General features: G+C 40.6%; 51 protein-coding genes, 4 tRNA genes, 1 rRNA gene and 1 riboswitch (1 of these 57 running past the window's edge). Of the genes, 34 read left to right on the forward strand and 22 right to left on the reverse strand.

All coding sequences use genetic code 11. The annotated features are described in order from the left end of the window. A 16S ribosomal RNA gene (locus ABIM45_06780) occupies positions 1 to 125 on the reverse strand; the annotation flags it as partial. A gap of 145 nt (positions 126 to 270) precedes the next feature. On the opposite strand from ABIM45_06780, the gene ABIM45_06785 reads away from it, so the two are divergent. From ABIM45_06785 to ABIM45_06800, 4 genes are all read left to right on the forward strand, one after another. Then, positions 271 to 1,440 carry a hypothetical protein gene (locus ABIM45_06785; protein ID MEO0239607.1) on the forward strand — a complete coding sequence of 390 codons (1,170 nt, stop codon included), beginning with the start codon at positions 271 to 273 and terminating at the stop codon, positions 1,438 to 1,440. A 152-nt stretch (positions 1,441 to 1,592) separates the two neighbouring features. Then, a tRNA-Pro gene (locus ABIM45_06790) sits at positions 1,593 to 1,667 on the forward strand. 7 nt (positions 1,668 to 1,674) lie between these two features. Next, positions 1,675 to 1,748, forward strand: a tRNA-Arg gene (locus ABIM45_06795). Between the two features lie 6 nt (positions 1,749 to 1,754). After that, positions 1,755 to 1,830 (forward strand) — tRNA-His (locus ABIM45_06800). Positions 1,831 to 2,120: 290 nt separating this feature from the next. Here ABIM45_06800 and ABIM45_06805 read toward each other — a convergent pair. From ABIM45_06805 to ABIM45_06830, 6 genes are all read right to left on the reverse strand, one after another. Further along, positions 2,121 to 4,109 carry a hypothetical protein gene (locus tag ABIM45_06805; GenBank protein MEO0239608.1) on the reverse strand — a complete coding sequence of 663 codons (1,989 nt, stop codon included), beginning with the start codon at positions 4,107 to 4,109 and terminating at the stop codon, positions 2,121 to 2,123. A 586-nt stretch (positions 4,110 to 4,695) separates the two neighbouring features. Continuing rightward, positions 4,696 to 4,821: a hypothetical protein gene (locus ABIM45_06810; protein ID MEO0239609.1), complete on the reverse strand. Its 126-nt coding sequence runs from the start codon at positions 4,819 to 4,821 to the stop codon at positions 4,696 to 4,698. A gap of 9 nt (positions 4,822 to 4,830) precedes the next feature. After that, a complete protein-coding gene (locus ABIM45_06815) occupies positions 4,831 to 6,789 on the reverse strand; it encodes a hypothetical protein (protein MEO0239610.1) in 1,959 nt (652 codons plus the stop codon). Positions 6,790 to 6,800: 11 nt separating this feature from the next. Then, on the reverse strand, positions 6,801 to 8,417 hold the full coding sequence (locus ABIM45_06820) for an ABC transporter ATP-binding protein (protein ID MEO0239611.1): 1,617 nt from the start codon (positions 8,415 to 8,417) through the stop codon (positions 6,801 to 6,803). Continuing rightward, positions 8,404 to 9,702: a radical SAM protein gene (locus tag ABIM45_06825; GenBank protein ID MEO0239612.1), complete on the reverse strand. Its 1,299-nt coding sequence runs from the start codon at positions 9,700 to 9,702 to the stop codon at positions 8,404 to 8,406. Before ABIM45_06825 ends, ABIM45_06820 begins: the two co-directional genes overlap by 14 nt. A gap of 566 nt (positions 9,703 to 10,268) precedes the next feature. After that, positions 10,269 to 10,904 carry a peroxiredoxin gene (locus ABIM45_06830; GenBank protein ID MEO0239613.1) on the reverse strand — a complete coding sequence of 212 codons (636 nt, stop codon included), beginning with the start codon at positions 10,902 to 10,904 and terminating at the stop codon, positions 10,269 to 10,271. A 289-nt stretch (positions 10,905 to 11,193) separates the two neighbouring features. Between ABIM45_06830 and ABIM45_06835 the strand changes: the two genes are divergently transcribed. Continuing rightward, positions 11,194 to 11,266 (forward strand) — tRNA-Ala (locus ABIM45_06835). Between the two features lie 2 nt (positions 11,267 to 11,268). On the opposite strand, the gene dxr is transcribed toward ABIM45_06835, so the two are convergent. Both dxr and ABIM45_06845 read right to left on the reverse strand, forming a co-directional pair. Next, positions 11,269 to 12,411 carry a 1-deoxy-D-xylulose-5-phosphate reductoisomerase gene (gene dxr, locus ABIM45_06840; GenBank protein ID MEO0239614.1) on the reverse strand — a complete coding sequence of 381 codons (1,143 nt, stop codon included), beginning with the start codon at positions 12,409 to 12,411 and terminating at the stop codon, positions 11,269 to 11,271. Further along, entirely contained in the window at positions 12,398 to 12,886 is a 489-nt protein-coding gene (locus ABIM45_06845; GenBank protein MEO0239615.1) for a TlpA disulfide reductase family protein, read from the reverse strand. Before ABIM45_06845 ends, dxr begins: the two co-directional genes overlap by 14 nt. A 58-nt stretch (positions 12,887 to 12,944) precedes the next feature. On the opposite strand from ABIM45_06845, the gene ABIM45_06850 reads away from it, so the two are divergent. The 5 genes from ABIM45_06850 to tgt are packed head-to-tail and all read left to right on the forward strand — an operon-like array spanning position 12,945 to position 16,997. Then, entirely contained in the window at positions 12,945 to 13,874 is a 930-nt protein-coding gene (locus ABIM45_06850) for a hypothetical protein (GenBank protein ID MEO0239616.1), read from the forward strand. Continuing rightward, complete coding sequence (locus tag ABIM45_06855; protein MEO0239617.1) at positions 13,865 to 14,440, forward strand: hypothetical protein; 576 nt, start codon at positions 13,865 to 13,867, stop codon at positions 14,438 to 14,440. Before ABIM45_06850 ends, ABIM45_06855 begins: the two co-directional genes overlap by 10 nt. A 17-nt stretch (positions 14,441 to 14,457) precedes the next feature. After that, positions 14,458 to 15,669 (forward strand): peptidyl-prolyl cis-trans isomerase, encoded by a 1,212-nt coding sequence (locus ABIM45_06860; GenBank protein ID MEO0239618.1) that lies wholly within the window; start codon positions 14,458 to 14,460, stop codon positions 15,667 to 15,669. Continuing rightward, entirely contained in the window at positions 15,650 to 15,886 is a 237-nt protein-coding gene (locus ABIM45_06865; protein MEO0239619.1) for a hypothetical protein, read from the forward strand. Before ABIM45_06860 ends, ABIM45_06865 begins: the two co-directional genes overlap by 20 nt. After that, the gene (gene tgt / locus ABIM45_06870; GenBank protein ID MEO0239620.1) at positions 15,861 to 16,997 is read left to right on the forward strand and encodes a tRNA guanosine(34) transglycosylase Tgt; all 1,137 of its coding nucleotides are present in this window, start codon (positions 15,861 to 15,863) and stop codon (positions 16,995 to 16,997) included. The genes ABIM45_06865 and tgt overlap by 26 nt, the downstream gene beginning before the upstream one ends. On the opposite strand, the gene ABIM45_06875 is transcribed toward tgt, so the two are convergent. Continuing rightward, positions 16,971 to 17,426, reverse strand: a complete 456-nt coding sequence (locus ABIM45_06875; protein MEO0239621.1) for a hypothetical protein — start codon at positions 17,424 to 17,426, stop codon at positions 16,971 to 16,973. The two genes, tgt and ABIM45_06875, sit on opposite strands and share 27 nt — an antisense overlap. Further along, on the reverse strand, positions 17,416 to 17,925 hold the full coding sequence (locus tag ABIM45_06880; GenBank protein ID MEO0239622.1) for an RNA polymerase sigma factor: 510 nt from the start codon (positions 17,923 to 17,925) through the stop codon (positions 17,416 to 17,418). Before ABIM45_06880 ends, ABIM45_06875 begins: the two co-directional genes overlap by 11 nt. 176 nt (positions 17,926 to 18,101) lie before the next feature. Between ABIM45_06880 and lpxK the strand changes: the two genes are divergently transcribed. Beyond that, entirely contained in the window at positions 18,102 to 19,061 is a 960-nt protein-coding gene (lpxK, locus tag ABIM45_06885) for a tetraacyldisaccharide 4'-kinase (protein ID MEO0239623.1), read from the forward strand. Here the strand turns inward: lpxK and ABIM45_06890 are convergent. Genes ABIM45_06890 through ABIM45_06900 form a run of 3 tightly spaced genes read right to left on the reverse strand, consistent with a single transcriptional unit; the run spans position 19,056 to position 24,101 of the window. After that, positions 19,056 to 20,129 carry an LptF/LptG family permease gene (locus ABIM45_06890; GenBank protein ID MEO0239624.1) on the reverse strand — a complete coding sequence of 358 codons (1,074 nt, stop codon included), beginning with the start codon at positions 20,127 to 20,129 and terminating at the stop codon, positions 19,056 to 19,058. The genes lpxK and ABIM45_06890 overlap by 6 nt on opposite strands. A 9-nt stretch (positions 20,130 to 20,138) precedes the next feature. Further along, positions 20,139 to 20,912, reverse strand: a complete 774-nt coding sequence (locus ABIM45_06895) for a hypothetical protein (protein MEO0239625.1) — start codon at positions 20,910 to 20,912, stop codon at positions 20,139 to 20,141. A gap of 42 nt (positions 20,913 to 20,954) precedes the next feature. Beyond that, complete coding sequence (locus ABIM45_06900) at positions 20,955 to 24,101, reverse strand: right-handed parallel beta-helix repeat-containing protein (protein ID MEO0239626.1); 3,147 nt, start codon at positions 24,099 to 24,101, stop codon at positions 20,955 to 20,957. Between the two features lie 146 nt (positions 24,102 to 24,247). On the opposite strand from ABIM45_06900, the gene ABIM45_06905 reads away from it, so the two are divergent. Beyond that, positions 24,248 to 27,187, forward strand: coding sequence for a tetratricopeptide repeat protein (locus ABIM45_06905; protein MEO0239627.1), 2,940 nt, complete (start codon positions 24,248 to 24,250; stop codon positions 27,185 to 27,187). 237 nt (positions 27,188 to 27,424) lie between these two features. Here ABIM45_06905 and ndk read toward each other — a convergent pair whose 3' ends face one another. Genes ndk through ABIM45_06920 form a run of 3 tightly spaced genes read right to left on the reverse strand, consistent with a single transcriptional unit; the run spans position 27,425 to position 29,122 of the window. Continuing rightward, a complete protein-coding gene (ndk, locus tag ABIM45_06910) occupies positions 27,425 to 27,829 on the reverse strand; it encodes a nucleoside-diphosphate kinase (protein MEO0239628.1) in 405 nt (134 codons plus the stop codon). Beyond that, complete coding sequence (locus ABIM45_06915) at positions 27,822 to 28,358, reverse strand: 2-oxoacid:acceptor oxidoreductase family protein (protein MEO0239629.1); 537 nt, start codon at positions 28,356 to 28,358, stop codon at positions 27,822 to 27,824. The genes ndk and ABIM45_06915 overlap by 8 nt, the downstream gene beginning before the upstream one ends. Then, on the reverse strand, positions 28,334 to 29,122 hold the full coding sequence (locus ABIM45_06920; GenBank protein ID MEO0239630.1) for a thiamine pyrophosphate-dependent enzyme: 789 nt from the start codon (positions 29,120 to 29,122) through the stop codon (positions 28,334 to 28,336). The genes ABIM45_06915 and ABIM45_06920 overlap by 25 nt, the downstream gene beginning before the upstream one ends. A 57-nt stretch (positions 29,123 to 29,179) precedes the next feature. Between ABIM45_06920 and ABIM45_06925 the strand changes: the two genes are divergently transcribed. From ABIM45_06925 to ABIM45_06970, 10 genes are all read left to right on the forward strand, one after another. Beyond that, positions 29,180 to 29,407, forward strand: coding sequence for a hypothetical protein (locus tag ABIM45_06925; GenBank protein ID MEO0239631.1), 228 nt, complete (start codon positions 29,180 to 29,182; stop codon positions 29,405 to 29,407). A 7-nt stretch (positions 29,408 to 29,414) separates the two neighbouring features. Further along, on the forward strand, positions 29,415 to 30,383 hold the full coding sequence (locus ABIM45_06930; GenBank protein MEO0239632.1) for a MoxR family ATPase: 969 nt from the start codon (positions 29,415 to 29,417) through the stop codon (positions 30,381 to 30,383). Further along, the gene (locus tag ABIM45_06935; GenBank protein ID MEO0239633.1) at positions 30,380 to 31,423 is read left to right on the forward strand and encodes a deoxyguanosinetriphosphate triphosphohydrolase; all 1,044 of its coding nucleotides are present in this window, start codon (positions 30,380 to 30,382) and stop codon (positions 31,421 to 31,423) included. The genes ABIM45_06930 and ABIM45_06935 overlap by 4 nt, the downstream gene beginning before the upstream one ends. 20 nt (positions 31,424 to 31,443) lie before the next feature. Next, positions 31,444 to 32,319: a radical SAM protein gene (locus ABIM45_06940; protein ID MEO0239634.1), complete on the forward strand. Its 876-nt coding sequence runs from the start codon at positions 31,444 to 31,446 to the stop codon at positions 32,317 to 32,319. An 84-nt stretch (positions 32,320 to 32,403) separates the two neighbouring features. Continuing rightward, positions 32,404 to 32,583 carry a YtxH domain-containing protein gene (locus tag ABIM45_06945; GenBank protein ID MEO0239635.1) on the forward strand — a complete coding sequence of 60 codons (180 nt, stop codon included), beginning with the start codon at positions 32,404 to 32,406 and terminating at the stop codon, positions 32,581 to 32,583. 3 nt (positions 32,584 to 32,586) lie between these two features. After that, positions 32,587 to 33,423: an acetyl-CoA carboxylase, carboxyltransferase subunit beta gene (accD, locus tag ABIM45_06950; GenBank protein ID MEO0239636.1), complete on the forward strand. Its 837-nt coding sequence runs from the start codon at positions 32,587 to 32,589 to the stop codon at positions 33,421 to 33,423. Next, positions 33,416 to 34,498 carry a sn-glycerol-3-phosphate ABC transporter ATP-binding protein UgpC gene (ugpC, locus tag ABIM45_06955; GenBank protein ID MEO0239637.1) on the forward strand — a complete coding sequence of 361 codons (1,083 nt, stop codon included), beginning with the start codon at positions 33,416 to 33,418 and terminating at the stop codon, positions 34,496 to 34,498. Before accD ends, ugpC begins: the two co-directional genes overlap by 8 nt. Beyond that, complete coding sequence (locus ABIM45_06960; protein ID MEO0239638.1) at positions 34,492 to 35,661, forward strand: YhjD/YihY/BrkB family envelope integrity protein; 1,170 nt, start codon at positions 34,492 to 34,494, stop codon at positions 35,659 to 35,661. The genes ugpC and ABIM45_06960 overlap by 7 nt, the downstream gene beginning before the upstream one ends. A 20-nt stretch (positions 35,662 to 35,681) precedes the next feature. Further along, a complete protein-coding gene (gene pyrF, locus ABIM45_06965) occupies positions 35,682 to 36,329 on the forward strand; it encodes an orotidine-5'-phosphate decarboxylase (GenBank protein MEO0239639.1) in 648 nt (215 codons plus the stop codon). Position 36,330: 1 nt separating this feature from the next. Beyond that, complete coding sequence (locus ABIM45_06970; protein ID MEO0239640.1) at positions 36,331 to 37,437, forward strand: hypothetical protein; 1,107 nt, start codon at positions 36,331 to 36,333, stop codon at positions 37,435 to 37,437. Here the strand turns inward: ABIM45_06970 and mtnA are convergent. Next, positions 37,421 to 38,446 carry an S-methyl-5-thioribose-1-phosphate isomerase gene (gene mtnA / locus ABIM45_06975; protein ID MEO0239641.1) on the reverse strand — a complete coding sequence of 342 codons (1,026 nt, stop codon included), beginning with the start codon at positions 38,444 to 38,446 and terminating at the stop codon, positions 37,421 to 37,423. The two genes, ABIM45_06970 and mtnA, sit on opposite strands and share 17 nt — an antisense overlap. Beyond that, the gene (locus ABIM45_06980; GenBank protein MEO0239642.1) at positions 38,443 to 39,261 is read right to left on the reverse strand and encodes a PHP domain-containing protein; all 819 of its coding nucleotides are present in this window, start codon (positions 39,259 to 39,261) and stop codon (positions 38,443 to 38,445) included. Before ABIM45_06980 ends, mtnA begins: the two co-directional genes overlap by 4 nt. A gap of 351 nt (positions 39,262 to 39,612) precedes the next feature. Between ABIM45_06980 and ABIM45_06985 the strand changes: the two genes are divergently transcribed. The 9 genes from ABIM45_06985 to ABIM45_07025 all read left to right on the forward strand — a co-directional run bounded on the left by ABIM45_06985 (position 39,613) and on the right by ABIM45_07025 (position 48,768). Then, complete coding sequence (locus ABIM45_06985) at positions 39,613 to 40,536, forward strand: asparagine synthetase A (GenBank protein ID MEO0239643.1); 924 nt, start codon at positions 39,613 to 39,615, stop codon at positions 40,534 to 40,536. Positions 40,537 to 40,548: 12 nt separating this feature from the next. Beyond that, a complete protein-coding gene (locus ABIM45_06990; GenBank protein MEO0239644.1) occupies positions 40,549 to 41,904 on the forward strand; it encodes a glutamine synthetase family protein in 1,356 nt (451 codons plus the stop codon). A 53-nt stretch (positions 41,905 to 41,957) separates the two neighbouring features. Continuing rightward, positions 41,958 to 42,069, forward strand: a riboswitch (TPP riboswitch). A gap of 43 nt (positions 42,070 to 42,112) precedes the next feature. Then, positions 42,113 to 43,378, forward strand: a complete 1,266-nt coding sequence (gene thiC, locus ABIM45_06995) for a phosphomethylpyrimidine synthase ThiC (protein MEO0239645.1) — start codon at positions 42,113 to 42,115, stop codon at positions 43,376 to 43,378. 3 nt (positions 43,379 to 43,381) lie between these two features. After that, positions 43,382 to 44,197: a hydroxyethylthiazole kinase gene (gene thiM, locus ABIM45_07000; protein ID MEO0239646.1), complete on the forward strand. Its 816-nt coding sequence runs from the start codon at positions 43,382 to 43,384 to the stop codon at positions 44,195 to 44,197. Further along, positions 44,194 to 44,961 carry a sulfide-dependent adenosine diphosphate thiazole synthase gene (locus ABIM45_07005; protein MEO0239647.1) on the forward strand — a complete coding sequence of 256 codons (768 nt, stop codon included), beginning with the start codon at positions 44,194 to 44,196 and terminating at the stop codon, positions 44,959 to 44,961. Before thiM ends, ABIM45_07005 begins: the two co-directional genes overlap by 4 nt. Next, the gene (gene thiE / locus ABIM45_07010; protein MEO0239648.1) at positions 44,958 to 45,590 is read left to right on the forward strand and encodes a thiamine phosphate synthase; all 633 of its coding nucleotides are present in this window, start codon (positions 44,958 to 44,960) and stop codon (positions 45,588 to 45,590) included. The genes ABIM45_07005 and thiE overlap by 4 nt, the downstream gene beginning before the upstream one ends. 306 nt (positions 45,591 to 45,896) lie before the next feature. After that, on the forward strand, positions 45,897 to 47,531 hold the full coding sequence (locus tag ABIM45_07015) for a DUF2207 domain-containing protein (GenBank protein MEO0239649.1): 1,635 nt from the start codon (positions 45,897 to 45,899) through the stop codon (positions 47,529 to 47,531). A 35-nt stretch (positions 47,532 to 47,566) separates the two neighbouring features. Next, the gene (locus ABIM45_07020; protein MEO0239650.1) at positions 47,567 to 48,490 is read left to right on the forward strand and encodes an NAD-dependent epimerase/dehydratase family protein; all 924 of its coding nucleotides are present in this window, start codon (positions 47,567 to 47,569) and stop codon (positions 48,488 to 48,490) included. A gap of 2 nt (positions 48,491 to 48,492) precedes the next feature. After that, complete coding sequence (locus ABIM45_07025; GenBank protein MEO0239651.1) at positions 48,493 to 48,768, forward strand: acylphosphatase; 276 nt, start codon at positions 48,493 to 48,495, stop codon at positions 48,766 to 48,768. A gap of 72 nt (positions 48,769 to 48,840) precedes the next feature. Here the strand turns inward: ABIM45_07025 and ABIM45_07030 are convergent, their stop codons facing one another. From ABIM45_07030 to ABIM45_07040, 3 genes are read right to left on the reverse strand one after another with little or no spacing between them, the layout of a single operon-like run. Next, positions 48,841 to 51,234: a DUF5723 family protein gene (locus ABIM45_07030; GenBank protein ID MEO0239652.1), complete on the reverse strand. Its 2,394-nt coding sequence runs from the start codon at positions 51,232 to 51,234 to the stop codon at positions 48,841 to 48,843. Positions 51,235 to 51,246: 12 nt separating this feature from the next. After that, complete coding sequence (locus tag ABIM45_07035) at positions 51,247 to 52,275, reverse strand: hypothetical protein (protein ID MEO0239653.1); 1,029 nt, start codon at positions 52,273 to 52,275, stop codon at positions 51,247 to 51,249. A gap of 13 nt (positions 52,276 to 52,288) precedes the next feature. After that, positions 52,289 to 53,320 (reverse strand): mannose-1-phosphate guanylyltransferase, encoded by a 1,032-nt coding sequence (locus ABIM45_07040; protein MEO0239654.1) that lies wholly within the window; start codon positions 53,318 to 53,320, stop codon positions 52,289 to 52,291. 38 nt (positions 53,321 to 53,358) lie between these two features. Between ABIM45_07040 and ABIM45_07045 the strand changes: the two genes are divergently transcribed. The 3 genes from ABIM45_07045 to ABIM45_07055 all read left to right on the forward strand — a co-directional run. Beyond that, on the forward strand, positions 53,359 to 54,546 hold the full coding sequence (locus ABIM45_07045; GenBank protein ID MEO0239655.1) for a glycerol-3-phosphate acyltransferase: 1,188 nt from the start codon (positions 53,359 to 53,361) through the stop codon (positions 54,544 to 54,546). A 36-nt stretch (positions 54,547 to 54,582) separates the two neighbouring features. After that, on the forward strand, positions 54,583 to 55,989 hold the full coding sequence (locus ABIM45_07050; protein ID MEO0239656.1) for a T9SS type A sorting domain-containing protein: 1,407 nt from the start codon (positions 54,583 to 54,585) through the stop codon (positions 55,987 to 55,989). Positions 55,990 to 56,085: 96 nt separating this feature from the next. After that, positions 56,086 to 57,671: the 5' portion of a S8 family serine peptidase gene (locus ABIM45_07055; protein MEO0239657.1), read on the forward strand. It continues 1,255 nt past the right edge of the window; the window shows 1,586 of its 2,841 coding nt (coding positions 1–1,586); the start codon lies at positions 56,086 to 56,088; its stop codon lies beyond the right edge, outside the window.

Consider the following 57,671-nt stretch of genomic DNA (forward strand, 5'->3'; position numbering starts at 1 on the left):
GGTTAGCTACGTGTTACTCCGCCGTCCGCCGCTGACCTGCAGGTTGCCCCACAGGCCCGCTCGACTTGCATGGCTAAGACACGCCGCCAGCGTTAGCCCTGAGCCAGGATCAAACCCTCCATAGGAAACTATGTAAAGGTTCGATCCTATACTCGTACCAACTCTAACCTGCTACTCACCTGGTTGACAAAGAACACTACAACGTTTGTTAGTGTTATAAATATAATATAAGGGGAATAGACTGTCAAGTCCCTTTATAATATAAGTACTATGAAGGAAATCGGAGCCGATGTTAGACGGGATTTAATCGAGCTCGCAAATACGATATCAAAAACCAGTTATCCTAATTCCAATAAATTGAAAATCTTTTTTTACAACCTACTAACGCTCCAGGAAATAAGGGATCACTTACTCCAGCTCAAGGAAAGCTACACCGAGTTAACCGGATTGAACCTTGATGATTTTGAACCTATGGAAATGGAAAGAATTATGAAACCGCTCAGCAACGAATACTTTAGCTACCTCGAACAGAAGGGAATATCCGTAGATTTCTCAAACGAAAAGCTATTACTTTCCTTAGTTTATAAGAAAAATCCAAGAGGCATTGAAGCAAGATACACAAGGCTTTTAAATCTCGTCACCCATCTATTTAACACGCCTACCACCTATGTAGCGATAAGCTTAAACATTGATAAAAACAAGCTGAAAGCCAAAATTGGCGATGAATTTGAAAGATTGTCTGACTCACTAATAGAGAAATACTCGTGGAGAGACAAGCTGCTCAAGGCAATAAAATATTACCGAGACAATACAAAGCTCACAAATTTAGACGAAGCTTTGCTCAAAATTTTCGAAGGATTCTTAAAACTCACCAATACCATAGAACTTCTTGGCAAGAATTTAATTCCCATCGAAAAGAAAAGACAGATAATTAGAAATCTGAGTGAACCCATGGTAAATCTATCGGCAGGAATAATGCAATATAAAGACCTAAAAGAACGAGCAAATGTAGAAATTATCGAAATGATAACAGATTTAGTGAATATTCTATTCAACGTACTGGCCTCTTTTGGAAAATTTCTATCAAAGGAAGGTGAGAAAACAGTCATTTATGGCATAATAGAGGCCTTAACCCCTCTTTATGTTTTGGGAATTGAGACATCTAACACCACAGAGGGAAGGCAAGTTGAACTATTAAGAAACAAATTAGCAAAACTCCTCAAGGAAAGGCATAATTTAATAGATCGTGAGACCGTGGGTGAATCAGGGCAATTCCTTTACGAGGGAGAAAATTTCTGGAATTCATTGCTTATTGAGCGCGTTTTATGCAATAAAACACAGGAAATTTTTCAAATGCTTGGAATCCCGATAAAATTCCCAAAGACAGAGATTGATTACGAGAGCTTCTTTAAGCCCAATCAAGATGAAGAAATATACTAAGATTCCTGCTTTCTAAGCCACCGTAGAATATGGCAGACCTGAAATCTAATTTAGAAAGTTCTCTAAGGAAATGATTTTAGTAGCATTATGACCTGAATTTGGATTACCCTTTGCTTGATTGTACATAGGTCAAATTTTATAATTACCAACTACGGGGCGTAGCGCAGGTTGGTTAGCGCGCCTGCCTTGGGAGCAGGAGGTCGGTGGTTCGAGTCCACTCGCCCCGATTGGGGAGCGCCCGTAGCTCAACAGGATAGAGCAGCGGATTTCTAATCCGCTGGTTGGGGGTTCAAGTCCCTCCGGGCGCAAATATGGTGAGCGTAGCTCAATTGGCAGAGCGCCAGACTGTGGATCTGGTGGTTGGGGGTTCGAGTCCCCTCGCTCACCCCATTTTAAAAATCGGAAAACTTTATGTGTAGCATCCTTTTGTAACTTTTTGGAGTCAATCCGCTGTAATAGTGCTCCAAAATGCTTATAGATTTCCATGCAGAGTTCTTCTGAAGCAGTTCAATTAGTTATAATATAGTTCCAATACGGGATTGGAACGTAAAAATTGTCCCACCCCTCGATGGCTCAACCCGTTATAATATAGTTCTAAAACCCCTAAACAGAAAACTCCTTAAATTAATTGAGCTTGAACCTTCCCCAAAATCTCCCGTTAAACCTTCAGCCTTTAAACACTACTCAATTATCACGACCCTTTTCTTATTATATCCTTTGTCACTCTTGTAAATCAAATAGTAAACACCGCTTTTTAATTCGGATAGATCCATTACTCCATTGTGGACTTTTACCTTATCCATCAATCTACCATCAGCACTATAAAAACGCACCTCACTCAAGTTGTCATCAAACTTCAACAACTCTCCTCTTTTCACAAAAAGAGTATTAAATTTAGACGGGCCAAATTGTTCCCCTACGCTACTGTTTATACCAAATAGGGTTGCTAAAAAGTTTTTCTTGGTCATATAGGTTCCAGAGGTTCCAACACCTTCAACGCCAAATCCAAGGAAGATGATCTTGCTTCCCGATGGATGAACCCTGTAAACACCTGCTACCGAATCTGCATCAGAGCCGGTCAACGCCCTGTAATAAAGGATGGGAAGGGACCCTAAACCTGCAACAACCTCCATCACATCCTTTGAAGTTTGGTTTGAATAGGCACCAGCACCGCCAATAACCACTGAGTCATTTGTGCTGAAAACAGTTCCTGTTCCCTTGAGTTTTCTATCACCTGTATTAGCGGCAACGAAAGTCACGCCCAAATAATCCCTCAGGAAAGACGGATTAAGGGTGTCGAAACTTTCAGCAATATTTTGACCTGAAATTATAAGGTTTTTGCCATTGTTGATCGCACTTATAAACAGGTTGGCATCGGTGTTATCCGGCAGCCTTTGACCTGAAACGTAAAAAATTGTCCTGTAGTCGTTATACAGATAAGGTTTACCACTGTCAGCTTCTGAGAACCATTCGTAGGCAAAATTAAGAGAATCTATGAAAGGCTTCAGGTAATTTTTGAGACTATTATCGTAACTCCCATCCCATACAAGGATGGTATCGACGCCTATCTTTATCTGAATCGTATCAACTCTCGAAAGAATGCCATCCCAGGAATAATCCAGTACCAATTTTGCATACTGTGGATTATCGAAGTCACCAACTTGAACCTGTACCGGCACTTCAACGGTATCATTAACCGGAATAACCGAATAGTTAAACATTGTATCTAAAAGGCTCAGGTATTGACTAAGGGATCTAATTCTTAACACTACGTTATGGGCATCGGAGAAAGGCGCCACACTGGTTAATGCAAGATTTATAATGCCATTCTCGTTTCTTTCAAATCGTCTGTTATTATTCGCATCCGAAATACCTCTAAACATGGCCTGTAAATAACCGAAATTCACGGTTACCCGGGCTTTACCGGATTGCAAAACATTCCCTGCATTCAGTGTATAAGAGCCAAGATAATCAGGTATTTGATATATCGAATCCTGTTGAACAAAGGCAGCAACATAGTAGTATGGTGCCCTTATTAGTTGGGGAATAGAGAAAGAGAAGTTGAAGATTGCCGAGTCTCCACGCCCAAGGGCTAAGCTCGTACCCGAAGCATTAGGCCACATCCCTCTTACTACGTACCTCAATATGTTCATATTTTGCCAGTTGTAAAAGATGGAATCCTCAAGGATAGCCACCCTTAGCTTAAGTTGAGAAGGGATTGGAATGGAATTATCGGAGGTCATGAAAACTTTTACTCGCGCGTTAGCAACGAGGGTATTTGGGTTGAAACTCAAAATTTCGACCTTAATGGAACACGGAGCAACCTCTTGAAAGCTCTGACGGACGTAATTATCTAAAGGTGTAAAAACTCCATCCCACCCGCCGACAATGGCTTTGTTACCGGAGACAACAGTGGTAGGATAACCAGGAACATTGTAATAAGAGGCCCTTGTAACAGAATAAGAATGATAAAAGGGGTCCGAGGTACTGGGATGATACTTTATCACTGTAAGTGATTCACCATAAATAGATTCTAACTGCGTTATTGCCTGGGCTACATAGGGACAGTATGGACACCAAGTTGCGGTGAAATTCTCTATTAGCACATTCTTTCTGTGCGCATGGGCAAAACTCACAATTATTAACAATACTGCCATTAACTTTTTCATTCTTCCCTCTTGTTTACTAAAATTATAACAGCCAATGATAAAATTCAAAAGTTTTAAATATACTGGAATGGATCCTCACAAAAAGCGAGGAAGAAAAAAGAGAGTCGCCTTCCGGTTCTTTCGCAGGGGCGGAGGTAAATACTATTCAAGTTATCCACAATCCCAAATAGAACAAACAAAATTTCACTCCCAATTTATTGCAAAAGTAAAAATTCATAAACCGGTGGAATAGTCGCTTAACTATGTCTAATCCAAATCTTACAACTATTTAGCACTGCTTGCACATACAAAGCCAACCATCGCCTCCCAACCATTAACGTCTCAAAATTCAGAGGTAATGCCTCTTAAATTTAAACTCCAAAGATCTTCTACATTAGGTAATTCGAACGATTATTAAAACTGCTTATCAAAAGTTACACAATTGCAAAACTTTACCAGTTTATAAAACTTGTGATCTCGATAAATGCAAACCCCTTGGGTGTAAGAAAATAAATTTCTCCCTGTTCCCCCTGTGCCAGCGTCCCTTTGGGACGCTGGCACAGAAAAGGAAACAAAGGGTTAAAAGGCTACTTCAATAATCTTCAGCTTATTTATTACTACTCCCTTCGGGTTTTTCTTTCTTACATTTTACGAGGAAGCATCCGCAATACTTTTTGCCCCATGCACGGAGCGCTTCCTTTATATTATCCTTTGTTTTGTTGATCCACTTCATAAACACCCCCTAAAACTCCAGCTTTAATTTAACAGAAAAGCTTCTGCTTGTCATCTCATAACTTCCGCCATCCTTTCTCCATACTGCATCACCAAGGAAGAGGATCGAGAGATAATCCGTCAAATAGATGTAGCCGACATTTTTGAGATAGAGGGTCTGGTTTTGTCCGTCATCATTATGTTCAATGTAAGGCTTCAGGATAAACCTATCCTTTAAAACAGGCACTAAACCGAAGAGCTGGAATATTGAGCTTTTCCCCTGACCATATTTTAAACTCTGGAAATTCACGCCAAGATTTAAGAGATTGAAGGGCGAAACCTTGACCTTAAAGGTCACATTATCGCTGTTTTCACTAAGATATTTCCCCTTCATAAAGGAAATTCCTACATTGTTATAACTGGCTGGGGAATAAGATAAGGAAATCCCACCAAAGCTAAAATACCTGTCTTCATCCGGAATAAAAGTGAGGTAGTTCAATTTATCCCTCATATAGCTCAAGCTCACTCCAAAGGGACCCTTAGCACCATCTAAATTTGCATTTAAAAATCTCTCTATTAGGCTGTCATTGGAAAGGTCCCTTAACTCATCGAAGGAAAACCGGGGCTTAACAAAGGATGCCTTACCAAGGGGAATTCCATAACCACAGTCAAAGGAATATTCTCTTATATTTTCAAAATCAATCGGGCTGAAAGGCATTATGAAATTCTGATCAATCTGCAAGAAGGAGGCTGAAGCCTCCAACCCCTTAAATTCACTTCTTCTGTAGAACCTTACATAATATAAGTTTGATTTTTCATCAAACCTGCGAGAAACCTGGGATTGAAAGCCAAACCCCAACTTAGGCATTACAATACCACCAAAATCAAGGGAAGCCAAGGAATAAGAAGAGGGACTCCATACATAAAAGGTCCCCACATTAAATCCACGCACAGGTGAGAAGTTAACCTTTCCAAAGGAAAGGGTATCGTAATTTTCATCGTTCAAAAGAAAGACAATTCCATTGACCTTTTCCGTCTTTGTGTAAAACTTGGCTGCGAATTTGATGTCCTCAAAAGCCCTTGTCCAAACAAGCTGGTAAGGTAAAGAGTAGAGGTCTCTCCCTTCCATAAAGACTTCTCTTTTTTCTGGATAATAAATGGGCCTTCTTCTAAGAGAAATCTCCTTAACATCCGCTTCAATTTCAGAAAAATCTGGCTTCAACACAATATCAAAAAGGGTCGAAGCCCCCTTTTTGAATCTGAAAGCACCGCCGAAAGCCATGCGGTTAAAATTCAAAGAATCCTGCCTCTGCGACCAACCCCTCACATAGAAGCCCGACTTCAGTTGAAGGGCACTCCCGTAGTTGGATTCTGCCTGTAGATTTTCAAAGTTTATATTTATCCTATGCATATGGGAAAGAGATTGGAAAGAGCCTTCAGTGTTAGAAAACTGGAACTCCCCAGCTCCAGCGATAAATCTCCCCAACTTGATACCCCATTGGTTTTTGGTATAAGAAATGCCAGAAAGGGGTATTAAAATCAAAACATCATAACCATAATTGGTAATCTGAGCCCTGGCCTCCCATTTACCATCCCATTCTTCCACATTATCTCCACCTTCAGAAAGGATAAAATCCCTCTTAGTACCCGAAGGGTTAACCTGGAAACCATAAGCGGTATTTCCATTTCCAGCTGCGTCAAGAAAAACAAGGACATAGTCGTCGGCCATAATGTCTTCCTGGTCATCCTTTTTTACCGTTGAGGAAATCTTTGTCTTTTGGAAGTTTTTAAAGTAAATTGCAAAGGTGTTACCCCCAATAATTCCCACGTTGAAGAAAGTTGATTCAGCGGGAAAACTATCTAAATTGGGGTATACTTGGTAAAGCCTTTTATCAGGTTCTGGAAGAGATGCCCTTGAGACAAACTCTTCCACCGTTGGTGTATAGATGGGTTCTATGATGAGTTTTGCGATTAGCATTAACAAAATCATAAAGACCTCCTTTATGTTTGGTTTATGTATGATGGTTTCTCTAACTTTATAACCTCAAAGCCACTTAAGTCCACCTCCTGGGACGGTAACGCGACAATCAACCCCTTGCCTTCTGAATATTCCTTTATCAACCTCCAATAAAACTCCTTTGAATCATCATCGAGATTGGCAAGGGGTTCATCAAGTAAAATAAAATCCCTTTTACCCCTCGATAAAGCGATAAGTAATGAGAGTTTCTGCTTTTCCCCCGCTGAAAGCTGGCTAAACTTTAGATCGTCTCTTCCCTTTAAAACTTCATTTTTAGCTATTTCCACAAGCCCGTCCCTTGCGATAAGATCCAAATTATCCTTCAGGGAGGGCAAAAGCATTGGTGGATAAAAGGAAACAGCGAATCTTTGGAAATACTCAAACTTATCCAACTCTTTTAAATCGTATTTTCCATTGATTTTTATATCCCCTTCATCAGGTTCCAATATTCCCGTAATCACTTCAAGCAAGGTAGATTTTCCTGAACCATTAGGACCAATTATGGCATATTTTTTACCCTTTTTAAATTCAAAGGCAAAATTCGAGATAACTTCTTCATCTTCAAACTTTACGGCAATTGCCTCAAGGGAAATGGTTTCCAGTTCTCCTTCCAAGCTTTTTCCCCCTCTTTTTCCTTCCATTCCCTTAAACTCTTCAACCCTTTCTATGATACCCACAGTAGTTTGAATTTCGATAAAAATTTCAGAAAGGCTATCAATGGGAGAGGAAACATACCTCATAAGCTCCATAAAGGCTACCAATCCACCAACGGTAAGATGACCTCTAACTATTTCAATGGCACCAAGCAAAAAAACTCCAACAGGAAGAAAGTCGCTCAAAATACCGTAAAATCCTGAGTACATTCCACTCACTTCTGTCCTTTTCAATCTCAATCCTAAATAATCCCTCATCTTAGGTGCCAAAAGCCCTTTAACTTTCTCTAAAAGCCCCATGAAATTTATGAGCTTAAAACCCTTCAGCAGCTCAACGGCAGTTTCCCCAAAACGGGCTTTGTACTCTTGAAACTTCACAGAATAACCCCGAATAGCGTTTCCAAAAATCACATTTAAAAGATAGAAGACAGATGATAGCACCAACACAAAAAGTGTAAGTTTCCAGGAAAGTTTAAGGCAGACGATAAGGCCAAAAGCAAAGATCAGGAAAATCTTAATAGCGAAGGTCATCGTTGTGGTAAGGCTTTCCTCAAGTTCAGCGGGTTCATTAAAGACCCTTGAATAGAAGTAACCAGAGTCTTTACTCTTTATTGTTTTGTAGGGCAAGGAATAGTAAACATTAAGTAGTTCAGAAACCAGCATTTTGTAGATTCCATTCCTCAACTTTTGGTCAATTACCTTCGAAAAGTAAAGCGTAATTTCCCTCAGAATAACAACAACGGCAATCAAAATTGAATACAATCCTACGAGGCCAAGATTTCTCGAGGGTATAACGCGGTCTATGATTTCTTTGAAAATTAGAGGCACAGGCAGTTGTAATAAGGTTCCAATCAACAACAGGAGAAGAGAAAGGGCAAACAAACTCCCCTGGGAAAGGGTGTATTTTTTAAAATACTTTACAAAAAGTTTAAAATTATCCCATTGCAAGACTGTGCTCCTTCAAATCGTAGATAGTTTTTAGCAAGTTTTCAAGGTTGTACCTCCACATCTCACAGCGGTTCTTACCCGTTCTTAACTTGTAAAGGGGACAACCTCCTCCACATATGGGGAGAAACTTGCAGTTATAACACTCTTTGTCTAAGATTTTCAAATTTTCCCACTTAAGGACACTCCTGGAATCCTCCCTGTAATTATCCACATTTCCCACAGATTCCTTATCCCTTCCTACGAGATCAAAGCATTTTTTGATGGTCCCGTCGCCATCTATCAAATAATGAAAGGGTGTAATACCTGCGCAAAAAACGTAGGAAAGTTCCGGATAAACTTCGTAGGGAAAACCGTATTTATAAAGCAATGGAACAATCTTCTCAGCATAAACTTTGCCGTATTCCTCATCGGTAAATAGATTCTCACTGGAATCCATCTTGTCCTTTTCGCCTGTGACGGGTGAAAAATAGACCTCTAAATTATCCTTTTTAATAGACGCAAGGAGCTTTAAAAGCTCTTCAATGTAGTCTATGTTTAGTTTGTCAACATTTACCCGAATTCTAACGACAAACTGGTGAAAGGCTTCAATAACATTCTTCACATTCTCAAAGACCCTATCAAAAGTTCCGTTGCCATTCTTTAAAAATCGCCTTTTATCATGAATTTCGGGAGGTCCATCGAGGGTAATCTGAGCGGATTTCAAAGAGGCCTCTTCTATGAGCTCTCTTGCCGTTTCTACATCGAAGAGATAACCATTTGTAACAACATCTGAAGAAAATTTAAAACCAAAATCTTCACTCAAACTTTTAAAAAATCTGGCAAATTCAAGGAGTTCATCTTTAAAAAGGAGAGGCTCACCGCCATAAAAAGAGAGAGAAACCTCTTCAGGTTTAAAAAGCTCAATCCTCTCTTTGATAAATTTAAAAATCTTTCCTTTGAGCTCCTGCGTAATTTTCACAGTCTTGATTCCAGACTCAAAACAATAGTAACAGGCAAAATTACAGGCAGTAGTAGGAACAACAGTGAAAAGAAGCTTTCGAGAGTAATACCTGCTCATGAAGAAATTCCTCAAATAGTAACCCTTTTCGTCAAATTTATTATCAACGATAAAACCAGCGTCAAGGAATTCTTGTAACTTCTTCTCGTCGTCGACTTCAGGAAATTTTTTGTAAAACTCCTCATATTCTCTTTCCAGTAAAACAAAGTTTTTGGTCAAAATGTTGTAAAGCAAAAGTCCATCTTCATGCTGAATTTCAACGTTATAAAAATTTTTATGGTATCCCATTTCCACCTCCCTTTTATAGACCGGAAGGGAGGAGTTTTATGCTAAAAACTAAACTTCATCTTTTCTACATTGAACCAAAAAGCACCCGCAAATGGGTGGGATTATAGGTATTATAAGGTTCGAATTTTGTACATTGTTGTTAATTACCTTCATTTTTCACCTCCTACTGTTGCTCCTGATTCTTTGGCGCCCTTTCATCACAACGGGTCAGAAAGCACCCACAGAGAAAATCTATGATACTTTTTTGGAGTGTATCTTCTCTATTTATGTACCTCATCTTTACCTCCCTTGTTTTTTTTGGCTACCCTCCCTTCCGGCATACCCTAATAATTGCAAAGGGTATGCCAAAGGAAGGCAAAACTGTAAGTTATTGTAATTTAAGGGAATGAAAATTTGAACAATCTTTAAAGGTGTGAAAAAAAATTCACACTTGTAAAACGAGGATGTAAGTTATTAGACTTCTAATAATTATATTGCGCAAAAATTTTCAATGGTTTACGCAAATTTTCCTATAAAAAATGGGGCGACCTTACGGTCGCCCCATCAAAGAAGGGCAGCCTGCAGAATCACAGTTTCTTGTGGCAGAACCACCAATCGTAACAGGTATACTCTTTGAGCCTCTTTGCTGCTGTTTCAACATCGGATGCTGGTGGCACTATAACCTCATCACCAACCAGTTCATTATTTGGCCAGTTTGCTGGCATTGCTACGCCATTCTTATCAGAAATCTGTAAAGCCTTCACCATCCTCAGTATTTCATCCATATTCCTTCCCAGTTCCTGTGGGTAGTAAAGCATTGCGCGGAGGACACCGTTCGGGTCGATTATAAACACGGCTCTTACAGTATTTGTCCCCTTAGAAGGATGAATCATCCCTAAGAGCTCTGCAATCTGACCTCTATCATCAGCTATTATAGGGAATTTTATTTCAACGCCGAGTTTCTCTTTTATCCATTCAACCCATTTGATGTGAGAGAAAACCTGATCTATGGAGAGTCCAATTAGCTCAGTGTTGAGATTTTTGAATTCATCATACCTTTTCTGGAAGGCAACAAATTCTGTGGTACATACGGGTGTGAAATCAGCAGGATGGCTGAAGAGCACGACCCATTTGCCTTTATAGTCTTCGGGGAATTTTATTTCCCCATGGGTTGTTTTTGCGGTGAATGATGGCACCTTTTCACCTAAGAGTGGCAGCCCCATTTTAACCTCCTTGTTTTAAATACAACTTTGTAATCATTTAAATTTTATTCCTACCCGCTCGTTTTGTCAAGGGGTTACCTTTTAGAAAGAATAACTTGCATAATTTACGGGAATAATTCAATGAATTAACAATCTAAAAACTATTGCTTTTTCCCGCGTTAAAGTTCGCCTCAAAGGTCAATTTATCTATATTTAAGTTTAATTGAGCCTTGCCAATGAAGAAATTCGATGCCTCTAAGATATACCACGTGAAATTTCGACCCCTTTCCACTATAATAATATACAAGCTGGGGATGTAGCTCAGCTGGGAGAGCATCGGCTTTGCAAGCCGGGGGTCAGGGGTTCGAATCCCCTCATCTCCAGTTTAATTTTTTATGGACTTTACAATTTCCTTGGCTTTTTCTCTTGCGTTTTTATCGTATTCTTCGAGAACTTCAAGGCTTACATCTTGAACATTACTAAAGCTATCACAGGTTTTCATGACCACTTTTTCTATATCTAAAAAACCAATGTATCCTTTCAAAAAGGCTCCAACAGCTACATCATTCGCTGCATTCATTACACAAGGCATAACGCCGCCGGCCATTAGCATTTCATATGCCAGTTCTAAAAGTGGGAACCTTTTAAAATCAGGTTTATAAAATTCCAGTTCACCAATCTTAGTGAGGTCAAGGGATACGAAATCGCATTCCCATCTCTCTGGATAAGTAAGGGCATACTGAATGGGTATCCTCATATCAGGATAAGACATATGGGCTATAAAGGCGCCATCTCGTAACTTTAACATACCATGGACAATGGCTTGAGGGTGTATTAGCACTTTTATCCTTTGAGGAGGTACATCAAAAAGCCAATAAGCTTCTATGACCTCCAATCCTTTGTTCATAAGAGTCGCTGAATCCACCGTAATCTTTTTTCCCATTGTCCAGACTGGGTGGTCTAACACATCATCAATGGTTACCCTTCTCATTTCCTCCCGAGTAAAGGTCCTGAAGGGTCCACCAGAAGCAGTTAAGATCAACTCATCCACATCCTTTTTATACTTTTCAAAAAGTTGAAACAAAGCGGAATGTTCCGAATCAATAGGAATCAGTTCACCACTGGAACTAAGCCAGGTTTCTTTAACAATTTTTCCAAAAGAAACAAGGGTTTCTTTGTTCGCTAAAGCAACTCTTTTCCCACTTTTTAACCCATGAATGGTTGGATAAACGCCTACATTCCCTGCTGTGGCAACGACAATAATGTCCACATCATCCCGTTCTGAAACCTCTATTAACCCTTCCTTGCCATATAGAGTCGTTACTGGGGGAGACTGAACTTTTAAATCTCCCGTTATTACAGCGACTTTAGGGCTAAACTCATTTATTATCCAGAAGTATCCATTTAAATTTTCATGGACCGAAAAGGCCACAAGTTCAAACTTGTCTCTAAACTTAGATATAACTCTTAGGGTGTTGTGCCCTATACTACCCGTGGCCCCAAAGAGGGCTATTCTACTTCTTTTCATCAGATAGAAGCTTCAGAATGGACTTCTCGAACTCACTCTTTGAAGCAAACCCTACTTTAATATCACTAATGTAACCGTCTCTGTCTATGATAAAAGTGGTTGGTATGTATTGAAGCCGATAAATAGAGTTATAGCTTTCCAATATATCTCTCGTCGCCATAGCAACAGGGTAATTTATTTTATTTTTCTTGTAAAATTCTTTAACCGGATCCACACTTCTATCAACGGAAATACCAATTATCTCAATCTTCTTTCCATATTTCTTCTTTAATTCCACATACCCCGGAATTTCCTGTCTACACGGTGGGCACCAGGTAGCCCAAAAATCGAGGATTACAACTTTACCCTTTAACTCTGACAATGTGACTTTACTACCGTCAATGGTGGTGACAGTAAAATCAGGCGCTAACTTTTTCTGCTGAGCTGCAAGAATTCCAGCCAAGAGAAGGATCACTCCAATGCCCCTAAATTTCATACTGCCTCCTTTGAAGTGTTAAAAAGTTGTTTTATAATTTTAATGGGGATTAGAGAAATTGCAAAAGCTTTTAAAGCTATTTTTTATCTGTTATTTTTTAAATGCTGGATTACTTACAGCTCAGAAGTATAGGGGCGAAATCTTCCTACTACTCAGGGACCCTGCATCGGCGGCTGAGGGAAACTCTGGCGTCTCAACCCCCCAATCCCTTGGTGCGATGTTGCTAAATCCATCCTTAGTTAATCTCACAAATTCGGGAATCTACTTTTCCCATTTTGAAATTTTTAACGGATTGATAGCATCAGAAAACCTGAGCCTCAAACTCGATGTAGGAATTGGTTCATACAAAAATGGATTCAACATATTTTATCTACACTCAGACCCTATCGAGGTAACGAGGTTGAGAGATGAAAATCTGGGCGTAGTAGAGGGTAACATAGATGTTTCGGGGGCACACGTTTATAGGTTTTACCTCATCACCTGGATAACGGGGCAACAAATCAACAAAAACTCGTACTTCGGAACAGCAGTCAAACTATTCCGTGAAACCTTTTTCAACTACGTGGAAAACGGCGCTGGGGTTGACCTCGGTTATACAATCCTTTTGAAAGATTTAACCATAGGGATAAGCGCAAGGGATGTATTTTTCTCTGTTTTTAAAGGAAAAACTCTGGAACTTGCAAATCCTTCCTTTGGTTTGGGCTTGACAAAAACTTCTAACAACCTGAACTGGAGTATGGAGGCTGATTTTTTCACCGATGGTCCCTATCCTGGCGCAATAATAAATATAGGAAAATTAAGTATGGACTTTAAGTTCGGCGCAGAATATAGACCAGTAGAAAACTTCGCGGTGAGATTTGGATTCTACAGGGGATACCTAAGCGCCGGTGCAGGTTTAAAATGGAAAAAGTTTGCCATTGACTATTCCCTTTCCCCCAATCCCGAACTAAATACCACTCACAAAATAGGAGCAGGAATATGCTTCTAAGAAAAGTACTCCATCTTTCGACGATTTTCCTTCTATTATTTCTAAAATATCTTCACACGAACAATGATAAACACGTTGGCCTCATTTTAATGCTTTCTCTGAGCACCATTGCAATGTTACTGGAAATTGCAAGAAACCAAATACCTTCTTTTAAAAGCTTCTTTCTGAAAATTTTCTCGCCTTTGTTAAAAGAAGACGAAAAAAAAGGAAAACTCACAGGGGCATCCTTTTTAATTATCTCGATGACATTGAGCTACGCCATTTTCGAATTCAAGTATTTTTACTACGCTTCTCTTATCTCAATCCTTGTTGATGGAATAACACCTATTATAACCTTTATAGTTTTTAGAAAAAACAACAAAGACCATCATCATCTCCTCACCTTTTTGATTTCCGCAACAATCGTTGCTTTCATAGTAAATTCTGGCCTTCCATTGATTGTCAAGTTGACTACAAGTATTGTTGTTTCTATTATAGAATACATAAACCCACCCCCCGATGATAATTTTTACGCAGAATTTTTAGGGACCTTTATAATTTATTTACTGGCAAAGATTTTCGGCTAACAAAAGGAGGAGTAGGTATGAAGAAGCTTATAGCTTTATCAATTTTTGTCTCAATGCTATATGCCCAATCCGTCAGTGAAAAGCTACAACAGGCCAAAGTCCTTGAAGAAAGGAAAGATTTCGAAAATGCTCTATCCATTTATAAAGAGGTTTTAAACTCAAAGGAACTGGATAAGAACAAAAAATTTGAAGTTTACCTCAACATTGCGGACATAGAACTGGACAAGTTCGAAAGGCCAGACTCAGCCATTAAATACCTTCAGGCAGCAAGGAAAGATTTCACTGACGCTTATAGAAAAATGGACGAGGTGTTTTATAGACTCGGCCTCGCTTACGAGAAGCTTGGCGATTATCAGAACGCAGCCGAGGCATATCAAACCGTCGCCGTTAGATTTCAGAAGAGCAAATACCTCCCCGATGCCTTAGATGGCGTTGAGAGAGTTTTCAGAAAGAACTTCAAAGAGTATGTAGCCTTTATCGGTGATGAGCCTATTACAAGACTCGAACTGGAAAGGGAACTTGAAAACATCCCCCCCTTCGCAAGATCCCAATATGAAACAGAAGAAGGGAAGCAAAAACTTCTTAAGAATCTCATCCAGAAACATCTCCTGGTAAAAGAAGCAGAAAATAGAAAAATGTACCTCTCCTCTTCCTATCAAGAAGAAATGAAGAGGGCCCGTGAACAGGCTCTAATCAGGGCACTTTATCAGAATATTTCCCAGAACATTTCGGTAGACGAAAAGGAAATTAAGGAATATTACGAGAAAAATAAAGATTCAAAGTACAGAATTCCCGCATCGGTTACCTTCAGGGCAATTATTGTAAATTCTAAGGAAACCGCCGACACGGTCTATAGACTTCTCAAAAAAGGCATTGACTTCGACTCGGTGTTTAACAAGTACAATACTGACGAACAGCTCAAAGCTACATCGGGATTAAAGAAGGATGTGCCGGAAAACGGCAAACCTCAGGAGTTAGTAACTGCTGTCTTAAAGATGAAAAAGGGTGAAATAAGCAAGCCAATTAAATTAGAAAAGGAAAATAAATATGCTGTAATCAGAGTCGAGGAAGAGCCTAAAAAAGCGTCTTATAGAGATTTGGGCGAAGTAAAAGACGAAATCAGGCGGAATATCCAGGCGGAGAAGACCAAAAAGGCATGGGACAGCCTCATCGATAGCTTGTGGCAAAAGTACAATGTAAAGATCGTGAATGAAGCAAAACAAGAATAGGATTGTCAAAGCAACAGTAATCTACTTTAATGAAAGCCTTGGCTCCGGTATCGCAAAAGTAGAGGGTGCGGAAGAACGCATTCGTTTTACCTACAAAGAAATAGAAGGTTTAGAGGGATTCAAATTGCTTTTTGTAGGTGACAAAATTGAAATCCATTTTACGGAACACGGTAAAAGGGTGAGGAGAATAAGTGAGAGTTCGCTACGAACTGATTAAGAAAGAAAAACACACAGGCGCAAGGCTTGGATTGCTCCACACTCCCCAGGGGACCGTTGAATTACCCAATTTTATGCCCGTTGCAACCCAGGGGACCGTGAAGACGATGTCACCAAGAGATTTAGAAGAAATCGGGGTTCAAATCATCGTCTCCAATACCTATCACCTCCACATAAGGCCAGGTGAGGAACTAATCCAGAAAGCGGGTGGACTCCACAAGTTCATGGGCTTTAAAGGTGCAATTTTAACTGATTCCGGTGGTTACCAGATTTATAGTCTGGCAGATTTGAGAAAACTCGAAGAGGACAAGGTGGTTTTTAAGTCACATATTGATGGTTCCCTTATCACCTTTACACCTGAGAAGGTGGTTGAAATACAAGCTAAACTCGGCTCAGACATAGCAATGATCTTAGACTGGCCAACTCCTTATCCTTCAACCTATAAAGAGGCAAAATTTCATATGGATCTAACTACAAAATGGGCTGAGAGGGCAATCAAATATCGGAACTCATCCTACGAAGAGGTAAGTCTCTTTGGGATAATTCAAGGAGGTACATACGAAGATTTAAGAATTGAACATACAAAAATTCTTTCGGAGATGCCCTTTGATGGCTATGCCATTGGAGGATTAGCCCTTGGGGAACCAAAAGTAGAACGAGAAAAGGTACTCGAAAAGATATCACCCCATTTACCTGAAGATAAAGTAAGGTATTTAATGGGGGTAGGATACCCTGAAGATATCCTCTCAGCAGTAATGATGGGCGTCGACCTCTTCGATTGTGTCTTACCTACAAGAAATGCTCGAACTGGAACCGTCTTTACCTCCACCGGCGAGTTAACAATCCGAAATGCAACTTATAAAGAAGATTTTTCGCCACTGGATCCCGATTGTGATTGCTATACATGTAAAAACTTTACCAGAGCGTACATCAGACACCTTTTCAATGCAGGCGAAATCCTTGGACCAAGACTCGCAACCTACCACTCACTGTACTTCTTTATAGGCCTTATGAAAAAAATCAGGGAAGCAATTAGAGGAGATTACCTTCTCGACTTTAAAGAAGAATTTTTGAAAAAGTACAGTTCAGAAATTATAGACAAACCAGGATAACTCTTTCTCTCCGCCGTTGATTAGGTCAACAATCTCAAGGTTAACATAGTTAACAGGGTCGTTGATTACAATCGAATCGTCGATATCTCCTGAAGTGTAACCTTCCCTGTAAACATCGCCGTTCAAATAAACCTTATAAGAATAAACACTTACAGGTTCAACTTCAACTTTCAGTGGTGCAACACCTGGGTATATTTTATCTTTCAAATTTTCCCTCATCGTTACTGTAATTATCTGTGGAATCTCCTTATTAAGAGAAAGAAATATCCTTAAAGAGGCGCCAAGGGTAAAGGCAAAAACAAAAACCAAACTAAAAATGCCTGCATACCTTTGAAACTTCAATTTTCTTATACCCCTCTTAACTTTAACATCGAGCTGCGGAGGGGGAGATTTTCTTATTCTTTGAAAGACTTCAACCTCATTTCCCATGCGTAACACCCCCCGTTAAAACCTTTTTTAAACTCTTTTTTGCACTATTCAGCCGGGACTTTACAGTCCCTAAGGGTATGTTTAATAGCTTCGAAATTTCCTCATACTGAAAGCCTTCCATGTAGTAAAGGGTTAATATTTCCCTTTCCCAATCCTTTAGCTTTTGCAAAGCCCTTTCAACTTTAATTGTATCCTCTAAATCCATTTCTTCAATAGGACCAGGATCATCGTAATCATCCTCGCTTGCGATCTCCTCAAAATAAACAGGATTAAACTTCTTCTTTTTTCTAAAAAAGTCATTTAGATGATTAATTGCTATGCTCATTACCCACGTTTTCATAGAGCTTTCACCTTTAAACTTACCGAGATTTTTATAAATCTTGATGAAAATTTCCTGGGTAAGGTCAACAGCTTCATCATAATCATTGATTCTCCAAAAGACATAGTTAAAAACCATCTCCTTATATTCGTTATACACATCATCAAACCTAATTGCCATTTTTTAATTTGACGCAAAAAATTTTAAAAGTGTTCACATTATAAAACAAATCATGCCAATCAAGAAAACACGATCACTAAAACAAATAAAAAGGTTGCTAATGGCTCTCAAACCAAGTTCTGCCTTTGATACCAAATCTTGAAAATTTGTAAGAAAAAAAATATAATTTTCAAACCATGATAAAGTCAATTTTGGCTGGGTTGTATAAAGTAGGTCTGCAACTGTGGTATATTTACGAAGATGTGATAAGGGTGCAGGACGTGTTACCTGCCCATGTCATCTCCATTGGCAACATAACTACAGGGGGCTCAGGGAAAACCCCACTCACCCTTCATTTAGCGCAAAAACTTTCAACCTTGAAAAAAGTTGCGATACTTACGAGAGGATACAAAAGAAAAGGCAAAGGCATCTACATATTGAAAGAGGATTCCCCTTTAACAGGATGGGAGGAAGTTGGAGACGAGCCCTACCTTATGTGGAAAAAGTTAAAAGGAAGGATTCCGATAATCATTGGGAAGAATCGTTATGAAACTGGACAAATTGCGATAAAGCAGTTAGGCGCGGAAATTCTGCTTCTTGATGACGGATTCCAACACCTTTCTTTGGAACGGGATGTGGACGTCGTTTGTATTACCCAAAATACCATACTTAAAGGTGACTCTCTTCTCCCCAAAGGGAATTTAAGAGAAGAATTTTCAGCACTGAAAAGAGCCGACATACTTATTCTTAATATCAAATCCGAAATCTTAGACCACAAAGCACTCCAATTTCTGGAAACATATAAGAAACCGATCTTCATAATGAAATACGAACCTTTAAGATTCTTCAACTTCGAAGGGCAACAAATGTCACCAAACGCCCTCAAGGGCTTTGATGTAGCACTACTTTCAGGAATTGCCGATCCAGAAAGTTTTGTTAATACTATAGAAAAATTAGGGATTACCCCTAAGAAAGTTGTAACCGTTAGGGACCATTATACTTATCCGATGCCAAAACTAAGAACTCTCCTCAAAGAATTCGATTACGTAATTACAACTGAAAAAGATCTCATTAAATATCCATCTTTTAAAAATCTGCTTGCCCTCGAGATTCAGGTAAAAATCGAAAAGGAAGAGGAGCTTTTAAAGCTATTATAACTTCATCTTCACCCAGGGTACAATACCCATACCCGTGCACAGAATCAGAGGGAAAAAAGCAGCAATAAATTCATTCATCTTACCCGCTTGTCCAGATACCTTGAAAAACTGTATCAAAGCCCAGAAAAAAAAGGAAACTATTAAAGCCAGGCCAAAAGAATAGGTCTTACCCCTTGCCTTTATCGATATAGCCAAAGGTAATGAAAAGAAGGCAAAAATGAACACTGTCAAAGGAAAAGAGAACCTGTAAAGAAGTTCGACCATTTCTTCTTTATAGGGTAATCTCATTCTCTTCTTATAGGAGACAAGTTTTAAAAGTTGCCGCGCACTCATCTCTTCAATTTCTGTTTTCTTTCTTATGACCTCAAAGGGAGATACTCCGCAGGTCAAGACTTTTCTCTGAAAGGACACAATAGAATCCTTTTCGGGCCTGATGTACCTCTCTTTTACGTTAAAAAGTTCATAAGTCCTTTCAATAATCAGGCAAGAATCGGCGTCTATCCTTACCACTGGCTCGTTTTTATTCAATACCATAATAATAACGCCAAGTCCCTTTCTCTCCCTACCGCTTAGTCTTGAAAAGTAAAACAATGTATCATTGCTCATAAAACTAAAATCAGAAACCACCGGATAATAGAAAAAGTACTCACTCTTCTCTATGTTTGCCTTTCTAACCCTCGTAGAGTTTTGGAGACCCGGAAAGGCAAAAAACTCTCCGTTTAAAAAAACTAAAATCGATAGCACAAAAGAAAGAAGCAAAGTCTTCAAAATGAGGAGACGAAGGTCGATACCTGAAATTCTCACGAGCAAGAGTTCATTCTTATAAGCACTTTGCTGGAAAAGGAAGAAAGAAGCGATTAAAAAAGTGAAAGGGGCCATTAAGTTTAAAAGAAAGGGGATCTGGAAAAAATAAAACTTTAAAATATCGGTAACCCTTGCTTTATTGGCAATGAAATACCCCAACCGCTCAAAAAAATTTACGATAATAAAAATGGCAACAGAAGCAACTAAAAAGACAATAAAATACCTTAATAGTTCTTCAAAATAATACTTGTCAATTTTTTTCATTAAAAACAGCTATTTGATGGTGTATGAGGTCGAAATCACATAGGTTGTACCGAGTTCCCTTGAAGAACCGAAGGAAAAATCAACTCCATAGGTATCAGTCTTTAAAGAAAGCCCTAAACGAATTTCTCTCTCTAAAACCGCAACTCTAAGACCAAAACCTTCCGTAAACCACAGTTCAGAACCCAATCTGTAAGTAGTTTTCTCCGGCGTTCGTTCAATTCCCATCATCCAGGTGACAGGCTCAGGCAAATTGAAGGAAGTGAAAAACAAAAGCTCATCGGAAGACTTTTCACTCCTCTCATAAAAACCTAAGGAGGATCTAAGGACGTTAAGATGCATCAAAGAAAGTTTGAAGATACTGACTTTAGCAAATAAGCCATAATCTAATGAAAAAGAAGATGTTGTAATGTTATCCTCGATATTTTTCAGATATTTGACACGAGAGTTAACTCCTATACCCCAATTCCTTTGTTTAAATCCAGCTCCTACAAGGAATGTATAATCTGAGTAGACGTCTTTTATCCCGCTTTTCAGGACGCCCAGCGCTAAGCCAACCCTTGAGATTTTCGTAGAAGCAGAAAGATGAAAATCGGTTAATTCCGAAGCAAAGTAATTCTGTCTAACACCAAGAACGCCAGAAAATTTAGAGTCAGGAATCATAGAGGGGTTTATAAACACAGCATCAGACCTAATAGAAGAAGGGTTATAAAGCCCACCAAGGGCATAAGTCTGAGCTGACACTCCACTTAAGTAACTGACTATTAATATCGCTATGTTCATCATAGGAAAATTTTAAATTAAACGGTATCTTTTTGCAAAATTAAATCAACTTTTTCGGAACGCGCCGTCCTCAAAGTTAGAATCAATTGTAGACACCTTATATGGATTCTTGTAAACCAATCCGCCTTTTTCGTTTTTAAAGGTACTCACACCCACAATCTTTAATCTTGAGATGTTATCAGCGACTTCAATTCCAGCGCCTTTATGTTCTGAAATTACCGAATGATAAATTTCGACAAGATAGGAATGAGAAAGTTTTATGCCCCCACCATTTATTCCTTTGGAAATTTTGGAATTCTTGATAATACCCCGAGAATTTTCTAAAACTATCTGGAAACCATTCTTGTGAACTTCGTTATTCTCCGTAATTTCACAGCCGGAAATCTTCACTTCAGAGCCGTCCTTCGCAATTATTCCATAAGCCTTGTTCCTGTAAATTTTCGTATTATCCAACTCAACAACCGCTCCGTCATCAGCCTTCACGCCATCCCCCGATACACTTTCGTATATTTCACACCCCCTTGTTAGACAATTCGATGAAGTAACGGACAATTGCGCTGCACTGGAATTCATCGCATTCGAATAAATTTGACATTCTTTAATCTTGATGCCCGAATACCAGGCAAGGTTGATTCCCTCGTCCCTGTGACCAAATATCTTACAATTCTCAAGCTCAACGTAGGATTTCAATATCCCAATACCTATATTCTCCTTCCCATCGTGAATTATAGAATCCTTTATAATTGCATAGGAAGACCCTATCCAGACCTGTGCGTAACTTTCATTGTCACTTCCGTTGTTTGATATTTCGCCACCCAAAAATCTTAACTCTGAATTGTAATAAACCTCGATTCCATGATGTGGATTTTGCGAAACAACGGTGTTTTCCATCTCAGCGTAAGAGAATTCTACAATAGAAATGCCGGTATTGTTAATGCCAGAAGTAACCTTAGAGGAGTTTAATATTAGCTTAGAATTTTCTACTTTGATCTGGGCAAAATCCTTATTTTCTTGCCCGTTGTTGGCAACCTCGCAAGCTTTCAAATCAGCTATAGAATTAGATAGTACATAGATTCCAAAATTTTCATTTTTAGTCACACTGCATTCAACCATCTGCACAAATGACCTTTCTATAACCATTCCTGAAACTCTCGAGCCATTGGTCACCGTTGTCCTTTCAAATTTCCCGCGGCTTGAAGTAATAAGAATTTGTGGGAACATCCCATCTTTTCCGAGGTTCTCGGAAATGTAGCAATCGCTTACGTTAAAACTGGTATTGGAACTGAACCATACTCCCAAGGAATAGTTGCCACTGATCCTCGACTTATTGATTTCTACAACGGAAATATCGGTTGCATAAACACCCGCTGCATTAACCGAACCATCAATTTCCGAATCACTGAGCTTTAAAACCGTTGATCTGACCTCAATCTGTGCTTCACCCTCCGAACCCTTGTTATTGGAATAAATCCTGGAATTTTTCACAACCACGTTAGAATTTGCTTCTGCGAATAGAGCCCTTCTGAAATGGTTATGTATTGAAACGTTCTCAAAGGTAACATTGGAATTTCGTATATATATACCGTCGTTTTTAACTCCATCATAAATATTAGAATTTTCAACCTTTAGAACAGCTGAAGAGGCCCAGATCTGAGGAGCGTGAAAATTTTCATTTCCGTTGTGGTAAATGGCACAATCGGAAAGGAGTGCTTCCGAAGCGGACTTCAAGGTAAGTGCATTAAAGAAATGCCTGTAAATTTGAGAGCTAATAAGTTCAACCCTTGAACCCTCATCCAGAACCACACCGCTATTATTAATACCACCATGAATCTTCAAATTTTTCAGATAACCCCTCGATGATATAAAAACCATTTGTGGATTATCCTCATCTTCATTTCCATTCCTTGCAATTTCGCCGTTCCTGAGAAGGATCTCAGAATCGTCTTTTACCTCAATTCCATTGTAGTAATGGCCAGTAACCTTCAAATCTTCACACTCTAAGGAGGACTTATCCTCAATGGAAATACCGGAATTATTAATCCCATTTAGTACCCTGCAGTTTTTCAGGTTGGCTTTAGAAGAAACCAGCTTCAATTGAGGATAATTATCTTCACTATTTCCATTCTCTACAAGCCTGCTGTTACTCATCTGTAAGAAACCGCCGGCATCGATAAAGATTCCATAATAGTAATTCCCGCTTATCACGACCTTATCAATGTTTAATTCTGAATTGTCCGCCCATATGCCTGAACCATTTCCTTTGTCTATCTTGCAATTTTTCAGCAATACCCTACACCCTTTAAAACGCATCTGAGGACTAAAAATGTCAATTCCATTTTCTTGAAAGTCGGAATTTTGCAATCTTAATTCGGAATTCTCCGCATGAATCCCAATGTACTTGCAGCCAGTTAGTTTTGATTTGGATACAAGTACTTTAGACGTTTGGACCTTTAACCCCGCACCATGAATTTCTACCTTACTTAGCTCCAAAGAGCTCTCAACGGCATATATAAGACCTATTGTTCTTTCTGGTTCCTTAGTATACTTAAAACTCAGATTCTCTAGGATTAGTTCTGACTTAACTACTTCAAAGGCAGGCAAAATTTCTGAATAGACTGTGGCTTGTTGAAGTCCGCTGAAAATCAATTTTTTACCCTGTACGGTAATAGGCCTTTCAATCTCAACATCACCGGATATTTCTATTGCCAACTCATCGCCTTCTTCAAGATATGTTTCTAAGAAGTCCGCAAAGGAAATAGAGCCGTCATAAGTGTAAATACTTGTAGCACCGCCCTTTATAACGGTAGCCTTCGCCAATCCTTCTTTTACTTCTACATGATGGCCTTCCTGCAGCCGCGCCTTTCTTTTCATTCTTCTTAAAGATGGATCCTCTTCTATCACCCTTATCAGCCTGTAGAGGGTATTAACGGCCCATACAGCGAGCTCTTCTTTTATTCCCGTACCCTCTGCAAACCCCTTACCTATCAAGTTCAAGTCTTCTTCCGTTAAGGAACCCGAATCTCTAAGCGTAACGGGAACCTTCTCTTCTATGGCTGAAGATAAGGCATAAACCCTCGACCGTTCAACGTTAGAATACCCTGACATTTCCTCCTTTATGAGCGATGGATTTTCAAATATTAATTCACCATGGGCCTTATAAAGTTCCAGAAGGATGTCAAAATACAAATCCATTATTTGCCTCCCTTTGTCTAAATATTATATTGTTTAAACAAATGCTATTCAACCACGGTGCACAAATGTTAGCAACTTAAATTCTTAGCTGGGCAAAAATCCACAAGGTTTGATTATACAAATCTGCCAAATTACAATCTAAAGCAATGAAATTCACCTTAGTTATTTTCATTATAAGCCAAAGCGTGTTAGATGTGGGAATAAAATACCTGCAAAACAAGGATTATGAGAAGGCGTACCAAATCTTCCAGCAAATCGTAACAGTCTCAAAAGACACCCCCGAGGGTAAATGGGCAAAATATTATCTAAGTGTTTCTTTGCTCTACCTTGGAGATACGCTATCTGCCATCGGAAACTTGACGACACTCTGGAAGGAAAACTATGAAGATTCTTTAGCCTACCTTACTTATAAAAAACTAACGGAACTCTCCACCAACAGAAACGATTCATTGAAATGGACTATAGAACTTTTGCAATACTTTCCCCTCTTCGGAAAGAGAAAAGAGTTAATCGAGAGTACAGTATCAGATAATTTGAATGACTCCTTAAGGATTATTTTAAGGAAAATTCTCGCCTCCGATTACAAAAGCAAAAGATATTTGTATAGCTTCGGAACTGACCTTCTCTCGCAGGAGCCAGGTAAATCATTGATTATCGCAGAACGCGAAGGCTTTCCTTTCTTGAAAATAAAGGCCCTCATAAAATCTGGGGAATACCTGCAGGCATACGTAAATCTCCTAAAAAACAATCCTGATAAGAAAATTCCCCAGGAAGCAATTACCTTTGTGCGAAAAAGTGGAAATTCTACAAGGCTTATCGGCATTCTATACCCACTTGACCCTGAAGACGAAAAAACATCCTTTGAATTTGCAAGGATTTTGGAAGAAAAAGGATTAAGTACTTCAAAATTTAAAAAGGCCCTGAAAAATCCTCTATACACAGCTTATTTCAACTTAAAAAACCTTACCTTGCCCGACCTTCAACAACTCGAGAATTTTGAAAGTTCAAACCTGAAAAACTATCTTCTGGCAAAAGGATATTTGAAAGAAGGATATTTATTGAAATCACTTCAGCTGGCTTTCCTCCTTCCAGATTCTGCAGAATACAATAGGTTCAAATTGGAGCTCGTCGACACTCTCATCTCACGGGGAATATTTACAAAAGAGATGTTGGATCTCCTCAGTCAAATTGAATACTATTACCCTATAACGGAAAGGGACGAAAGAATGCTGGTTATAAGCAAAGCATTAAAAACAGAATGGAAAGATATAGCGGGAAAACTTGAAGCAAATGATGCAACAATAAAGCATAAAATCCCAATTAATCTCGATAACGCTTCAATGCCTGATACCGAGGTTATTAAAATACTTTATGAAAACTTTGACTTTGACGGAGTGATTCGATTTTCGAGTGGCAAGACACTACCAAGCAGCATGAGACACTACATTGCCAGTGCCTTAATAGAAAAAGGGGTCTACGATGAGGCTGTTAACCTTTTGGAAAGTGAAAAGGAATCATTTCCCACGCTCTACCTTAAGGCTTTGACAAAAATCAAGGATCCTTCACCCTACCTAAATGATCTTCCCAAAAAACTTAAAAACACGGATGCATATTACCTCTACCACATCGCCGTTAAGACAAAAAACAGTTCTCTACTAGACAATTACAACACCCCTTATTTCAATTTTTACCGCGCCATCCTAAAAAACAATGTTGATTCCGCTCTCCAATTTGTAGATGTCAACGATGTTCGAATGCTACTCGAGCTTTCAAAACTCCTTTTTAATGAGGGACAATATGAAAAAATCGTTTGGCTAACTCAAAATGTCAATCCTCTTTATCCAGTAGAAGCCCAAATTTACAAAATCAGGCTTAAGGCATTGTTTTCCCTGGGAGAGTATAACGAGTTAATAAAGGAATACGAAAATTTCAGTGAGCTGATTGGCGATGAAGAACTTTCAACCCTCGCCGCACTTTCCGCATCGAAGTTAAACAATCCCGATTTAGCCTTTCTTTTTGCACTTCGTTCTGACAACAACGAAAATAAAAAATTGCTCTCACGGCTCTTTCTTTACAATGGCTTTGCAGAGGAAGTTGATACACAATACCTGGAAGGCAAAGACCTTCTCTATTACAACCTTGTAAAAAAAGATGAAAGGCGCCTCTTGGATTTTCCACCTAAGGACTCAGAAGAGGCGTGGATAAAGCTAAAATACTTAGCAGAAATCTCTAAAATGGCCCTTGTGGACTCCCTATTCCAGATATACGCATCTAACTACAACTTCACTGATGATGCCAGATTGATCCTGAAAAGCTATTCACTACTGGCAAAAAACGAAATAGACAGCCTCCTCCAGATTTTAAATTCAAATAATATCCAAGATCCAGAAATTCTTTATCTGACGGGTGTCAAACTCATACAGGCAGGAAGAGTTGATGAAGCGTCAAATTTATTTAAATCTGCTTGCGATTTTGCAGAAGACTCCCTAAAACATGAAATTTACTTTCGTCTTGGGAACATAGAAGCCACAAAGGGAAATTTCAACTCCGCTCTCTTTTACTATACTAAAGCCTTAAATTTCGAGAGGAAATACAGAAAAGAGATCTACTACAACCTTTCGATCTCTTTTAAAAACACAGGACAGCTTGACTCTGCCTTTGCTTATCTCGAAAAGCTCATTAATGAATACCCAGATGATGAGATCAGTATCGAAGCATCAATAAATCTCGGATTTCAACTGGTCGATAAGCAGGTGAATCCAGATAAAGCGATAAAAGTCCTCGAAGGGATTATCGGAGTCGGAACAAAAACTCAGGACTGCGAAGCCCTTTACTGGCTTTCCAGGGCTTATATGCTTACTCAAGATCTCAAAATGGCTTTAGCAACCCTAAAGAGAATCTATACGTATTACAATGAATTTCCCGACTGGCGCGATACCGCTAAGCTGGATGCAGCAAAAATACTTATCTACTTCAATTATAGAGATATGGCCAAAAACTTATACAACGACATAATAAAAACCCGAGGGCAAAACGACCCATTATCCCAAGAAGCACTGAACCAAATAGAGTTCTTTAAACTTTAAAGTTTTTCTTCTTGGACCCTGAAAGGGGTTTTGGGAAAGGTATAATTGCAGAACGCACATTTGTAGGGTGGTTTAGCTTGTGGATAAGAAAACCTTTTTCCACAGGATGGGCATTCAATTTCAATAAAAACTCCTTGAACTTCAGGGATCCTCTTCATCGAAGAACGGCATATAGGACAAAAACGCGGTTCATCCTCAGATATTATTATGTAGCCACAAGATTTACACTCAAAAAAGCTACTCATCGCCGAAGAAGCACTTCACTTCGTACTCAAAGGATTCCTGCGAATCGGAGGCATGGACTGCATTAACCCTTACATTCGTTCCATATTTGTGTCTTATGGTGGCCGGTTCTGCCTTTGAGGGATCCGTTGCCCCGACAAGTTTTCTTAAATCCTCAATAGCATTCTCCTTTTCAAGCAGTAAACCAATTACCGGTCCTGAAATCATAAATTCCACAAGTCCCTCGAAAAACTCCTTCCCGCGGTGAACCGCATAAAACTTCTCCGCCTCCTCTCTTGTCCATCGTTTCATACGGATATTTAAAATATTAAATCCCGCCTTTTCTACCATAGAAATTATCTCTCCAACCACCTTTTTCTGCAGTGCATCGGGTTTAAGAAGCAAAAAGGTCTTATTCAAGGGAATAACCCTCCATCAAGGCCTTCTTGTTAAGGTCATGGTATTTCTTAACCCTTCTATCAACGGCTTTGTAAAGAGATTCCAGTTTTACGATGTCAAATTTTTTAGCAAGAAACCCGAGAACGAACATATTCAAAACAAGAGGGGTACCTATCTTGTTTCTGACAATTTCGGTAAAGGGGTAAGCGATAACCTCAGGGCCATCAATGGTGGACAGATCTTTGACATTAAAGGTATCAACAATTACTGTTCCCCCTTTCTTTACAAGCTTAATAAATTTGTTATAAGCGTCCTGACTCAAAGTAACAAGGACATCGGGATGTTGAACTTTGGGGTAGGAGATCGGTTTCTTAGAAATAATCACATCCGATCGAGAAGTGCCAAGCCTTGCCTCAGGACCGTATTCAACCGTCTGAACGATTTCTAAATTTTCCTCAATTCCCGCCGCATCGGCGAGAACCAATCCTGCAAGGATAAGACCTTGGCCACCCGAACCTGCCAAGGTTATTTCGATCTTATCTCTGTCCATTTTCCCCTCAAAATCGTTAAATAACTTTTGTTCTTATTTTCTGCAATAACCCCTATAGGTATAAAGGCACCTTCCTTCGGCTCCGTTCCAACCATATAGGTTATTTTTTTGTACCAATCTAAGGTTTTAAAGGGGTCGGCTTCCAGGTTCAGCCTACCGTAATAGGTTGGGCAAGGGCTTAAAACCTCAACCAGTGCAAAACCCTCGACCTGCATAGCCTTCTCTAAGAGCTTCTCAAGGAGAGGTATATGATAAACGGTAGCACGGGCGACAAAATTGGCACCGGCTGCCTTTGCTACTTCGCATCCATCAAAGGAGGGTTCCATATTTCCGTACGGAGTTGTTGTGGTATAGGCATTGAGCGGGGTAGTTGGAGAGGCCTGTCCACCCGTCATACCGTAGTTGTAGTTATTAACCACAATAGCGAGTAGATCCACGTTGCGCTTTGCAGCGTGAAGGAAGTGATTACCTCCAATCGCATAGGCGTCACCGTCACCCATTACCACGATTACTTTAAGGTCTGGTTTAGCAAGCTTTAGACCTGTGGCAAAGGCAAGGGCTCTTCCGTGTGTTGTGTGTAGGGTATTGAAATCTGCATATCCAGGCATCCTACCAGTACATCCAATCCCGGAGATCATTGAAACTCTGTCTTTATCAAGGCCAAGCTTGTTAACCACTTTCAAGAGTGCCTGAAATACCATACCTATACCGCAGCCAGGACACCAGACCGAAGGCATATGGTCTAATCTCAAATAATTACTCATTGGATGGGTGTCACTCTTCACACCTCTGTCTGTAACCCAGATGGCAAAATCAGGACAGTGATTCTCGCACTGTTTGCAGTTTATGCAGGCATCTTCATTGACGACTACGGGGAATCCCGCGGAATCAAAGTCAAGAACCTCTTTGGGGCATATATTTACACATATGCCACACCGCTTACAGTAACTCTTGTTTATATGAACGGAATACAATTTTTTCTCCATAAGGTTGTAAATAAGGATAAAACCGCCCTTATGGCTTGTCAAGGAATGATGCTGGATTTATAATTTTACCATGAATGAAAATAGGGTTACGGAATTGAGTAAAGATTTGCTCCAGCGGATTCTTAACGAATTTTCAAAGAGAATAGTTGGGCAAAAGGATGTTATTGAACAAATTCTCATCGCTCTTTTCTCTCAGGGCCATGTGATTGTATTAGGACTACCAGGCCTTGCAAAGACCTTGATCGTCAAAACCCTGGCCGAGCTTCTTGATATTCAATTCTCGAGAATCCAATTTACCCCAGACCTGATGCCATCCGATATAACGGGAAGCGAAATCCTTGAAGAAGATCCCGTTACAGGCAAAAAATATTTCAAATTCGTTAAAGGTCCTGTTTTTGCCAACATCATTTTAGCCGATGAAATCAACAGAACACCCCCTAAAACCCAGTCCGCACTCCTTGAAGCAATGCAAGAACTCAAAATCACGGTTTCAGGGAAAACCTACTTTCTTGAGAAGCCCTTTTTTGTTGTTGCAACACAAAACCCAATTGAGCAGGAGGGTACCTATCCGCTTCCCGAAGCATTGCTCGATAGGTTCATGATGGAGGTCAGGATTAATTATCCATCAAGGAAAGAAGAAATCGAGATTGTTAAAGAAACCACAGGGCCTGAGGATATAACAATTAACAAAGTTTTGTCCCGTGAAGAGATATTAGAAATTCAGAAGCTTATAAGAGAAATTCCAGCTCCAGACCACGTGGTAGAGTATGCAGTGGACCTCGTTAGGAAGACCAGGCCCTTAGAAAAAGATGCCCCGGAGGTAGTAAAGGAATATGTTCTTTATGGGGCAAGTCCCCGTGCCTCCCAATCGTTAATACTCGGAAGTAAAGCAAGGGCCTTTTTGAGAGGCACAATCATACCCACCACCCAGGATGTAAAAAGTCTGGCACTACCGGTCTTGAGGCACAGGATAATCCGTTCCTTTAAAGCAGAAGTCGACAACGTGAATGTTGAGGATATTATAAACTCGCTATTATGACAATCAGGGAAAAATTAGAGGAAAGAGAGTATCAGATTCTTCATCCTAAGGCTAAAAAATCAAGGGAAAGTAAGAGGGCAAAAAAGGAGGAGCCCTGTCCCATAAGGACTGAATTCCAAAGGGACAGGGACAGGATAATTCATTCAAAGGCCTTCCGCCGATTAAAACACAAGACCCAGGTATTTATACAACCTGAGGGGGACCATTTTAGAACACGCCTCACCCATACCCTCGAAGTCTCCCAGATTGCAAGGACCATAGCAAGAGCACTCTTTTTAAACGAAGACCTCACAGAAGCCATCAGCTTAGGTCACGATCTTGGCCATACCCCCTTTGGCCATCAGGGGGAGTATGCCTTAAACGAGTTAATGAAGGAATTTGGGGGATTCAGACACCCCGAGCAGGGGGTAAGGGTCGTCGAAATTCTTGAAAAAGAAGGTAGGGGACTAAATCTTACAGAAGAGGTAAAAGAAGGCATTGCAAAACACTCCAAAGGATTCGGGAAAATCATAAGCACAAAAGCATTTTCTTCTACGCTGGAAGGTCAGATAGTAAGGGTTTCCGACATAATTTCCTATGTAAACCACGACCTTGATGATGCAATAAGGGCAAAAATCTTAAGAAGTGAAGAAATTCCAAAGGAGTTCATTGAGTATTTTGGTGATACAAGTTCAAAGAGAATCAGCTTTATGGTGCAAGATGTGATAGCTTCGACAATCAAGAACAACTACGAATTCATATCCATGTCCCAAGAGACCGAAAATATGCTGGAAAAATTGAGAGATTTCCTTAAAAACAGGGTCTATTTCTCGCCCCTCGTCTTATTAGAGTCTGATAAGGCAAAACATGTCATAGAATTTCTCTTTAACTATTTCGTGAAGCATTACAAAGAAATTCCCTTTTACGAAAGCGTCAAGAAAGTAATTAAAGATTACCCACCCCAGAGGGCGGCTTGCGATTACATTTCAGGGATGACAGACCGATTTGCTCTCCTTGTTTTTGAAGAAAAATTCATTCCCAAAGCCTGGAGTATGTTTTAGAACCTATCTGAACTCTCAAAATGAGGATCTCAAAAGAAGAATTAAAGAGACGTGTGGTAAAGGCCTATTCAATCCTTAAAAGCTGTACCCTCTGCCCCAGAAAATGTAGGGTAAACAGGCTAAAAAATGAAATGGGCCTTTGCAGGACAGGAAATAAAGCCATTGTTTCCTCTTTCGGCTTACATTTTGGTGAAGAAAGGGTTTTAGTGGGAGGCAGAGGCTCAGGCACTATCTTCTTTGCTGGTTGTTCTCTTCGGTGCGTTTTCTGTCAAAACTATACAATAAGTCAATATGTTGAAGGAACGCCAATTTCTAATTTAAATTTGGCAAAAATCTTCCTCCTCCTTCAACGGCAAGGGGCAATAAATATTAACCTGGTTACACCTTCCCATGTGGTACCTATGATCCTCGAAGCCCTCTACTTAGTCTACGACGATATCAAAATACCAATCCTTTACAACTCCAGTGGATATGATTCCGTTGAAACACTCAAGCTTCTTGACGGGGTTATAGATATCTACATGCCGGATTTCAAGTACGGCGATAATGAAAAGGCCTTCAGATACTCAGGGGTTAAAGACTACTTCGATGTTGCAAAGGAGGCCATAAAAGAGATGCAGAGGCAAGTCGGAGACTTAGTTATCGAAAAAGGTATTGCGAAAAGAGGCCTGCTTATCCGCCATTTAGTACTACCCCAAGGGCTTGCTGATTCTAAAAAGGTCCTTGACACAATAAAAAACGAGATCTCAAGTAATGCGTACGTGAACGTGATGGACCAATATTATCCAACTTTCAGAGCCTATGAGTTCCCTGAACTCTCCCGGAGACTAACCTCCAATGAATACGATGAAGTGAGAAATTACGCGATTTCCCTTGGATTAAGGCTCGCCGAATAATACCTATAAATTTAAGCCTTTTTAACGGCGCAAGAATTGATTATCTCAAAGACCATCGTTATAATTATAATCAGGGAGGTTACGATGAAGAAGTTTGTCGCCTTCATAGTGGGAATCGGAATTGGGGCTGTCCTGGTTAGCCTTTTATCTCCAGCACCGGGAAAAGAAATCAGGAAGAAGATAAAAGTAACCCTGAAAAAGCCGGACGTGCGCGAAAAGATAGCAAAGATCAAGGATATTTACTCAAAATTTCAGGTAGACTGATTTATGCTCTTCAAGAAGAAGAAAGAGTTAGAAGCCTCAAAAAAAGAGATCCCCGAAGGTCTTTTTGTTAAATGCGAAAATTGTGGGGAAATGCTTTACAAAGCCGTTCTAGAGAAGAACTTCCTCGTATGTCCTAAATGTGGCTACCATTTCCGTGCGAATGTCGAGGTTTACAAAAAACTCCTTCTCGATGGTGAGGAATTTGAAGAACTTATTGCATCTCACCTTGAAAGCGATGACCCTCTAAACTTTCCTGAATACAAAAATAAACTGGAACAAGCGAAGAAAAATACGGGCCTTAAAGAAGCAGCCATCGCCGGAATAGGGAAATTGGATGGCAAAAAGGTGGTTCTCTTCCTGACAGATTTCAGATTTCTTGGTGGCAGCATGGGGTCTGTTTACGGTGAAATATTTTACAGGGCCTGCGAAGTTGCTAAAGAAAAGAAAATTCCTTTAATCTCGGTTACCTCCTCTGGAGGCGGGGCAAGGATGCATGAGGGCATCTTTTCCCTGATGCAAATGGTAAAGACCACCCTCGGTGTTGAACTTTTGAATGAAGCCAAAATTCCATTTATTTCCGTTGTCTGCGACCCCACCATGGGGGGAGTTATGGCTTCCTTTGCCTCCCTCGGCGACCTTAACTTAGCAGAACCGGGAGCCCTGCTGGGATTTGCTGGTCCCCGGGTTATTGAACAGACCATCAAACAAACCCTTCCGCCTGGCTTTCAAAGGAGCGAATTTCTTCTACAAAAGGGCTTTCTTGATATGGTCGTTCCAAGAAAGGAATTAAAAGAAACACTTTCGAAAATATTGTCCTATTTGGGGGTTCAAAATGGCTGAAGTTAGGCTCATAAATGTGACCAAAATTTATCCCCGTGGTAATGCAGGGGTCAAAAACGTTACCTTTGATGTTGCAGATGGTGAGTTTTGCGTGATCCTTGGACCCTCGGGGTGTGGTAAAACTACAACCCTAAGGCTGATTGCGGGGCTTGAGTATCCTACCAGTGGAGAAATCTACATTGGGAATAGATTGGTAAATAACGTGGAACCTAAGGACAGAGAAATTGCCATGGTTTTCCAGAACTATGCCCTTTATCCCCACATGACAGTGTATGAAAACATGGCCTTCGGCTTGAAAATGAGAAAAGTTCCAAAGGAGGAGATTCACAAAAGGATAATGGAAGCCGCCGAACTACTCGATATAAAAAACCTTCTCGATCGGAAGCCCCGAGAACTCTCCGGTGGACAGAGGCAAAGGGTTGCCGTCGGAAGGGTAATTGTAAGGCATCCGAAAGTATTCCTCTTTGATGAACCCCTTTCAAACCTCGATGCCAAGATGAGAGTAAGGATGAGAGCTGAACTAAAGAGAATCCACGAGCAACTCAAAACAACCACCATATACGTAACCCATGATCAGGTTGAGGCTATGACCTTGGGGCAAAAGATTGTTTTGATGAAAGATGGAGAGATCCAGCAAATTGGCGATCCCATGACTCTTTACGAATATCCAGTGAACAGGTTTGTTGCAGGGTTTATCGGCTCACCTCCTATGAACTTCATTGAGGGAGAACTAATTGAGGAAAACGGGAAACTCGCCTTTGTTTCCCCCGTAGGGAAATACATAATTCCTGAAGAGGTCGCAAAGAAAGTGAGGGGAAAAGCAACCAGGAAGGCGATACTCGGAGTAAGGCCCGAGGATGTAATTTTAAACCAGGGAGATTTTTCGGCCCAGGTCGAGTTTTACGAGCTTCTGGGTAATGAAACTATCGTCTATCTTAAATGTGGAGAACAAGCCATAACATCAAGAGTTCCTTCATCCTACATAGTAAGAACTGGAGAATTTGTAAAATTTACCTTTTCGGGGAAAATACACCTCTTTGATAAAGAGACGGAGGAAAGTTTATTAAAATCTTAAGCTTCTTAAAACGTTTTTTTGACAAGATTCAAGAGGACGAGCTGTTTACCAAGGCTTCTTCGCTTTCTTATATGACCATCTTTGCATCGGTGCCTGCTATTTCCCTTGTCTTTTTCCTATTCGCAAGATTTTCAGTTTTCTCTGATCTCTATCAAAAGTTTAAAAATTTTCTTTTCACCTATTTTATACCCCAAAGCGGTGTGGGGTTTGAGAAAAAATTGGACCAGTTACTCCAGAATATAGGTTCCCTCGAGATTTTCGGTGTTCTTGCGTTAATTATAACTACAATTCTTGTAGTTGATTCCATAGAGGGAAACATAAACAGGATATGGGGAATCAAGAAAAAGAGACCTCTCCTTGTAAAAATGGCTTCCTATTGGGCCTTTATAAGCCTCGTTCCCGTTTTAATCGCCCTTTCCCTTTATATCTCAACTCGATTTGCCTCCTTCGGATTTCTAAAAATTCTCGGCGAATCCATTGTATTCCGATCCATACAGTATATTTTGTTACCCTTTTTTATCACTGTTCTTGCCTTTTGGATCATCTATTTCTTTTTGCCAAATGCAGAAGTAAACCCTCTCGCTGCTCTTGGCGGGGCTGTCTTTGGAGCCCTGTTTTGGGAAGTTTCAAAGTGGGGTTTTGACGCTTACATCGTCTACTTTTCTACCATCCCAAAATTCTACGGAACTCTCGGAAACATCTTAATTTTCATATTCTGGATCTATCTATCATGGCTATTTCTCCTTCTTGGTGCCGAAGTGGCCGTATTTTTGGAGGGTGACCCGGGTGCCAAAATCACCCCCTCGCTTTTACTCACAGTCATGCTACTAACCTACAAAAAGTTTGACAAAGGCGACCCTATTACTTTGAAGGACATAATAAATCACCTCAAGATAAACCGCGCAAAGACGACGTTTGTATTTAGAACCCTTGAGGCCCATAACCTTGTTGTAGAGATAAAAAAAGGCCACTTTGTTCCAGTAAAACATCCTGAAAAAGTGTTAATAAAAGACCTTATTAAAACCCTCGGCGTCATAAATTTTGAAACGAATGGCCTCCTGAAAACAGACATCAAAGCTCTTGAATTTATTGAGCAAAAGGTTGAATCAGGTATAGAAAACCTTACAGTAGAGGAGGTTCTGCCATTAGTACAGGAATTATAATCGCTTTAAATACAGCCTCGATGGAAGAGGCATTAAAATGGGTGGATAATATAGGCAATGAACACGACTTTTACAAAGTAGGGCTCCCCCTTTACCTCCGGTACGGAAAGAACATTATCGAAGAACTTAAAAAACGAAATAAGAGGATTTTCCTCGATCTAAAACTCCATGACATACCGTCGGTCGTAGCCCAGAGTCTCGAACCCTTTGAAAGAGGAGAGGTTGAGATTATCACCGTTCATATCTCTGGTGGTTCTGAAATGCTAAGAAGGGCATTAGAACAAGCCCACAAAAGAGGGATTGCCCTGGCGGGTGTTTCTGTTTTAACCAGCCTTTCAAGGCTTGAGATACAAAGGCTTTTTGCTTACCCCTGCGAAATAGAAAGAATTGTTGAGAGTATGCTAAACGTTGCCGCTGAATGTGGAGTCGACTATGCCGTTCTATCAGGCATAGAAGTTTCGAAGATAGGATCAAAGTTTAAAGGAAAAATTGGTTTTATTGTACCTGGCATCAGGATGGAAGGAGAAGAGGCAGACGATCAGTCAAGAGTAATAACCCCTCAAGAGGCAAAAAGGCTGGGCATCAACTATATCGTGGTTGGAAGACCCATTACCCACAGTCCGGACCCTGTTAATGCGCTGAGAAAATACAAAGAAGCTTTGCTTTAAGATGTTCTGGATTCTGAGCCTCATATCATACTTCCTGCCCCTTTCCACTGAATATCTATTGAAAACACACCTTATAAACCCACTTAAAGACAGAATTTACATTCAAGGAATCCCCGTCACACCCGATAAGTACCTGCGCTTTTGGAATTTCACAGAAATCAAGGAAGATAACGGAAAAATTTTCTTCTCCTTCATTGAAGACTCTCTGAAATCTCCCGAGGTGCTTCTCTACTCTATCAGAGGTGAAGGCTCTTCTGAAATCGGAGGATTTCTTAAGACACCCATTGGGAGAATTGAAAACCAATCAGCGCTTCTTTATTCCAACGCCAAGAAAGATGATTCCACAAGGTCAATGTTTTTGTTTGGTTTTAAACATAAAGGCAATGTAAACTTTGATCTCTCCTACGGCCAAATAGAAGGGGAAAGGGGTTATGCAATTTCTTGCTTTTTTAAAAATTTCTTCGCCACATATGCACACGGTGACTTCAACGAAGCAAGTGCAGGCTTCAATACGGGAAAACTTTCAGCATATTACAAGTTGGATGGAAAAATTCACAGTGCCATATTCTGTTACAGCGGTCTTTACTTTGGCTTAAGCTACCTTGACAAACTTTTCCCTCGCTTTGGCATCGAAAAAACCTTTACTTTTGGAACATTGCAAGTTGATTATGGCGCTAACAACTTCTACAACAAATTGGAAAATCGGCTTTACGGAAAATTAAAACTGGAGAAAAGGGATTATTTTGCAGGTATTGAAGGTAAAATTGGAAAAGAGGGAGTCTTTTTCTTAGAGAACAGCGAGCTCAAGGGCAAGCCTTATATAGCAGGAGTTTTTGGTGGCCTTCAAAAAGAAAAACTTCAATTTGCTTTTTACTACCTTTTATCAGGACCAACCAAATTTATACTCCGTGTATCTCCCCATGTTGATTTCAAAAAGGGGGAGGTTGCATTAGAGCCCAGAGCCATAATCTCCTATGATTATCGTCATGAGAAAACCTCTGGGGTTTTAGAGGTTTCTCTATTTCTTTTTAAGGCTGTGGAAGCAAGATTCTCTTATGATTTTTCAAAGGGCCCCTATTTTGGAATAGGCGTTAATCTTTTTGATTAAAGGTATAGGGCGGGTAAAAGATACCCTCCTCCGTAATTATTGCACTTATAAACTCCCAGGGCGTAACATCGAAGGCGTAATTTAAAACATCCACTTCTTCAGGGGCAATCTGTTTTTCGCCAACAAAAATTACCTCTTTTTTGCTCCTTTCTTCAATCCTGATTTCTTCTCCACTTTCAATAGTCGGATCTATGGAACTCGTTGGAGCAACTACGTAAAAGGGAATCCTGTGTTCTTTTGCAAGAACCGCCAACATATAAGTACCAATTTTGTTAGCGATATCTCCATTTCGTGCAATTCGGTCGGCTCCAGCGAAGATCGCATCGACTTTCTCTCGTTTCATAACAAAGGCCGCCGAGTTGTCCGTGATAAGAACAGGTTTAATACCATTTTCTAAAAGCTCCCAGGTTGTTAATCTCGCCCCCTGAAGTACGGGTCTTGTCTCAAGGGCAAATACCTTCTCAATTTTTCCCAGTTCATACCCCTTATAAATTACTCCCAAAGCTGTCCCTATATGATTAGTGGCAAGATACCCCGTATTACATATGGTCATCACCTTCGCTTTCTCAGGAAGAAGGGTCACACCAAACTGTGCCATCTTTTCACACCTTTCTGCCTCTTCCTTCTCTATTTTTTGGGCTTCTTCCAGCAAGAGATTTACCAGTTCAGATCTGGAAGAAACATTGGAATTTCTTATGATCTTCTCCATTCTGTCAAGGGCGTAAAATAGATTCACCGCGGTAGGTCTTGTTTTCCTCAATTCTCCTATGCTACTCAACCCTATTTCCTTCACCCTGTCAACATCTTCTACATCAAGGCTTCTTAATACCTGAACAACGGCGTAGGCTGCAAAAATGCCTATTAATGGAGCGCCACGAACTTTAAGGTTTACTATTGCATCAATAGCATCCTGCAGGGTGTAAATGTATTCAAAGCGGACAATTTCAGGTAACTTCGTCTGGTCCAAAACCTTTATGGTATCACGAAAGCACTCCACGGGTTTAATCATTGCCTTACAACCTCGATTTTATTTCCAGAGTGCCCACAGTATAAACTGAAATCCACCGGATAACCCTGCCCTTCTAAATCCCCATGAAAGTCTGTCCCACCCGTTATCATGAGGCCATTTTTAAATGCAATTTCCTTCAGTTTATCCTCAATATAATAAGGATTCTTAGGATGAAAGACCTCAATCCCGTCAATTCCTTTCAAGATCGAAAGATTTATAACCTCATCCATTCTATTTATGAGACCTGGATGAGCAAGAACGGCAATGCCTCCGCTCTTGTGAATTATATCAATCGCTTCTTCTATCGAAATTTTAAATTTCCCTACGTAGGCAGGGCCAGAATCTCCGATGTACTTCTCAAAGGCTTCCTCCATACTGGACACAAAACCCTTTTCCACAAGTTCCCTTGCAAGGTGCGGTCTTCCAATGGCCTTATTTTCTTCAAACTTAGACATATCGGGAGTAATTTCAATTCCAAGCCCCTTTAGTTTTTCAACCATTTTCAAAAATCTCTCCTTCCTCGCCTTTCTGAAGGTTTCGAGATAATCCAGAAGATACTTGGACCCTGTATCTACAAAATAACCAAGGACGTGCACCTCTTCCCCGCTATATTCTGCGGAAAGTTCAATACCGGGGATCAATTCCATATTCAGTTTAAGGGCCTCTTCCTGGGCTTCCGCCAGGGCCTCCACCGAATCATGGTCAGTAATGGAAAATATCTTTATACCCTTTGAGTACAGCAAGTAAACCAGTTCCCGCGGAGAATACAATCCATCGGACTTTGTTGTATGCGTATGTAAATCACACCTCTGCATAATTTCAGTTTAAAGGAAAAATCGCGGATTTTAAAGGGATTTAAGGTTTTAAATATTTACAAAGTGGAGCGGGAGCTGTTTCAACATTTTACCAATTTGAAAGGCACATTTGAAGGAAACTCCACCCTTTAGACTAATTTCCAAGCTACTTGACCTTGCGAAAGACATTTTATATAATTTTTTAAAATGGCACTCTTTCTATTTTATGCAAAGTTTAATGTAGCTCTCCCTGCTATCTCTAACTTCGCCATTAATTTTGCCAATAATAACGTCCCCCTGCAATAAGGGGGACGGCCTTGTAGACCAATAAAAACCCTGTTGTTTTTTGTTTCCCCAGAAGGAGGTAAGACGATGTTAAAGTTTGAAATCTTTGAGCATTTAAAAGACGAAAAGGTAAAAAAGGCGGTCAGGGTTCAATCCCTGATTGTAAAAATTTTAAGAGATTATTTACACGAAAAAGGGTTTTCAGAAATCCTTCCCGTAGTAATCTCAAGGGTAACAGACCCATTGTCAGAGGTCAAAAACTCTGTATCCTTCGAGATTTATGGGCAATACTATCAACTTACAAAGAGTATGATTTTCCACAAAAGGATGGCCCTCTACAGCCTCGACAAGATTTTTACCTTTTCACCCAACGTAAGAATCGAAGAAGAAAAGAAGAGTTCAACCCGCAGGCACCTTGTGGAATTTGTCCAGTTAGATCTGGAAATGAGAAATGCAAGAATGGAGGATGTAATGAGAATAGCTGAAGATATGCTATGTTATCTCTTCGATAGGCTTAAAGAAGAGGCAAAAGACGAACTCTCCTACTTTGGCAGAGAGCTACCAGAACTTAAAACTCCATTCCCCGTTTACGAATTTGAAGAAGTTTATTCGCGATATGGTGAAGATTATGAAAACATACTATCGACAAATTCTACTCATCTTGTTTGGGTTGTCCATTTCCCTGAAACAAGACGAGAATTCTATTACAAAACAATCCCTGGGACAAACAAAATGGCCGACTTCGACCTCTTGTATCCTTATGGATACGGAGAGGCAATTTCTGGGGGCGAAAGGGAGGACAACAAAGATAACGTTATTAGGAAGTTAAAAGACAAAGATGCAGACTACCTCAAAGATTTTTACTTAAAACTTCTGGACGCAGGAGTGCCTCCATCCAGTGGATTTGGAATCGGTATCGAGAGGCTCACCATGTTTGTTTGTGGACTTGACCATATTATTTATACAAAGCTTTTTCCCAAATTGCCTGTTAAGGAAGTTCAATTCATTTAATAAGGAGGGGTTATGCAGGGCTTTGTCTTTTATAACAAAGAAGAGGTCCTTGAATTTTTAAAGGAACATCCTGAAGTAAAATTCTGCCGGTTCCTCTTCGTTGACGTCCTTGGGAGACTTTTAAGCTTCACGGTTCCTTCAAAGGAGGTCGAAGATGCCTTCAACAATGGCAAAGGATTTGATGGAAGTTCCGTTGAAGGATTTGTAAGGATCTTTGAATCGGATCTTATTTTTATTCCAGATCCGAAGACCTTCAGGGTGTTACCGTGGAAGTACGAACTGGGCGGTGAAGTCTGGTACGAGGCTTTAATGTTCGGCGATATTTTTGACTCTGAAGGTAGTAGATTTGAGGGCGACTCAAGATACATTTTAATCAAAACCCTTGAAAAATTAAAGGAAACTGGAACCCCTTACATCGGCCCTGAAATTGAGTTCTTCCTCTTTGAAAACGACAAAAGCACTAAACTTTTAGATTCAGGAGGATACTTTTACAGCGGTAAGTGGGGTGAACTGAGAAAACTTGCCATGATATACCTGGATAAAATGGGGATCTCCGTGGAGTGCGACCACCATGAGGTGGCCCCGAGTCAGCATGAAATAGACCTAAAGTACAGCCATGCTTTAGAGATTGCCGATGGGATAATGCTGACAAAATACGTGCTAAAAAGGATAGCAGAAAGGCTTGGCCTTTATGTTTCCTTTATGCCTAAACCGATCATCAATCTTCCTGGAAATGGCATGCACCTTCATATTTCCCTTTTTAAAGATGGAGAGAATCTTTTTTACTCTTCCTCTGGGCTTTCTGACTTCGGAAAACGATTTGCTATGGGTCTTATAAAGTACGGAAAAGAAATTCAACTGGTCTTAAACCAGTGGGTAAACTCCTACAAAAGGCTAAGGCCCGGGTATGAAGCCCCTTGCTACTTAGCCTGGGGAACCAAAAACCGTTCACTTTATATCAGAGTCCCAAATTTTAAGAAAGAAAACAAGAATTCTTATAGAATTGAACTCCGAAGTCCGGACCCTGCCTGTAACCCGTATCTTGCCTTCGCATTGATACTAAGCGCGGGGATTAAGGGTGTTGAAGAGGGGATACAAATTTCAGCACCTCAGCAAGTTAACGTTTACGAGCTTTCAGAAGAAGAAAGGAGATCCCGAGGTATAGAGAATCTTAGTGCGAATTTAAAAGATGCCCTCGAACATTTTAAGTCCAGTAAACTTTGTAGAGAGGTTCTTGGGGATCATATATATCAAAAACTAATCGAAAATAAAGAAAAAGAATGGGAAGTTTATGTCAGCGAGGTAGGCTTACGTTACGAAAACGAGGTTAGCAAATATGAATTAGAAAAATACCTGCCCATTTTATAAACTCAAAAGTTTAAAGGGAATTTTGAACTCCAAAGCAAAAACACTATAATAAAAGCTGGCACTGGGGGAGCTGGGTAAAAGCCCGGCTGAGAGGCCTGCCTGAAAGGCGACCCCTCGAACCTGATCCGGGTAATGCCGGCGAAGGGAAAGTGCCAGTAACTTTCCCAATCGCTCAGCCCTCCCCCCTGAAAAGCCAGAGGAGGTTAAAATGGGGGAGACCTTAATTGAAACTCTAAGATCGGGTAAAATCCCTGAAAAATTTGTCGAAATCTGCAAAAAAGAAAAAGTGGACCCTAGCCTACTGGCCCAGGAAGTGGCCTCTGGAACGGCAGTAGTCGTTGGATACCGCACTGGTAGAAACCCTTTTATCCTTTCCAAATACACTCGAACCAAAGTAAATGCAAACATAGGGACAAGTACAAACAGATCAAGCCTAACGGAGGAACTGGAAAAGTTGAAAGCAGCCCTCGATGCCGGTGCCGATGCCGTTATGGATCTTTCACTATCCGACGACCTCAAAATCATAAGAAAGAAAATCCTTGAAAACTCCACGGTGCCTGTGGGGACCGTCCCTATCTACGAGGCTGCAACGCAGGCACGAATTAAGCGGGGGGCCGTTGTAAGACTGGATGTAGAAGAGATTTTCGATATCATCGAACAGCAAATGGAAGAAGGTGTTGACTTTATGACTATTCACGCAGGTGTTACAAAGGAACTGGTGATGGAACTTAAGAAACATCCAAGACTTGAAGGTATCGTTTCTCGAGGAGGAGCCATACTTTCTGCCTATATAAAAACTTACAACAAAGAAAATCCCCTTTTTGAACATTTTGATAGGTTACTAAAATTGGCAAAAAAGTATGATGTTGTACTTTCTCTGGGAGACGGCATGAGGCCAGGGGCAATCAAAGATGCTGGGGACTACTTTGAAGTTGGTGAGCAGAAGGTCCTCGGAGAACTGGTCTTAAGGGCAAGAGAAGCTGGTGTTATGACCATTGTGGAAGGCCCTGGACACGTTCCCCTGCACATGGTAAGAGAGGCAGTGGAGAGGATGAAAAAATTGAATCATGGTGCCCCTCTTTACCTTCTTGGACCAGTTGTAACTGACATAGCCCCAGGCTTTGACCACATCACCGGTGCCATAGGAGGCGCCTTAGCTGCCTGGGCCGGTGTTGAATTCCTGTGCTACGTAACCCCCGCTGAGCACCTCGGACTCCCAACGGTCGAAGACGTGAAACTGGGGGTAATTGCTGCAAGGATTGCAGGACATGCGGCTGATATCGCTAAGGGTATTAAAGAGGCCGATAAATGGGACGAAGAAATGTCCAGAGCGAGAAAAGACCTGGACTGGGATACAATGATGGCTTTATCTATCCATCCGGAAACTTCGAGAAGATTAAGGCTCGAAAAGTCAGGTGAAGGTCCTTGCACGATGTGCGGTGAATACTGTGTGTTTCTCATTAACGGAGATTAAAAAATGGAAATAAGGGAAAGAGCCCAAAAAGCCCTCGAAAATATCAAAAAATTCAATCCTCTTATTCACAATATCACAAACTATGTGGCGGCCAACTTCCAGGCCAATGTTCTACTGGCTATTGGCGCCTCACCCGTTATGGCCCACTCCGAAGATGAAGTGGAAGACATGGTTACTATTTCCGATGCCCTCGTCCTCAATATCGGCACTCTCTCAAAAAGTATCGTAAATTCAATGATAATTGCCGGTATAAGAGCAAAGGAGCTTAAGAAGCCCGTGATCCTTGACCCCGTCGGTGCAGGAGCAACAAAGTTCAGAAATAACGCGATTGAAAAAATATTAAGCGAAGTAAAAGTAGACATCATAAGGGGTAATGCCTCCGAAATCGGAGCTATCTGCGGTATAGAAGGCAATACCAAGGGCGTTGATTCCATAATGAAACCGGAAGAGGTGCTGAAGTCCGCCATCGAATTTAGTAATAAAACAGGGATCGTAGTGGTGATATCCGGGGCAACAGACTATATTGTAAGCGGAGAGGAAGTGATTAAATGCTACAATGGGGTACCTTTGCTCGGAAAGATAACTGGTTCCGGTTGTGCAGTAACATCCATCATCGGGGCCTTTTCAGCCGTGGAGGAGAATAAAGCCTTTGCTTCTCTCTTTGGTCTCGGGCTCTTTGGTATAGCGGGAGAAATTGCTTTCGCAAACGCCAAAGGCCCTGGAAGTTTTTATTCCTTTTTAATCGACAGCCTGTACAATATAACACCAGATGTATTTATGAAAAAATTAAAATTTGACATACAAAGGAGTCAATCATGAAGGAGAAGAAGATCACAGAAATCATAGTCAAAAACCATTTTACACACCTTTTAAATGCCCTGGAAAATGATGTGATTATTGCAGGAGGTGGTCCCTCATCCCTTGTGGCGGGCTACTACCTCGCCAAGGCCGGGAAAAAGGTCACCATTCTTGAAAAGAAACTGTCCCTTGGTGGGGGAACCTGGGGAGGAGGAATGGGCTTCAAGTTTGCCGTTGTAGAGGAGGCCTGCCTGCCCATTCTTAGCGAAATGGGGATCAGATACACAAAGGAAGAAGACGACCTTTACTCCGTTGATTCTATAGAACTGGCCAGTGGATTGATCTTCAACGCCATAAAAGCAGGTGCAGAAATTTTTAACCTCATTTCGGTGGAAGATTTAGTGGTAAGGGATAACAGGGTTCGCGGGGTTGTAATAAATGGTTCTCCCATCGAGATTGCCAAACTCCATGTAGATCCCATTACACTTATGGCAAAGGCAGTGGTTGATGCCACGGGGCACGACCTTGAGGTAGTGAAGGTATTACTCAGGAAAAATGGGGTGAAATTAAATACAGAAACCGGTGACATTATAGGAGAAAGGTCCATGGATGCCGAGGAGGGAGAAAGGATTACCATCGAGAAAACGGGAGAAGTATATCCAGGCCTTTACGTCGTAGGAATGGCAGCCTGTGCTTGCTTTGGCGGACCAAGGATGGGACCAATTTTTGGGGGAATGCTAATCTCGGGTAAAAAACTGGCAGAGACGCTTATTAAAAGCCTATGAAGGACATATTAAAACTTTACCTCATTGCCGATTATCTTTACTTTGACGAAAACTTCTACAATAAAGTTAAAGCGGCTATCGACGGTGGTGTGACCGCAGTTCAATTTAGATTCAAGGGCGTTGATGATGGTCCCGCTTATGAAATTGCAAAGAATTTGAAGGAAATTTGTGCCGAAAAAGGTGTTGCCTTTTTTGTCAACAATAGGCCCGATTTTGCCATTCTCCTCGATGCCGACGGAGTCCATGTGGGGCAGGACGACTTACCAGTCTTAGAAGTCAAAAGAATTGTCTCTGGAAAAATCGTTGGCATTTCCGCGGGGAATAGCGACGAGTATGAAAAAGTCAAAAATATGCCTTTCGATTATCTGAGTTTCGGGTCCGTTTTTGCAACACCTACCAAACCCGATGCAGGAGAACCTATTGGTTTAGAAGGTCTTAAAAGACTCGTGGAAATTACACCCGATGTTCCAAAGATTGCCATTGGGGGTATCAGCGAGGAAAACGCCCTTAGTGTAATGAGAACAGGAGTTTGTGGCATCGCCGTTTCTAGTGCCATAATGAAATCTTCGAACCCTTACGATTCTGCAAGAAGGCTGAGAGAAATTGTTGAAGAAGGACTGAAAAGGTAAATCATAATCAGGATACCTTAGCAAATTTTAGATCCCGATAGAATTAAAATAAGGTCTATTAACCCAAGCGAGCAAAAATCAACCATTCCTTAACCCATATCTCATTGCCACCTTCAGAACCTTTGTAGAATGCGCTGTGTAAAAGCCATTAAAAAGAAAGGGACATAGTAAAACTTAAAGTTTAAAATCCTTCTCCTTCCCTAACAAAGCTCCTGAAGGGCACTTAGATTATTGTAATGCCAGCTTTAACCTACGAATGAGTCATCTAAAATTGCCTTGCCTCAAAGTGGACTTTAAAATCTAAATATGAAACTTTTCATTGCCTTTCTTTTATCCTGGTACATAAAAGAGTTTAACGTTATCCTTAAGCTTTCTGAGGAGAACCTTCTGAAGGTAGAGGAAACTATTACCGTAGACTTCCAAAGTGAACTCAGACATGGAATCTACAGAACTATTCCCATTAAATTTAGAAACAGCGAACTTCCTATAAAAATCATCTCGGCAGGATGCGTAGACCATAAGGAAACCCAGTGGACCTGGAGAAAAGGTACAGATTATATCACTATAAGAATTGGCGATCCAGAAAAGTACATCACTGGTATCGTTAAATATTACATCCACTACGAGGTGAAATACTCTGTCTTTGACAGCCTTGACTTCCAATATTTTATCTGGAATGTCACAGGGAATAACTGGGATGTGCCAATCAACTCCGTTTTATGTAAAGTTACATTACCTATCCTGCCTTCAGAGTTCCACGCTTACACCGGTCTGTGGGGTGAGAGGAAAGAGGATGTAAAAATAGCTTTTGATAGCTCTCAGAAATATCTCTACTTTGCCACCACAAAACCCCTTGGGCCTTATGAAGGCTTCACAATCCTGCTAAAATTCCCTCCGAACACTTTTAAAGTACAGAGCAAAATTTCAAAACTCTTAAGTTTTCTTCTAAATATCTGGCCATTACTTATACCCGTAGTTGCCTTCTTTATTCTCCTTTTAGAATGGTACAAACGGGGTAGAGATCCCTATACCGGTACCATTGTCGTCCAATACGATCCCCCTGAGGACCTCACCCCCTCCGAAAGTGGAACCATCTTCGACGAAAAGGTGGATCCACGGGACATAACTGCTGAAATAGTTTCCTTAATCCTAAATGGCTACATCAAAATAGAGGAAGGCGAAAAAAGGGAGATAATTCTCACAAGGTTAAAGGACTGCGACGATAATCTTAAACCCCATCAGTGCGCCATTTTAAAAAGCCTTTTTAAACCAGAGTATGCAAAGGAAGATGGCAAAATTGTAAAATTATCAGATCTTAAAAATCGCTATTATCAGGAGTTTGCAAAAATCCGCGATGAGATCTACGAAAGCCTTACTAAAGGAGGTTACTTCAGGGAAGACCCACAGACTGTTAAAACCCACTATTACGCCATCGGTTTTATAATCTCCTTCGGAATAGCAGTCATAGGACTACTTTCTTTACAGTCTGCGCCTACCCGCTTTATCACTGCAATTTTCTCATCCTTTTTGAACTTCATTGTCTTTTCCTTTTTCGGCAGAATAATGGTTGCTAAAACTATTAAAGGTGCAGAAGCTTTAAGGTACCTGAGAGGGCTTAGAGAATTCATCCATACCGTCGAGAGGGAAAGGCTTAAACTCTTTGCCCTTGATAATCCAGAAATGTTTAAAAAACTACTCCCTTATGCCATAGCCTTCGGAGAAGAGGAAAAATGGGGTAAGGTTTTTGATGAAATCTTTGAAGAGATAAAGGAAAGGGCTGGCATTGGCTACATGAGGGTACACTCCTTCGTGCCCACAATGGCCTACCTTAATTCTACACTATACTCTATTCCTCACTCTTCGGGTGGAAGCCACGGTGGTGGATTTAGCGGCGGTTTCAGTGGAGGTGGTGCGGGTGGCGGCGGGGGAGGGGCCTGGTAATCACATTTTCGCAACCCTTCATTTATAATTAAAACATGAAAGTTCTTCTCACTGGAGGTTGTGGATTCATAGGTTCCCATGTTCAGGACTACTACATTAAAGAAGGCTATGATGTAGTGGTTGTTGATAACCTCTCTTCTGGCAAAAGGGAACATCTTAACCCCCGGTCAAAATTTTACGAGGTGGATATTCGCAATCTTGAAGCCCTTGAAGAGGTCTTTTTCAAAGAAAAACCGGATATCGTGAACCATCATGCAGCCCAGATCAGCGTAATATACTCTACAAGAAATCCTCAGGAAGATGCAGACATCAACATTCGAGGAACAATAAACCTCCTGGAACTATCGGTAAAATATGGTGTCAAAAGATTCCTTTTTTCCAGTAGCGGGGGTGCCATTTACGGTAACCCTATTTACCTTCCCTGTGATGAATTACACCCCATAGATCCCCTAAGCCCTTATGGGATATCAAAGTACGCAGGCGAAATGTACATAAGATATTACCACAAAAATTTCGGTCTTGATTACGTAATTCTTAGATATGGCAACGTTTATGGACCTCGGCAGGACCCATACGGAGAAGCTGGAGTTGTGGCGATCTTTGGTATGAATATGTTGCAAAATAAGGATTGTTATATTTTCGGAGACGGTAATCAGGAAAGAGATTTCATTTACGTAGAGGACGTGGCCCGAGCGAACCTAATATTCACAAAAGCTGAAAATTTGCGGGAGCGGGAATTTAACATCGGTTCTGGCAAAGGGACATCCGTCAATGAACTCTTCAAAATGATGAAAACAATAACGGGATATAGCGGAGAGCCCGTTTACAAAGAGCCAAGAAAAGGCGAAGTTTATAAAATTTATTTAAACGCCGATAGAGCTAAGAAAGCGGGCTGGTTACCCATTGTAAGCTTCCAGGAAGGCATTGAAAAAACCATTGAACACCTGAGAAAATCATAACTATGGCCATAAAGCGTTATTACATAAGGCTTTACGGAATTGTTCAGGGAGTGGGATTTAGATACTTTGCCTATAGGCTTGCAAGAAATATGGGTATAGGTGGATACGTGAGAAATATGCCCGATGAATCGGTTGAGATCGAAGCAGAAGGTCCAGAGGAGATTCTTGAAGAATTCATAAGAAGAGTTGAAGAAGGGCCTCCAGCTGCCGTTGTAGAAAGGGTTATAAAGGAGGAAATACCTCCCGTAGGCGAGAAAGAATTCGAAATAAGGCGTTAAAAAAGAGGCTATTTAAAAATGAAAGAGGGGCCCGAATGGGCCCCTCTTTCGTTACGCCTAAAATCCTTTCTATTATTCTATCGTACCCAGTATTGTGAACTCCACCCTTCTGTTCATCTGGTAATCTTCCTCGGTCTTTTCAGGATAAACCACAAGCCTTCTCTCACCATATCCCTTTGCTATTAGCCGGTCAGGAGATATGTTGTGAACCTTAATCAGATAATCTCTCACCGCCTCCGCTCTTGCTTGAGATAGTTTCAGGTTGTAAGCATCAGACCCCCTCGAATCGGTATGACCTCCAATCTCCACCTTGACATTCGGGTATTCCTTAAGGAACATGGCAATGGAGTCGAGCACAGGGTAAGACTCAGGCTTAATATCAGCCTTGTTGAATTCAAAGTAGATATTCCTAAAGGTAAAGACCATTTTCTTCTTGAGAAGTGCGATATCCTTTGTCGTTTTCTTTCCACCCTCAATAACAAAGCTGGTCTCGTAAGGTATATACTTTTCAGCCTGCGCCTTAATTCTGTACAAACCTTCTTTCAGTTTCATAGAGAACTCGCCATTTTCTGAAGTGTTTATGGTCTCAACAAGATTACCCGTAGAATCGTAGATTTCTACCGTTGCCACAAGAGGTGAAAGTGTCTTAGCATCCACTACTTTGCCTATAACCTCACCCTCTGTTGGCATTATGGTGTAGTTCTTAGTAACAGTCTCCAATGCCTTAATGTCAAAGGTTTCATAAATAGGTTTGTAGTTGGCCTCTTCGATCTTTATGGAGTATACGCCTTCTAAGTATTTTTTAGACACTTTACCGCTTGAGTCAGTAAGAAGGGTATCAGCATGCCCAAGAGTATCCACTACAATAACAGGAACATAGGCTTTTGGTAACCCCGTTACAAAATCTGTCACCATCACAACCAATTCTCCCACGAGTGGCTTTAAATAAAAGGTGGTCTTAACCTTTTCTTTCTTATCAACAAAAATCACTGTGTCCTTCGAAGTGTAATTCTGAGCATACACGCTTATCTTAGTCCATCCCCAAGGTATCTTTACCTTAAACTTACCGTCATCCTTTGTAGTCAAAGTCTTTACCTTCCCATCGTACCTTTCAATCTCCACCTTCGCAATCATCGGATTACCAGTAGTAGAGTCAATAATTGTTCCCTCTATTTTCTGAGTAATAGCACTTCTGAATCCTGCAGCCACTGTCACTGAAAGCCCTTCCGCAGAGCTTACTACTCCACCCTGATTGGAAACACCGGCATTTATGAACATAAAGGGAAGCTGAAAGCCAGTACCTAATGAAAAGTTTGGCCTCTGACCACCGCCAAAGGTAGCACCAAGCATTAAAGGAAGGAAGGTATTTAGTTCCAAGGCTAAGGACAACCTCGGCGTAGTACTGGACAGGGCGGTTTTCTTAAAGCCCTGTTCTACATCAAAGTAAAACTTCAGCGGAGCTCTATAAAAGTCATATCTTCCCGAGAGTCTCAGAATTACAGGAAGTTTGGTATTGAAACTGCCTGCCTTTCTTTCAATGGTATCGGTGAAAATTTCTCTCAAAGAATCAGCACTATAAAGGTCATAAAGATTAAATTTCTTTGAGGATATAGCGGCGATCCCTGTGAAAGTTGAGTCAGAGTTCCACCTAATATTCGAAACCAAGTTTTCTAAAGTAAGACCTAAGGTAAACTTCGGCGTCAATTCTACCGAGGATCCCAAGGACATTGAAAATCCATAACCAGGGGCTTTAAAGATATCGCTAACAGTGAGATTCTTAATATTGTACACGAAATCAGGAGTTGAATACATAAAGTCAACAGTGTCCTTAACCTCCATAGAAGTGTCTGATACCTCAATTCTTCCTGTCCTTGAGGTTATTTTCGCATATCCAAGCCCCGCAATATAGGAACCCGAGAGTCCAAAGTAAACTTTTTTATTCGCAATCTTTTCCTTTAATCCAAAGCCCAAAGTATTTTGAATATAAGAGACCGCTTCTGCTTCAAGATTCGAAAAATCGTAGGAATTATTAACTTGAACACCATAAAGTCCGATGCGGAAAAGGTCTCTTGGTAAGTTAACCTTTGCAGCCTCAACAACCCTGCTTGCCAGCCCGACAGGGCCTATGGATATTCCAAGGGGCATCACACTTGAGTACTGACTTAATTCGAAACTTTCGCCTATCTTATTGAGTACCTTCTGCTTAAATTCATCGGTTATCGTATCCATAGGCGCAAGTTCATTGTAAAAATCAAGGGAAATCAGATTATTATTTAGACCGGTGTGCAAGTAGGGAAGCATCAGTACAAAGGAAGGATTGTATTTTCCCGCTAAGTTTTGAGGGGAATGGAAAACCGAATAAGGGCCAAAGTGCCCAGCGGTTCCGTACCACTCTCCATTAAAGGAGATTATTGGATAGGCCCAGGTTAGGCTCACTAAAAAAAGTATTACAAAAAGCTTCTTCATTTTCATCCTCCTTTACTCTGAAAGTTTCTCAAAGTCTAAATTTCCAACTACTCTCATATAGCCACCATATCTTATGTAGTCAACCGATCTAACAACAACAGGCCTTGGCCTTTGAGGTATAATAACCCTTTGATGAATATAGATCGTATCCCTTGTGAGAAAATCTATTACTCTCTTTGGAAGTTTCGCCGTTACACTCCAGGTGGTCTCACCAATTGCAAACCCTTGATTATCTATTGACGCAGGATTTAGATTATGATCGAAGACCTGCGCACTATCGGTTTTTTCTTTATTAATTAACCAGGTATTGAAGAATAATCCTACGGGCAGTCTATTGCCTCCAAACATGGAAAATTGCAAAGTATCGATCAAACCCTTTTGAGCCGCTTCGATAATTGTGGAATCAACTTTAAGGGTAATTTCTTCAAATACCAGCGTGTCTCCCCTCAAATCGAAGGCGGAAGGTATCTTATAACCAACGTACAATGTATCAACCTGAATCGCACCGAAGGAACCACGTCCGCGGGCATTTAGTGCAAAAGGTCCAATTGGAACATCAGTTAAAGCAATAAGAATTGTGGTATCTATAGGGCCAGGGTTATTGAGTGCGATATTCACGGTATCAGCCCGCACCAAAACTCCTTCCTTATAGTAGGAAGAAACACATTCTAAATTAAAGGGAAAAATGACCTGTCCCTTGAGCCTGATAGTAACATTAATTAACGGTAATCTCGAAGATATTACCGAGTTCGTTGTATCAAGAACATCGGGCAAACCATGGGAGAAAGTAACGTTAAAGGTACTATCTATAGCCAGATAAGTGTTTGTAATAGTCGTGTCTTCGGCAAAATAAATTGTATCATTGCCGATAGAAAGATATTTGGGATTATCACTTACGAAGTCCGCCATTGAATAGGTTTTATTCACAGCAGGAACACTTACATCGAGTGGCAGCACTTTGTTGCTGTTCCACTCCTCTATTTTCAGGTTGCATCCGGCAAACATCAATGCCAGAGCAAGCACTGGCAAAAACCTCTTCATAAAAACCTCCTGTTTACAAAAGTTTTTCTAAGCCTTTTTCCTTCAGAATTGCCCTTAGCTTTTTTATATTTTGAGCCTCGCTCATTGGAATTACAAGTACAACGTCATCGGTTGAAATTACTATAATGTCAGAGAGCCCGTAAGCTGCAATAACCGGTCCCCTCTGAATAAATAGAGAATTCCTACATTCCGAGACCACCGCATCACCAAGAATTAGGTTGCCTTTTTCATCCGTATTTAAAACTTTAAAGAGAGAAGGAAAGGACCCTAAATCCTCCCAGAAGAACCCTCCTTCCACTACCGCTATGTTATCGGCCTTCTCCATAAACGCATAATCCACTGAAATTTCGGGCGCCTCTTTATATATCTTATCAAGCTCTTCAGGGAACTTCGATTCCTTTAAAACCTTATAAAATTCGGGCATAAATTTTTTCACAGATTCATCAAAGACATCTGTCCTCCATACAAACATCCCTGCATTCCAGTAAAAATTCCCAGAGGAAATGTACTTTTCTGCTGTTTCTCTATCGGGTTTTTCATGGAACTTAATAGCCTTATAAGATCTTTTTCCAATCTTTTCACCTCTTTCGATATAACCGTAACCCGTTTCGGGTCTTGTGGGCTTCATGCCAATAGTAACAATGTACCCCTTTTGGGCTAAACCCTTTGCCTCTTCTACAGCTTCGATGAAAATTTCGTCCTCCCTTATAAAATGATCCGATGGGAAAATGCCAAGGATTATTTCACCGTACTTCCTCAAAGTATACTCGTTGGCCACGGCACAGGCAGGTGCGGTGTTTTTGCCGATGGGTTCAAGAATCTTAAAGATACCGGGAAACATTGAATCTAACCTATCTTTGAACCTTGAATTGGAAATGAGAAAAATCTCTTTAGTCTCTGGAACTTTTTGCAAACGTTTTACCGTTTGTTCAATAAGGGTTCCCTCGCCCGCGATTTGAAGAAATTGCTTCGGATTTTCGTCCCTCGATAGGGGCCAAAATCTCTCACCTTTACCTCCACACAATACACCCGCTACAAAACTCATCATATAATTATAATGCTCCATAGCTTTATAATAAAAATATGGCTTTGAAGATCCTATTCAGCATCTTATGTGGGTATCTTATAGGGTCCCTGTCACCTTCCTACTTCTTTGGAAAACTCCTAAGGGGTATCGACATAAGGGAAGTTGGGGAAAAGAATGCAGGTGTAATTAACGCATACAAAATCCTTGGACCGATACCCGCCCTTTTTACCGCAATTTTTGACCTTTCTAAAGGGTTAATCTCGGTATGGATTGCCTTTTGTATCGGCATTGGATATCCAATAAACTTTTTAATTTCCTACGCAGCGGTCCTCGGCCATATTTTCCCCTTTTATCTAAAATTCAGAGGGGGCCAAGGCGAAGCCACTGCAACGGGCATTCTATTGTACCTCCTTTTCAGAACCTTATTTACAAAACCAGATTTTCTAACAGCCTTTCTACTTCTACTCTTTTATTCACTGGTATTGATTTATATCATCGGCCCCTCAGGAATACTGGGATTATACATTCTTCCTGTAGCCTTCCTATTGACAGCAGTTCATTCTTCACCCCTTGAATGGTTAACAATGCTGGTATTCGCTTTACATATCTTTGTCCTTAACTTGCGAAACCGCATTAAAACTGGCTACAGACTAAGCGAAAGAACAAGAACCACTATAAAGTGGTCCAGATTCGCAGCAAGACCCTTTGCTGTATTATTTATAATTATCTACTTCCAAACCTCAAAGGGCTTCATCCTTAACTTAACCGGTAGTGTTGCCCTTGCCTTTTTAATCTTTGACCTTGTGAGGCTCTCAAAAGCAGGTATAAATAAGGCAATTATGAAAACTCTCAGTTTTGCTTTTAAGAGCAAGGAAGAGAAAACCTTCTCCAGTATGACCCACTTCACAGTGGCTTCCTTTTTAAGTTTTCTGCTGTTTCCGGGAAAAATCGCTTCATGTTCAATTCTTTTCCCAGTCTTTGGTGATATGTTCGCAAAACTTATGGGATTGGAATATGGGCGAAGACAACTCTTTGAAAAGACCCTCGAAGGTTTCATTGCCTATGTAACTTTTGGAGTAATAGCGGGTTACATTTATTCGATCCTCGCAAACTTTCCCTTTCCCCTTGCCATTATAGGTGCTTTAGTTGGGGCCATATCAGAAGTGCTACCCTGGAAATTAGACGACAACCTGAGCGGGTCGCTTTTCTCAGGACTTGCAATGTATTATTTTGGAAAATATTGAAATGGTGTATAATTTAGCAAACAAGAGGAGGTGGATATGATTAAAAAACATCATATAATTGTCACCATGGTTGCTTGTTTATTTTTTGCACAGGCAACCATCAATGCGCAGGAATTTCCTATTGCAGTGGGAAACGATAGTACTTTCTCAGGGGGTGCTGTGTACGGTGGACACAATGGTCTAGTGGCAATTTATGGCGATTCCAACAGTCCATATACCATAAACGCACAGCTCATTGGTTATCCCGGAAATTTAATTGGTTCGCGAATTTCACTTAATGATATTGGAGTTTTCCCTGGTGCAATACCAATATTCGACGGGACCAACTACTTCTTAGTTTGGTGTGAATTCAATGGCACCCTTAAAGGGCAATTCATCGATACTGCAGGGAATCTCCTCGGCTTTTCGTTTAGCATTGCTACAAATTTAGTCACAAGTAGGCCTGGTACTTTCAACATCGCTAGAGGTGATACAGTGTTCTTGGTAACATTTATTAAATCTGACAACCATCTTTACGGGCAAATAATAAGTAAAAGCGGCAATTTGATAGGTTCTCAAATACAAATTTCCATTGGAAGTGCAAGGGAGAACGCTGTTGCCTTCGATGGTTCTAACTTTCTCGTCGCCTGGGTTGATGGTGATAACAACAAAGATATTTATGGGCAATTCGTAAGCAAATCCGGCACACTGGTTGGAGGCAATTTTCTAATTGATGGTGGTCCCTACTACAGCGACAATCCAGTTTCTCTTGCCTTTGATGGGACAAAGTACTTGCTGGCATATCATGAAACTACAGATGATACTTCTTATTTTGTTAAATGGACTTTGCTTGGCAAATTTATTAGCACTTCTGGGACAATTGATGGAACAATAACTATTTGTGATACCACTAAATTGCCCTTTTTACCATCGGTTGCCTTTGATGGCACGAACTATTTAATAACCTGGACGCAATTTTTAGATGGCAACATGATGGGGAGGTTCTATAATACCTTTGGTGTGCCAGTTGATACACCCTTTGTCATTTTTGGCCCATTGAACAATAAAATTCCAGTAGGTGGCGTTGGCTTTGGAGGGGGAAGCTACCTTGCAGTAGCCACACGCTGTAATTCTGAGTTTTCCAACGGTGATGTTTACGGAAGGTTCATTACCCCTTTGGTGATAAAAGATATGGACAACCTCATATTACGGCTATACCTGGACTATACGACGCCTTATAACAATTCAGTTACCATAGAATACGATTTGCCGAAAGGATGCTATGTTACTTTGCGGATTTACAATATCCTTGGACAGGAAATTGCCACATTGATGAGTGGATTTTCACCTGCCGGACCACATACAATGCAATGGAATACTTCAAGATTATCCGGAGGCTTATATTTCTGCAGTTTAGAGACTAACTCAGCTGTTGTGACGCAAAAATTAATTTTACCCAGGTGATTCGAAGTTAAATAATTATGAATAGTCATAAGTGCAGGAATCCCGATTTTGGAAAAATTCTAAACTGGTTATAAAATTTTAAAACAGGAGGTTTAAATGCTTAAATTACTATTGCTAACACTACTAACTACAAGGGCGTACATATACCCCGCCCTCAAGGAAAAACTGGCTAAAGCCGCCCCAAATGAGTACACTGAGGCTATAGTTCACCTCAAGGCAAAACCAGACTACGATGCTATGAAGGGATTAACTCCCGCCCAGTATGTAGAAGTTTTGAAATCCTTTGCAAAGGAATCTCAAAGCGAAATTCTTAAAGCCTTAGAGCAAAACTACGGAGATAAAATAAAAACCCTAAGTCCCTATTGGATCTTCAACGGATTTTACATTGTAGCAACAAAGGATGTTATCGAATGGATCGCTGAGAGAGATGATGTGGAATACCTCATTGACAACTTCGTGATAAAGTTGGAAAAAACGACGCCTTCAAGTGAAAAGGTTGAAACAAAATCACCTACCTGGAACATAACAAAAGTTAAAGCCGATTCTTGCTGGATGGCGGGATACGATGGAAGTGGAATCATAATTGGTCATTTAGACTCAGGTGTAGATATAACCCACCCTGCCTTATCCGGGAAGTATTTGGGATACTGGTTCGATGCAGTGAATGGACAGTCTCAACCCTACGACGATAACGGACATGGTACCCACACAATGGGGACAATTCTCGGCGGTGATGGTTTGGGATCCTTTGCAAATGACATTGGTGTCGCACCGGGGGCTAAGTTTGTAGCTTGTAAAATCTTCAATTCTCAAGGAAGTGGATATGCAGACTGGATTCACAATGGATTCCAAAAAATATTGGAATGGAAAGCACAGGGAGTAAACATAAAGGTAGTATCCAATTCCTGGGGTTCAACGGATTATACGAGTACAGAATTCTGGAATGACGTTGTAAACTGGAGAAACAACGGAATAATCCCTGTTTTCGCTGCAGGTAACAGTGGGCCAAACTCTGCAACGGTAAATACGCCTGGCTCTTTCCCCAATGTCATTGCTGTAGGAGCTGTAGATAACAACGATTACATAGCCAGCTTTTCATCGAGAGGGCCTGCCCCGAATCAGTCTCCCTGGAACAACACTGCCTACTGGCCCCGTAGCGACTGGAACTTCATAAAGCCAAATATTTCTGCACCTGGAGTAAGCGTACCATCATCGGTTCCTGGCGGAGGCTACCAATCGATGGATGGTACGTCGATGGCCACTCCACACGTCGCAGGGGCTGTGGCTATACTCCTTCAAAGGAATCCGAATTTAGATTTTAACACTGTTTATTCGCTACTTTTGGATTACTCAAGACAGCCTTCCCAGGGTTCACCCTATCCTAACAATAACTATGGTTGGGGAGTCCTCGATATATACCAGGCACTTTTGCACACACCTGCCCCCAGCGAGCCTTCAGTAGTGCTTCTAAACTATTCATATACCGATCAGAATGGAAATAACGTGTGGGACGCCGGCGAAACGATTTACATCACGGTAACAGTAAAGAACAACGGTGCCGATGCAACCAATGTTCAAGGTACATTAAGCACAAGTTCGACTTATGCCGCGATAAGCGATGGAACAACTTCCTTTGGCAATATCTCCTCTAATGGAACAGCCAACAATGGTAGTGATCCCTT

Source organism: candidate division WOR-3 bacterium, assembly GCA_039803545.1.
Lineage (GTDB): Bacteria > Hydrothermota > Hydrothermia > UBA1063 > UBA1063 > UBA1063.

Excerpts from the sequence above, each read along its gene's own strand:
- ABIM45_06865 (MEO0239619.1), top strand. The coding sequence starts at position 15,650 with ATGAAGCAAAACAAGAATAGGATTGTCAAAGCAACAGTAATCTACTTT.
- ABIM45_07030 (MEO0239652.1), bottom strand. The coding sequence starts at position 51,234 with ATGAAGAAGCTTTTTGTAATACTTTTTTTAGTGAGCCTAACCTGGGCC.
- ABIM45_06970 (MEO0239640.1), top strand. The coding sequence starts at position 36,331 with ATGTTCTGGATTCTGAGCCTCATATCATACTTCCTGCCCCTTTCCACT.
- ABIM45_06905 (MEO0239627.1), top strand. The coding sequence starts at position 24,248 with ATGAAATTCACCTTAGTTATTTTCATTATAAGCCAAAGCGTGTTAGAT.
- ABIM45_06830 (MEO0239613.1), bottom strand. The coding sequence starts at position 10,904 with ATGGGGCTGCCACTCTTAGGTGAAAAGGTGCCATCATTCACCGCAAAA.
- ABIM45_07005 (MEO0239647.1), top strand. The coding sequence starts at position 44,194 with ATGAAGGAGAAGAAGATCACAGAAATCATAGTCAAAAACCATTTTACA.
- ABIM45_06875 (MEO0239621.1), bottom strand. The coding sequence starts at position 17,426 with ATGGGAAATGAGGTTGAAGTCTTTCAAAGAATAAGAAAATCTCCCCCT.
- ABIM45_06880 (MEO0239622.1), bottom strand. The coding sequence starts at position 17,925 with ATGGCAATTAGGTTTGATGATGTGTATAACGAATATAAGGAGATGGTT.
- ABIM45_06985 (MEO0239643.1), top strand. The coding sequence starts at position 39,613 with ATGTTAAAGTTTGAAATCTTTGAGCATTTAAAAGACGAAAAGGTAAAA.
- thiE (MEO0239648.1), top strand. The coding sequence starts at position 44,958 with ATGAAGGACATATTAAAACTTTACCTCATTGCCGATTATCTTTACTTT.
- thiM (MEO0239646.1), top strand. The coding sequence starts at position 43,382 with ATGGAAATAAGGGAAAGAGCCCAAAAAGCCCTCGAAAATATCAAAAAA.
- dxr (MEO0239614.1), bottom strand. The coding sequence starts at position 12,411 with ATGAAAAGAAGTAGAATAGCCCTCTTTGGGGCCACGGGTAGTATAGGG.
- ABIM45_07040 (MEO0239654.1), bottom strand. The coding sequence starts at position 53,320 with ATGAGTTTTGTAGCGGGTGTATTGTGTGGAGGTAAAGGTGAGAGATTT.
- ABIM45_06845 (MEO0239615.1), bottom strand. The coding sequence starts at position 12,886 with ATGAAATTTAGGGGCATTGGAGTGATCCTTCTCTTGGCTGGAATTCTT.
- ABIM45_06855 (MEO0239617.1), top strand. The coding sequence starts at position 13,865 with ATGCTTCTAAGAAAAGTACTCCATCTTTCGACGATTTTCCTTCTATTA.
- accD (MEO0239636.1), top strand. The coding sequence starts at position 32,587 with ATGCTCTTCAAGAAGAAGAAAGAGTTAGAAGCCTCAAAAAAAGAGATC.
- ABIM45_06815 (MEO0239610.1), bottom strand. The coding sequence starts at position 6,789 with ATGATTTTGTTAATGCTAATCGCAAAACTCATCATAGAACCCATCTAT.
- thiC (MEO0239645.1), top strand. The coding sequence starts at position 42,113 with ATGGGGGAGACCTTAATTGAAACTCTAAGATCGGGTAAAATCCCTGAA.
- ABIM45_06930 (MEO0239632.1), top strand. The coding sequence starts at position 29,415 with ATGAATGAAAATAGGGTTACGGAATTGAGTAAAGATTTGCTCCAGCGG.
- ABIM45_06945 (MEO0239635.1), top strand. The coding sequence starts at position 32,404 with ATGAAGAAGTTTGTCGCCTTCATAGTGGGAATCGGAATTGGGGCTGTC.
- ABIM45_07050 (MEO0239656.1), top strand. The coding sequence starts at position 54,583 with ATGATTAAAAAACATCATATAATTGTCACCATGGTTGCTTGTTTATTT.
- ABIM45_06860 (MEO0239618.1), top strand. The coding sequence starts at position 14,458 with ATGAAGAAGCTTATAGCTTTATCAATTTTTGTCTCAATGCTATATGCC.
- ABIM45_06785 (MEO0239607.1), top strand. The coding sequence starts at position 271 with ATGAAGGAAATCGGAGCCGATGTTAGACGGGATTTAATCGAGCTCGCA.
- ABIM45_06990 (MEO0239644.1), top strand. The coding sequence starts at position 40,549 with ATGCAGGGCTTTGTCTTTTATAACAAAGAAGAGGTCCTTGAATTTTTA.
- ABIM45_07045 (MEO0239655.1), top strand. The coding sequence starts at position 53,359 with ATGGCTTTGAAGATCCTATTCAGCATCTTATGTGGGTATCTTATAGGG.
- ABIM45_07025 (MEO0239651.1), top strand. The coding sequence starts at position 48,493 with ATGGCCATAAAGCGTTATTACATAAGGCTTTACGGAATTGTTCAGGGA.
- ABIM45_07020 (MEO0239650.1), top strand. The coding sequence starts at position 47,567 with ATGAAAGTTCTTCTCACTGGAGGTTGTGGATTCATAGGTTCCCATGTT.
- ABIM45_06810 (MEO0239609.1), bottom strand. The coding sequence starts at position 4,821 with ATGAAGTGGATCAACAAAACAAAGGATAATATAAAGGAAGCGCTCCGT.
- ABIM45_07015 (MEO0239649.1), top strand. The coding sequence starts at position 45,897 with ATGAAACTTTTCATTGCCTTTCTTTTATCCTGGTACATAAAAGAGTTT.
- mtnA (MEO0239641.1), bottom strand. The coding sequence starts at position 38,446 with ATGATTAAACCCGTGGAGTGCTTTCGTGATACCATAAAGGTTTTGGAC.
- ABIM45_06940 (MEO0239634.1), top strand. The coding sequence starts at position 31,444 with ATGAGGATCTCAAAAGAAGAATTAAAGAGACGTGTGGTAAAGGCCTAT.
- pyrF (MEO0239639.1), top strand. The coding sequence starts at position 35,682 with ATGGAAGAGGCATTAAAATGGGTGGATAATATAGGCAATGAACACGAC.
- lpxK (MEO0239623.1), top strand. The coding sequence starts at position 18,102 with ATGATAAAGTCAATTTTGGCTGGGTTGTATAAAGTAGGTCTGCAACTG.
- ABIM45_06980 (MEO0239642.1), bottom strand. The coding sequence starts at position 39,261 with ATGCAGAGGTGTGATTTACATACGCATACAACAAAGTCCGATGGATTG.
- ABIM45_06900 (MEO0239626.1), bottom strand. The coding sequence starts at position 24,101 with ATGGATTTGTATTTTGACATCCTTCTGGAACTTTATAAGGCCCATGGT.
- ABIM45_06895 (MEO0239625.1), bottom strand. The coding sequence starts at position 20,912 with ATGATGAACATAGCGATATTAATAGTCAGTTACTTAAGTGGAGTGTCA.
- ABIM45_07035 (MEO0239653.1), bottom strand. The coding sequence starts at position 52,275 with ATGAAGAGGTTTTTGCCAGTGCTTGCTCTGGCATTGATGTTTGCCGGA.
- ABIM45_06915 (MEO0239629.1), bottom strand. The coding sequence starts at position 28,358 with ATGGACAGAGATAAGATCGAAATAACCTTGGCAGGTTCGGGTGGCCAA.
- ABIM45_06825 (MEO0239612.1), bottom strand. The coding sequence starts at position 9,702 with ATGGGATACCATAAAAATTTTTATAACGTTGAAATTCAGCATGAAGAT.
- ABIM45_06890 (MEO0239624.1), bottom strand. The coding sequence starts at position 20,129 with ATGAAAAAAATTGACAAGTATTATTTTGAAGAACTATTAAGGTATTTT.
- ugpC (MEO0239637.1), top strand. The coding sequence starts at position 33,416 with ATGGCTGAAGTTAGGCTCATAAATGTGACCAAAATTTATCCCCGTGGT.
- ABIM45_06935 (MEO0239633.1), top strand. The coding sequence starts at position 30,380 with ATGACAATCAGGGAAAAATTAGAGGAAAGAGAGTATCAGATTCTTCAT.
- ABIM45_06805 (MEO0239608.1), bottom strand. The coding sequence starts at position 4,109 with ATGAAAAAGTTAATGGCAGTATTGTTAATAATTGTGAGTTTTGCCCAT.
- ABIM45_06920 (MEO0239630.1), bottom strand. The coding sequence starts at position 29,122 with ATGAGTAATTATTTGAGATTAGACCATATGCCTTCGGTCTGGTGTCCT.